The sequence below is a fragment of the Curtobacterium sp. VKM Ac-1376 genome (genome assembly GCF_015351025.1).
In the GTDB taxonomy this organism is placed as follows: domain Bacteria; phylum Actinomycetota; class Actinomycetes; order Actinomycetales; family Microbacteriaceae; genus Curtobacterium.
Map to the genome: position 1 here is coordinate 1 of NZ_JADKRV010000013.1, position 56323 is coordinate 56323.

Genomic DNA, 56323 nt, shown 5'->3' on the forward strand with positions numbered 1-56323 from the left:
AGGAGGTCCTTCTCACATCCCAACGACTACAGCGAGTCGTCGCAGCTCAACCAACGTCCCTGGGCAGTACACCTAGCCGACGCTCCCGACGCTCCCGACGTGCGCCTCGCCGAGGTCGCACGAACTGCCGCCCGATGGGGCGGCGAGCGGCAGCTCGTGCGACCTCGGCGGTCCGTGAGCGGTCGTGACGTGTCGCCTGTGGGGCGTCGAGTGGTCGCAGGGTGTCGGTTGGCCGAGGTCCGGCCGACGGGACGTGACCGCGCGGGGTGGGGCGGGCGGTGTGTCATGACCGGTCGGCGGGGGCGAGGCGTGGGGCGGACGCGGGGCGGGCCTCCAGGCCGGGCGCGCGAGGTCGCACGACGCGCCGCGTGCGTGTCGCCGGGGTCCCACGAACCGTCGCCCGGCGTGCTGTCGGACGGCAGTTCGGGCGCTCTCGGCGGGCACGGGCGGGAACGAGCCGTGGACGCCCAGGTTGCGCCACGCAACATTCGTGCGTGACGCGCCGCTCATCAGCGGCGGAATCATGCAACATACGACTGGTGCGTGCATTACAGCGGTGTAAACAAATCGCCCTCAGTTCGTTCAGTTCCGTGACAGGGTGGTACCAATGAGCGTTCCTGGCCGGGCACACAGACGTTCCACCCTCCGGCTCAGGGTCCTTGCATTCATCTTCAAGAGAGGCATCGAACATGGCATCCGTGTTCAAGAAGCACACAGGCAAGTGGGGCACGCGCGGCATCGCGCTCGGCGCCGGTGCAGCAGCGACGGCGCTGGTGCTGACCGGCTGCGCGAGCAGCAGCGTGAGTGACACCGAACTGGACGGCCTGAGCATCGGGACGACGGACAAGGTGACGTCCCTCGACCCGGCAGGCTCCTACGACAACGGCTCCTTCGCCGTGCAGAACCAGGTGTTCCCGTTCCTGATGAACACGCCCGTGGGCAGCCCGGACGTCGAGCCGGACATCGCCGCGAAGGCGGAGTTCACGGACCCGACCACCTACGAGGTCACCCTCAAGGACGGGCTCGAGTTCGCGAACGGCAACAAGCTCACGTCCAGCGACGTGAAGTTCTCGTTCGACCGTGAACTGAAGATCAACAACGAGAACGGTCCGCAGTCGTTGCTGGCCAACCTCAAGAGCATCGACACCCCGGACGACACCACCGTGGTGTTCAACCTCGACCACGCCGACCAGACCTGGCCGCAGGTGCTCTCGAGCCCCGCAGGCCCGATCGTCGACGAGGACGTGTTCTCGCCCACGGAGCTCACCAGCGCCGAGGACATCGTCAAGGGCAAGGCGTTCGCCGGGCAGTACCAGATCAGCTCCTACAAGGAGAACCAGCTGGTCCAGTACAAGGTGAACCCGAAGTACGACGGTGTGCTCGACAAGGCGAAGACCGACGAGGTGACGGCCAACTACTACACCAAGGAGACCGACCTCAAGCTCGCCGTGCAGAAGGGCGACGTCGACGTGGCGTACCGCTCGCTGACGCCGACCGACATCTCGGACCTGCGCAAGGACGACGACCTCACGGTCACCGACGGTCCCGGCGGCGAGATCCGCTACGTGGTCTTCAACTTCACGACCCAGCCCTACGGCACCGGCCAGGACGACGCCGACGAGGCGAAGGCCCTCGCCGTGCGCCAGGCGGCAGCCGACGTGGTCGACCGCGCGCAGATCGCGAAGGAGGTCTACAACGACACCTTCACGCCGCTGTACTCGATGGTGCCGGACGGCCTGACCGGCGCGGTCCAGCCGTTCAAGGAGATGTACGGCGACGGCGACGGCGGGCCGGACGTCTCCAAGGCGAAGAAGACGCTGTCGGACGCCGGTGTCTCCGGCAAGGTGGAGCTCGACATCCAGTACGCGCCCGACCACTACGGTTCGGCCTCGGACGACGAGTACGCGCTCCTGAAGCAGCAGCTCGAGGACTCCGGCCTGTTCACCGTCAACATCCAGTCGACGGTCTACACGACCTACGCCCAGGAGCGCACCAAGGACGCCTACCCGGTCTACCAGCTCGGTTGGTTCCCGGACTTCTCCGACGCCGACAACTACCTGTCGCCGTTCTTCACCAAGGAGAACTTCGTCCAGAACCACTACGACGACCCCGAGATCCAGGACCTCATCGCGAAGGAGCAGGCCGAGTCCGACCCGGACAAGCGCGCTGACCTGATCGAGCAGGCCCAGGAGCGCGAAGCCACGCAGATCTCGACGCTGCCGCTGCTGCAGGGCAAGTCCGTCGCGGTCGCCGGCAAGGACGTCAAGGGTCTGACCCTCGACGCCTCGTTCAAGTTCCGGTACGGCACCCTCAGCAAGTAGCACCAAGCCCCACGTGCAGGCCGCGGGCGTTCCCACGAGGAACGCCCGCGTGCCTGTGCAACGGCGACGAAAGGCACCCACCCCGTGACCCTCAGCACCCCCGAGGCGATCGAGACCGAACCCACCAAGCCCCAGGCACAGCGACGTGCCGGCGGCGGTGGCGGCGGACTCGGTCGGTACATCCTCGTCAGGTTCCTCCTCATCATCCCGACCGTCTTCATCCTGGTGACGCTCGTGTTCTTCCTGATGCGCGTCATCGGGAACCCGATCACCGCGTCCGTCGGCGGCCGTCTGACCCCGAGCCAGCTGCAGGAACGCCTGCACGCCGCCGGGTACGACCGCCCTGTCCTCGTGCAGTACTTCGAGTACCTCGGCAACATCCTGCGCGGTGACTTCGGGACCGCCACGACGGACAACCGTCCGATCACCGAGATCATCGTGCAGTACGGCGGCGCGACCGCGGAGCTCGTGTTCTACGCGCTCATCGTCGCCCTCGTGCTCGGCATCCCGCTCGGAATGCTGGCTGCCTACACGCGCGACAAGTGGCCGGACGTGCTGCTCCGCGCGCTGGCGATCCTGACCTACGCCACCCCGGTGTTCTTCGGCGGTCTGCTGCTCAAGCTCGTGTTCTCGGTGTGGCTCGACTGGCTGCCGCTCGGGGACCGCGCCTCGACGCGGGTCTCGCTGATCCTCGACAACATCCCGGGGGCGAGCGGGATCTACATCGTCGACGCGCTGCGCACCGGTAACGCCCAGGTGATCGGCAACGTGCTCCAGCACGCCGTCCTGCCCGCGCTGACGCTCGGGCTGCTCACCGCCGGTATCTTCCTCCGCCTGGTGCGCGCGAACATGATCGGCTCGCTCGGCTCCGAGTACGTCGACGCGGCCCGGTCGCGCGGCGTCCGGGAATCCCGGCTCGTCCGCACCCACGCGTTCCGTCCGGCGCTCGTGCCGATCATCACCGTCATGGGCCTGCAGATCGCGATGCTCCTGGGCGGCTCGGTGCTCACCGAGACGACCTTCGGGTGGCGCGGCCTGGGCTTCGAACTCAACCAGTACCTGTCGGCCCGTGACTTCGTCGCGGTGCAGGGCATCGTCGCGATGCTCGCGGTGATCGTCGCGGTGACGAACTTCATCGTCGACGTCGTCGCCGCACTGATCGACCCGAGAGTGAGGTTCTGACGATGGTCGACACCACCCTCGTCGACCGCCACGAGCCGCTCTGGAAGCGGCTCCCCGTGGTGGTCCAGCTCCGTCGGAGCACCGGCTGGCAGCGCGCCATGCTCATCGTCGGCGTGGTCATCTGCGCCCTCTACCTGCTCATCGCGGTGTTCGCCCCGCTCCTCGCCCCGTACGGCTTCGGCCAGTTGCAGGGCGCGGACGGCGAGAGCTTCCCGCGCACCGGCGAACCGAGTGCCGAGCACATCTGGGGCACCACGGTCGGCGGCTTCGACGTCTTCAGCCGCGTGCTCTACGGCGCCCGCACCGCCGTGCTCGTCGTCATCGTCGCGGTGATCGTCTCGATCATCGTCGGTGTCCTGCTCGGCCTGGTCTCCGGCTACCTCGGCGGTTGGCTCGACCGGATCCTCGTGGTCGTGGCGGACGCGATCTACGCGTTCCCGTCGCTGCTGCTGGCGATCGTCGTGTCGATCGTGATCTCCGGCGGCAACTCGAGTTACTCGGGCGGCATCATCGCGGCGGCGATCTCGATCACCGTCGTCTACGTGCCGCAGTACTTCCGCGTGGTCCGTGCCGAGGCCGTCCGGCTGAAGAACGACGCGTTCGTCGAGTCAGCGCGCGTGATGGGCACGAACCCGTGGCGCATCATGACGCGGCACGTGCTCCGGAACTCGACGCGCTCCCTGCCGCTCATCCTCACGCTGAACGCCAGCGACGCGATCCTGACCCTGGCGGGCCTCGGGTTCCTCGGGTTCGGCATCGGCCCGACCTCCGGCGCCGAGTGGGGCTACGACCTCAGCCGCGCGCTCTCCGACGTCGCGAGCGGTGTCTGGTGGACCGGTGTCTACCCGGGTGTCGCGATCGTGGTGCTCGTGCTCGGCGTGACCTTCATCGGCGAGAGCCTGAACGACATCTCCGACCCCCGACTCCGCGCGCGCCGACGACTGAAGCAGCTCGTGTCGACGCGCGACGAACGCACGAAGCGCGACGCCGAGGGCTCGACCAGCACGGAAGGGACGGGCGCATGACCCCGACCACCCGCCTGCAACCGGGCGACACCACCACCGAACCCGTCGTCGTCGTGGACGACCTCACGGTCACCTTCGCGACCGACGGCGGCGCCGTCGACGCCGTGAAGGGCGTCAGCCTCGACGTCCGCCCGGGCGAGGTCCTCGCCCTGGTCGGCGAGTCCGGCTCCGGCAAGTCCGTCACGGCCCGCAGCATGCTCCGGCTGATGCCCGAGACGGCGACGCTCGGCGGCGCGGTGCTGCTCGACGGCACCGACGTCGTGTCCGTCGGGTCGCAGAAGCTCCGCGAACTGCGCGGGACCGCCGGTGCGATGGTGTTCCAGGAGCCCTCGACCGCGCTCAACCCGGTCTTCACCGTCGGCTGGCAGATCGCCGAGGGGCTCCGCGCCCACGGCGGCGTGTCGAAGAAGGAGGCGCGGGCGAAGGCCATCGACTACCTCGGCCGCGTCGGCATCCCCGACCCCGAGACCCGCGTCGACCACTACCCGCACCAGTTCTCCGGTGGGCAGAAGCAGCGTGTCGTCATCGCGAGCGCCCTGGCCCTCGAACCGGCGGTGATCATCGCCGACGAGCCGACGACCGCCCTCGACGTGACGGTGCAGGCCGAGATCCTCGACCTGCTGCGCCGCTGCCGTGACGAGTTCGGCACGGCGATCGTCGTCATCACGCACAACATGGGGGTCGTCGCCGACCTGGCCGACCGCGTCGCCGTGATGTACCAGGGCGAGATCGTGGAGGAGGCGACGGCCACGGACCTGTTCGCACGGCCGCAGGCCGACTACACGAAGCGCCTGCTCGCCGCGGTGCCCCGGCTCGAGGCGTCGACTGGTGTCGCCCGGCGCGCCGCGATCAGCGAGGACGTCACACCGCTCGTCGAAGCGAAGGGACTCGAGATCGAGTACCCGGGCCGCCTCGGCTCGCCCGCTTTCAAGGCGGTCAAGGGCGTCGACCTGGCGATCCGTCCGGGCGAGGTCCTCGGTCTGGTGGGGGAGTCCGGCTCCGGCAAGACCACGATCGGCCGCGCGATGGCCGGCCTGACGAAGGTCACCGGCGGCTCGCTGAAGGTCCTCGGTGCCGAGATGCTCGGGTACCGGGAGCGCGACTTCAAGCACCTGCGCAAGGACATCGGGTTCGTGTTCCAGGACCCCGCGACCTCGTTCAACCCGCTGCTGACGATCGCCGAGTGCGTCGCCGAGCCGCTGGTGGTGCACAGGGTTGTGTCGAGCCCGCGGGCGGCGCGCAAGCGCGTCGACGAGCTCCTCGAGGCGGTCCAGCTGCCGAAGGCGTACGGCGACCGGTACCCGCACGAGCTCTCCGGTGGGCAGCGCCAGCGGGCGTCGCTCGCCCGGTCGCTCGCGCTCCGGCCGAAGCTGCTCATCGCCGACGAGCCGACGAGTGCACTCGACGTCTCGGTGCAGGCACGGGTGCTCGAGCTGTTCCTCGAGCTGCAGCAGGACCTCGGGTTCGCGTCGCTGTTCATCAGCCACGACCTCGCGGTCGTGGGCGCGCTGTCCGACCGGATCGCCGTGCTCTACCGCGGCGACCTGGTCGAGACGGGCACGACGGCGCAGGTGCTCGGCTCGCCGCAGCACCCGTACACGCAGCGCCTGCTGGCGTCCCTGCCGGTGCCGGACCCAGCGGAGCAGGCGGAGCGACGGCGTACGCTGGAGCGACTGGAGCACGCCGGGTCCTGACCCGACGTGACCCGCCCTGGAAGCCCGGCCAGCGTCGACGACGCACGCCGGGCCTCCAGGGCGGTCGTCTCCACTGCTGCACGCACGACGGGCCTGCCAGGGCGGTCCGTCGCGAACCGCCGCCAGGGGGCGGCGTGGAAGGGGACCCATGATCGCGGTCAACGGACCGGCGGTCGTCGCGGACGACGTGTCGATCGAGTACCGGGGCGGACGCGGGGGCGAGTCCATCCGGGCCGTCGACGGCGTGAGCCTCACCGTCCGGCAGGGGGAGATCCTCGCGCTGCTCGGCGAGTCGGGGTCGGGCAAATCCACGTTCGCCGCGGCCCTCGCGGGCCAGCTCGGTTCGCACGGTGAGGGCGAGGGGGCCCTGCGCCGTCACATCGTCGGCGGCGAGCTCACGGTGCTCGGGCAGAAGACCCGCGGGCTCCGCCCGTCGTCCCGCAAGCTCGAACGCCTGAGCGGGCGCATCGGCTACCTGCCGCAGGACGGCGCGGACCGCCTCAGCCCGGACCTCACCGTCGGCGAGGCCGTCGCCGAACCCATCTACGCACGCGACCGCCGGTTCGACCGCAAGGAGGCCGGCCTCATCGTCGCCCGCCTGCTCGACGCCGTGCACCTGCCGCTCGGCGTGATGCGTCTGAACACCTGGGAGCTGTCGAGCGGGCAGCGGCAGCGCGTCGCCCTGGCGAAGGCGCTCGTGCTCGAACCGCAGCTGCTCGTCGCGGACGAACCGGCGCGCGGGGTCGACGTGCTCGTGCGGCAGTCCGTGCTCGAGGCCCTGGCGACCCTGCAGCGTGGACGCCAGTTCTCCGCCGTCGTCGTGTCGAGCGACCTGCGTGAGGCCCGTGCCCTGGCCGACCGCGTGGCCGTGATGTCCGACGCCCGCCTGGTCGGGCTCGGAACCTTCGACGAGGTCCTCGACAACCCCGTCGACCCCTACGTGAAGACCCTCGCGTCGACCGCGGCGCGCGGGGTGAAGCGCCGCACGGCGCCGAGCACCGCCCGTCGGTCGTCGGCGCCGCGCCGTCCGGTCGCCGCCGGCACCGGGCCCCGCACCGATCGGCAGGAGAGCCTGTGAGCACCACGACCCCCGGCCAGCGTGGACACCGCGCCGTCGTCCCCACGACCGGGGCGCCGCTGCCGATCGCTCCGCCGCAGGCCGGCCCGGTGGCCGTGCTGCCCGAACCGACCGACCTGCACGTCACCGCGGTCACCGAGGCCGGTGGCACCGTCGCTCCGCTGGACGCCGACACCCGCGGCGTCGTGTGGCTCGACGCGCACGACCCGTCCGGTCTCGCCGACGCCCTCGACGCCGCGCCCGGGGTCGGCTGGGTCCAGCTGCCCTTCGCCGGCGTCGACGCCTTCGCCCACCTGATCCAGGAGCATGGCGACCGGGTGCTCTTCACCTCCGCCAAGGGCGCCTACGCCGAGCCCGTCGCCGAGCACGCGCTGGCGCTCACGCTCGGCACGCTCCGGGTCCTGCAGAAGCGCGCTCGTGCATCGTCGTGGGCCACCGAGCCAGAGGGCGTGTCCCTGTACGGGCGGAACGTCGTCGTGATCGGCGCCGGTGGCATCGCCCTCGAGTACCTCCGCCTGCTCGCGCCGTTCGACGTCGACGTCACCGTCGTGCGGCGGTCGGCCGACCCGGTGCCCGGTGCCGCGCGCACCGTCACGACCGACGAGCTCGACGCGGTCCTGCCCGACGCCGACGTCGTGATGATCGCCGCTGCCATGACCTCGGGTACCGCGAAGCTGTTCGGCGAGCGGCAGTTCCGGATGATGAAGCCGTCCGCGCGGCTCGTGAACATCGCCCGCGGGGGACTCGTGGACACCGACGCCCTGGTCGCCGCACTGCGATCCGGCGAGATCGCGGCGGCGGGGCTCGACGTCACCGACCCGGAGCCGCTCCCCGACGGCCACCCGCTGTGGTCCGAGCCCGGAGCGGTCATCACGCCGCACCAGGCGGACACCCCGGAGATGGTCGCGCCGCTGCTCGCCGAGCGCGTCCGGTTGAACACCACGGCGTTCCTCGACGGCACCGGCGAGGGCTTCGTGGGCGTCGTGGACCCGGTCGCCGGCTACTGACGCGAGGTCCTCGTCGTGCGGCGCGCCCGGGCGGCGTGTCCGATGCGGTGAGGGGCCTCAGGGTGCTGCTATGCTGGTACCCGTTGTTCGCACGTCATTCGCCCGCGGACAGTGATCCTCGATAGCTCAATTGGCAGAGCAGCCGGCTGTTAACCGGCAGGTTGTTGGTTCGAGTCCAACTCGGGGAGCGACAGGTCCTCATCCCTTCGGGGGTGGGGACCTTTTGTTTCCAGCCGTGGTCGTGGCTGTCGCAGCTGGCGCTCCCTGTACGATCGTTCCGTCATGACGATCACCGGGGAGTCCGTGCACGGACGCCCAGAGCGCAGCGGACCTCGACCCGTGCTGCACACCGTGGACAGTGCCCTCTCGTCGCGAGTGGCCTTCGTGGTCGTCCTGGCTGTCTTCACCGTGATGGGTCTCGGTTTCGCAGGGATCTTCCACGTCCACGTCGCCGCCGCCCCGGATGAGCGTGGGCACGTCTGGAACATCCTGCTCTACGCCGAGCGGCCCCTGCTCGCCGGCCCCTACCTGCAGCATGTGGACCCGTCGCAGCTCTGGATGGGCGAGCTCGTCCGGTCGCCGCTGTACCTGTACCACTACCTGATGTCGTTCCCCGCGCGCGGAGCACTCGCACTCGGGCTCGACTACGAGCAAGTCGTCTTCGTTCTCCGTGCCGTGGACGTGCTCTGGGCGGCGTCGGGACTCATCGCGCTGCGGTCGCTGTTCCGGAACGCTCACGTCCCAGCGTCGATCGGGCTGCTCGCGATCGTCGCGACGGCGTTCACCGGGCGGTTCGCCTGGCAGGCCGCGTCGGTGAGCTACGACGCCCCGGCGATGGCAGCGCTCTTCGTGTTCGCCGCGGTCGCGGTCCGGTTCGTCCGCGGCGGTGGGCTCCGCACGCTGGCTTGGATGGCCGTCGCAGCGGTGTTCGCCCTGCTCATGAAGTACTCGCAGGCGCCGTTCGTGCTCGCGGGAGGGTTCTTCGCGGTCCTGCTCCGCTACCGCGCCGACGGCTGGTCGTGGTTGCGGCACCCGGTGCAGCGTGCCGTGGAGGGCGTCCGCGCGCGACCCGGGCAGTCGATCGTGCTGCTCGTGATCGGCGGTGTGCTGACCGCTCTCGCCGTCGAGCGCTTCGGTCTGAACCTGTTGCAGTTCCACGCTGTGAACCCCGCTTGCACTGCCCTGCACAGTCGTGCCGATTGCATGGACCACGCGATCTTCCGCCGGAACTACGCCGCTTCTCGTGCGCGCGACCTTGCCGAGGTGAACGGAGCGCTGCCGGCTTTCGCGCCGCTGTCCTTCCTGTGGTCGTGGTTGACGATCTACTTCCAGTCACTGTTCTTCTTCTGGGGCGCCTCGTTCCCGTGGCGTCCGAACCCGGCGGTCGTCGTGTTCGGGGCCTCGAGCGCGGTCCTCGCGAGCGGGATCGCGCTGACGCAGGCCCGACGGCTCCTGCGCGATGCGGCGCTCGCCTGGTGCGCCGCGGTCGCGGCGACCTACACGTTCGCCGTCCTCTGCTTCAACGCCGCCACGATGGTCAACCTGGGGGAGTCGTACGCGTTCTCCGGCCGCTACCTGTTGCCAGCGATGCCGTTGGCCGTGGTGGTCGTCCTGGTCGGCATCCGGACGTGGCTCCGACGTCTCCGACCGCGAGCGCGATCCGTCGCGATGGCCGTGGTCGGTGTGGTGCTCGCCGCGCTCTTCGTGTTGTACAACCCGGTGAGCGCGTTCTTCCCTCACGCTCACTCCGCCGCGTGGTACTCCGGGTGGGGGCTCGACGTCCTGCCGAGGTGGCTGACCGGAGTCGAGTCATGAGCGCGTCGCGTCGCGCCCGTGACGTGGCCGTCGGAGTCGCCTCAGCCGCCTTCGTCGTGGTCATCGGCGTCGCAGCGTTCCTCAGGCCGGGCGACGACGGCGGTGCGAGCCACGACGTCGACGGTTGTGCGGTGGTGTCCGAGCCGAGCCCGGCGGCGGCGACGTCATGCCCCGGAGCCGACCTCTCATCGGTCGATCTCTCGACGGCCGACCTCCGGCTCGCGAGACTGCGAGGTGCTGACCTCCGTGGTGCGGACCTCTCCGAGACGGTGTTCTTCGGATCCGACCTGCGCGCGACCGACCTGCGCGGCGCGGACCTCCGGGAGGCCGATCTGCACGCCGCTGATCTGCGCGGCGCTGACCTGCGCGGTGCTCGGCTGACGGACGCTGATCTCTCCTCCGCCCGCATCGACGGTGCACACGTCTCCGGTGCCGACCTGTCCGGTGCTCGGATCGAGCAGATGAGCGTCCGAGGCACGGCACTGGAACCCGGGGCGCTCTCGGTCCGGAGTGCCGACGGCGGAGCAGTCCGGGTGGCGCTCCGACTCGAACTGCCACTCGGACTGACGTCTCCGAACTGCAGCGACCGTGTGGTCACCGCGGCGGTCGGCACCACGACCGTGCGGTGCCAGCTCCGTACGGATGCACGGCACGGCGGTCGGCTCGAGGCACCGGTGGACGTCGTCGTCGCAGGACCGGAGGGCTGACGCTCGGACACGGTCAGGGACCGCTGGGCTCGATCCTGAGCGTGCCGTCCCGGTTGTTGTCCTCGATGATGCCCTGTCGCGGTACGTAGACGTCGAGGTAGTCGAGCCGGAAGTGCTGGAGTTCCGCAGCGTGTTCGTCGAGGAACGTTCGAACCTGTTCGGGCATGGTTCGCCGCGCGTCCGCGCCCACGACGACGGCGTCGAACGGTCCGTTCTCGGGACGCATGGAGCCACGGTCGCCGAAGTAGATGCGCCAGGTGTTGGCGCTGAACTGGCTGAAGAGGACGCCTTCGGAGTCGTGTCCACGGACCTTCAGAGCGTCCGACAGCAGAGCAATCCCGCTGGGCCTCGTCTGCACGACGGCGACACCGATTCGTACGACGGGGATGAGCAGCGCAGCGACGAGCACCGCTGCCGTGACGCGACCGACCGGCGGCCGGACGGTCACCAGTCGCCCGTACCCGATCGCCGCCAACGAGATGATGAACGGCATCCAGGCGTCGTAGTAGTAGGGCAGCGAGACGTTGGCGACGACGACGTAGAAGAGGAGGAAGACCCCGAGGGCGATGCCGAGGTACGCGACGAGACGGTCCGGGCGGATGACGAGGGCTGCGACCACCCCGATCGTCAGGACGGTGAGCAGCAACCAGCCCGTGCCGTCGGCGAGGAACGCGAAGTTCGCCCACCACGGCGCTGCTGGGTAGATCGTGCCGAGGATGGTCGTCGGGTGTCCGTGGGCGTTCTGCTGCGCCTGGAACCGGAGCATCTGCCCGACGGCCCGGAAGAGCCCGACCGGCAGGTAGACGAGCACGAACACGACCACGAAGGCGACGCCGCCGTACAGCGCACCGACCCCCAGGTCGCGCCAACGGCGGAACAGCAGGGGGAGCGCGCCCACGGCGAGCACGAGCACCGCGGTCGACACCTTCGACGTCACCGACAGTGCGAGCAGCGCGCCCGCGGCGGCGACCCACCAACGGTTGCCGGTCCGGATCCACTGCCAGGCTGCTGCGAGCGAGGCGACGGCGAAGAAGACCATGAGCGGTTCGAGCATCGCGAACCGGTCGATGCGGACACCGATCACCGATCCGGCCTCGGCCCAGGTCGAGCCGGAACCACGCGGCGTCAGCCACCACATCGCAGCCGCGGTGAGCCCGGTCCAGAAGCCGACTTCGCGCCGCAGCCAGAGGAACAGGACGGCACCGGTGCCGAGCATCGCGGTCGCGGCCACCAGCCTCGGCCCGAGCGGCCCCTGTCCCACCACCAGCTGCGCGACGCCGTACACGTACTTCGCGAGTGGCGGGTGCTCGAGGTTGAGCGAGAAGTTCCCGTGCACGTAGGCCCAGCTCGCCCGCAGGTACACGAACTCGTCGTTCACGATGGTCGGCCGACCGAGGTGCCAGTAGGCGACGAACACGGCTGCCACGGCGACGACCACGAGGGCTGTCGCGCGGACGGGGCGGGAGTGCAGGCGGGGGATGAGGACCTCCAGGACGGGGCGGTGCTCCACAATCATCGCAGGAGCCGACGTGGGGTCCTGCGCAGCGGATGCTGTTAGCGTTCACAGGTGCACCGTTCCCGATCACCCCGAGTCGCGCTGGTCGGCGTCGTCGTCGCGGTGACGGCGGTGCTCGCCGGGTGCAGTAGCGTCGGCCCGGACACCGACTCGTCTGCAGACCCGAGGAGTTCCGACACCGGCATCGGCGCGGGTGCTGCTCCGGTGGTCTTCGCCTTCGTGTGCGACGGCGACGGGGCGGACCGGGCGACCTACACGACCTACTCCGCCGTGTGGGAGGCCGAGCGCGCCGCCTGCACCGCACGTCGGCTCACCGGCACGGTGCCCTCGTCGCAGCAGCAGGCCGCGGTCGACGCGGCCCGCGGGGACGCGACGCTGGCCGAGCTCGCCAGCGACTGCGCGGTGCGTGGGACCGAGCCGTGGACGTCGGCGGTGGAGGATGACGGGCGGGCCCACCTGGCGGCCGGGCTGCTGCGGTACTGCCCGGGGCACCCGGAGACCGACCGCCTGCGCGACGCGCTGGCGGCGTACCGGGGCTGAGTCGGGCCTCCAGGCCGAGCGCCGCGGGACCGAGCGTCAGCCCTCGGGGTGGTCGCGACCGGGCAGCCATGACTGGCCCGGGCCGCCCCAGCTGTTCTTGCGGATCGCCTTGGCGACCTGCTTGCCGTATGGGTGCACCAGGCGGTCGGCGTACAGCCAGCCGTCCAGGTGGTCGTACTCGTGCTGGAAGATCCGTGCGAGCCAGCCGTGCGCCTCGACCTCGAACGGGGCGCCGTGCTCGTCGACGGCGCGGAGCAGCGCGCCCTCGGAGCGGCGGAGCGGAAAGCGTTCGCCGGGCACCGACAGGCAGCCCTCGGACTCGTCGTCCTCGTCGAGCTCCTCCACCGACTCGGGGACCGGGGGAGTGATCCACAGCACGGGGTTCACGGCGACGCCCCGGTGCAGGACGTCGTCGTCATCCGTGTAGGAGTACACGAAGAGCCGCTTGCCCACGCCGACCTGCGGGCCGGCGAGCCCGACACCGGGTGCCAGGTCCACGGTCTCGAACATGTCGGCGACGAGGGACCGGAGGTCGTCATCGAACGCGGCGACCTCGGCTGCAGGCTGGTGCAGGACGGGTTCACCGGTGATGCGGATCGGGAGAACGGCCATTCACCCAGGTTATCCGTCCGGGAACGATAGCCTCGACGCGTGACGACGGACCTCCAGCTGCCGGACGCCGTGAGCAACCTCACGCCGTTCCAGGCGCTCATGATCCCCGTCGCCCTGGTGGGTGCGGTGTTCCTGTCGCTCGGGGCGCAGTTCCAGAGTCGTGGGGTGCAGCGGGTCGAGGCGCGGCTCGGTCGGCAGTCGAAGGGGCTGAGCGTCCGGCACGTGGTCGGGCTCGTCTCGAGTGGCTCCTGGGTGCTCGGCACGCTCATGCTCGGCATCGCGGTGGTCCTGCAGTTGATCAGCATCACGTTCGCGCCCCTCATCGTCGTGCAGCCGCTGGGTGCCGTCGCCCTCGTCATCACGACGTGGTTCTCGTCGAGGTCGTCGGGTGTGCCGCTGGGTCGTCGTGCGCGTCGGGCGGTGTGGACGTGCATCATCGGTGTCGGCATCTTCGTCGGGATCGCGGCGTTCGTCGGGCACGAGAGCGCGATCACCCGGCAGCAGCTCGTGACCGTGCTGGTGATCCTGGCCGTGGTGCTGGCGCTGGTGCTGGTGTCCTTCCGGTTGATGGCGAAGCACCGCAGTGCGCTGTACTACATCGTGGGCGCGGGGGTGCTCTACGGGTTCGTGGCCACGCTGGCGAAGGTGGTGCTGAACCGGTTCGTGAACGGCACGTTCGACTGGTTGACGGTGCTCGCGATCCTCGGGGTGGTCGTGGCGGCGTCGTTGGGCGGGTACTTCGTGCAGAACGCGTACTCGAGTGGTTCGGCGGACCTGGTGATCGCGGGGTTGACGGTGATCGACCCGATCGTCGCGGTGGGGATCGGTGTGGTCGTGCTCGGCGAGGCCTCCGGGGCGCCCTGGGGTGCGGTCGCCGGGTTCGTGGTCGCTGCCGGGATCGCGATCACCGGGGTGTTCCTGCTCGCCAAGCACCACCCGCAGACGCGGTCCTGACGCCGCCGAGCGTCGCGGCTGGGGCTGCCCGACGGTGCGCGCTGCTGCGCGTCTGGCCGTCGCCGCCCTCATCCGCGCGGCTGACGCGACCGTCGATCCTGGTGCGATAGCGTCACTGCCGACCAGCAATCGCCCACGAGAGGACGACCTTCGCCGTGTCAGGAGACGCCACCACCGCCACCGCCGGATCGACGGGTGCGACGGGCGGTCACCGACCGCTGCGCGTGCTGATCGCAGCGGACACCTTCGCGCCGGACGTCAACGGCGCCGCCACCTTCGCCGAACAGCTGGCCGTCGGGCTCGCCGAACGCGGGCACGAGGTCCACGTCGTCGCCCCGGCATCGAGCCGTCACTACGGCACGTTCGACGAGGTGCACCACGGCGTCACGCTCGTCGTGCACCGCCTGAAGTCGTACAAGTGGCCGCTGCACCCGTGGCTGCGTTTTGTCTGGCCGTGGAGCGTCCGGAAGTGGACCGGCCCGATCCTGGACGCCGTCAAGCCCGATGTCCTGCACATCCAGTCGCACGTGGTCATCGGTCGCGGCATCGTGCACGAGGCGAACGACCGCGCCATCCGCGTCATCGCCACCAACCACTTCATGCCGGAGAACCTGCTGGAGTACACCCCGTTCGGCAAGTGGACGCTGCCCATCGCGCTGAAGATCGCGTGGAGCGACGCCGCCAAGACCTACCGGCTGGCCGACACGATCACGACGCCGACGAACCTGGCAGCCGACTACCTGCGTGAGGCCATCGCGGGGCAGCAGGTCCTGGCGATCTCCTGCGGCATCGATGCGTCCCGGTACGTCGCCCGCGAGGGACGTCCGGTGAACAACGACATCGTCTTCGTCGGTCGCGTGGCCCCGGAGAAGAACCTCGACGTGCTCGTGCGCGCGCTGGCCCTGCTCCCCGCCGAGCTCTCCGCGACCCTGACGGTCGTGGGCGACGGCGAGATGATCCCGAAGCTCACCGCGCTGGCGAAGGAGCTCGGACTCGAGGACCGCGTCCGGTTCCTCGGCTTCGTCTCGGACGAGCGCAAGCAGGAGGCGCTGACGAACGCCACCGTGTTCGCGATGCCGTCAACGGCCGAGCTGCAGAGCATCTCGTCGCTCGAGGGCATGGCGTCCGGGCTGCCCGTCGTCGCCGCGGATTCGATGGCCCTCCCGCACCTGATCGACGGCAACGGGTACCTGTTCGCCCCCGGTGACGTGGAGGACCTGGCGGCGAAGCTCACGACGGTACTCACTGCCCCGGAGCCGGAGTACGTGGCCATGCGGGAACGTAGTCTGGCCATGATCGAGGCGCACGACATCAACCGCACGCTGTCGACGTTCGAGTCGCTGTATCGTGGGGAGCCGGTGGTCTGACGGCCTCCGGCGAGGGGCGGTAGCCAAGCTGGTCAAGGCAGTCGGCTCATAACCGAACGATTCGCGGGTTCGAGTCCCGCCCGCCCTACGTGCATTTGCCAAGGAAGCGCGAGACCCCGCAGGACGACCACGCACCGACCCCGAACGTCACCTTCGAGGTGACGCGCGGCGGCACGGGCGTGCAGGTCAACGCCTTCCGCCTCGGCTTCATGGGTGCGATCGGGGTGCTCGTCGCCCTGCTCGCCGGCTCGATCGTGCACCAGCTGAGCACCGTCCTCGTCTACATCGGGGTCGCGCTGTTCCTGGCGCTCGGCATCGACCCGCTCGTGTCGTTCCTCGAGCGGATCATCCCGCGGTGGTCCGCGATCACGATCGTCGTCGTCGTGGTCCTCGGTGCCTTCGCCGGCATCGTGTTCGCGGTGGTACCGATCCTGGTCGAACAGGCGTCGAACCTGATCCAGAACTTCCCCGAGATCGTGCAGGACATCTCGCGGCAGCAGTGGGTGCAGGACCTGTCGAAACAGTTCGCCGGCTCGTTCGACATCGACCACGCGCTGCAATCGCTGCAGTCCTTCGTCGAGAAGCCCGGCAACCTGCTCAGCGTCGGTGGCGGGATCCTGGCGGTCGGCAGCGGCATCCTGTCCGGGGTGACCGGGGCGCTCATCGTCATCATCCTGATGCTCTACTTCCTCGCGTCGATGCGGAGCATGAAGCGCGCGGCCTACCGGTTCGTGCCGGCGTCGCGCCGCGAGAACTTCGTCGACGTCAGTGAACAGATCACGCAGGCGGTCGGTCGGTACGTCGTCGGGCAGGTGTCGCAGGCGCTCATCAACGGCATCCTGAGCCTGGTCTTCCTGCTCATCATCGGCGCGCCGCTGCCCGTGTTGCTGGCGTCGTTCGCGTTCCTCGGGTCGCTCATCCCGCTCGTCGGCACGTTGGCCGCGGCGATCGTGATCTCGCTGCTCTGCTTCTTCGCGTCCCCGGCGACCGCTCTCGCCGCCGCCATCTACTACCTGGTGTACATGCAGGTGGAGGCGTACCTGATCTCGCCGCGCATCATGTCGCGTGCCGTGCAGGTACCGGGTGCGCTCGTCGTCATCGCGGCGGTCGCGGGAGGCACCATCGGCGGTGTGCTCGGTGCACTCGTCGCACTGCCGGTGGCGGCGTCGGTGATCATCATCGTGCAGAAGGTCATCTACCCGCGGCAGGAGCAGGCGTGAGCAGCGGTGCCGGCGCGGCCGACGACGTAGCCGCCGCCTTCGTCGAGCACGTCCACGACCGTGACCGCTGGGCGCGCAGCGCTCGTGGACCGCTCGCCCTGGTGAACGCCCAGCACGTCGACCACCCGCAGCCGGTCTGGCCGGTCCCCGGCTCGTGGGCCCCGGCCGTCGGCGGACTCACCGTGACGGCCGAGGCAGCCGACGGCGTCGTCGTCGACGGCGTCCCGGTCGACGGCACGGTCCTGGTGGCCGGGGACACGGCCGTCGTCCCGTCATCCGTTGCGCTGCCGGACGGTTTCGCCGGCACCGTCAGCGGCGACACCCTGTGCGTCTGGGACCCGTCCTCCGAGGCGATCGCCCGGTTCGCGCAGATCGCCCGCTTCGCGTGGTCGGACGACTGGGTGACGTCCGGCACGTACGTCCCGCTGGTGGGCGATGCCCTGGAGGCCCGGGGCGGCGTCCGTGACGCCGCCGGCGACGCCGTGCCGGTCGCCGGACACGTCGAGACCGTCGTGGGTGGGGCCACGGGGCGGTTCGTCGCCGTCCGGTCGGCTGCCCACCGCGGGGCCGCGCGGCTGCAGCTCATCGTGCAGGACGCGACGAGTGCCCTGCCCGAGGTCGACCCCGGCAGCACCTACTCGATGGGTCGGTTCCTGTACCTCGACGACCCGGGTGCCGAGGCCACGGTCGAACTCGACTGGAACCTGCTCGTGCTGCCGCCGTGCGCGTTCTCCTACCAGTACGCCTGCCCGATCCCGCCCGAGGACAACCGCGTGTCCGTGCGGATCACGGCGGGGGAGCGGCACCCGGTCGACGCGAGCGGCGCCGTCCTGCACTGATCCGGACCGGTCCTTGCCGTTCCCAGCCAGGACGCTGCATAATGGGCGTGTCCGCAAGGACATCACAATCGCATATCGATGGTTCCGTGCCCTGAGGGGCCTGGATCCTCCGCACCAGGTCGATGGGGAAGTCGCACCTGACGTATCGGAGGAACCGTGAACGGAACGACGACAGGGGTGCTCTACGTGCACTCCTCACCACGCGCGCTCTGCCCGCACGTCGAATGGGCAGCAGGTCGTGCAATCGACCGCGCCGTGAACTTCTCGTGGCTGGACCAGCCGGCGCAGGACGGGGCGCGCCGCACCGAGTACACGTGGACCGGTGCGATCGGTGCCGGTGCCTCGATCGCCTCTGCCCTGCGCGGGTGGGAGCACCTTCGGTACGAGGTGACCGAGGAGCCCACGAGTGAGTCCGACGGCGGCCGCTGGATGCACACGCCGGACCTGGGTGTCTTCTACGCACAGACCGACGTCACCGGCAACATGGTCATCCCGGAGGACCGGGTGCGCTACGCCATGGAGGTCGCCGGCAGCAACGCCCTCGAACTCCACCGCGAGCTGCGCCTCGCTCTGGGCCAGGCCTGGGACGATGAGCTCGAGCCGTTCCGCCACGCCGCCGAGGGCAACCCCGTCGTCTGGCTGCACCGCGTCGGCTGACCCGGCACGGAACGACGGAAGCCCGCCCCGACGACGCGGGACGGGCCTCCAGAACGGGTGTGCTGCCGGTCAGACGCTGCGGAACGCGACCACGGCGTTGTGGCCGCCGAAGCCGAACGAGTTGCTGACAGCGAGCAGGTCGCCCTCGGGCAGCGCACGCGGCTCGCGGGCCACGTCCATGACGATCTCCGGGTCCTGGTCGTGCAGGTTGATCGTGGGCGGGGCGACCCGGTCGTGCAGCGCGAGGACGGTGAACACTGCCTCGATCGCACCGGCACCACCGAGCAGGTGGCCCGTCGACGCCTTGGTCGCCGACACCACGATGTCGTCCAGGTGGTCGCCGAAGACCCGACGCATCGCGTGGTACTCGGCGACGTCGCCGACCGGGGTCGAGGTGGCGTGCGCGTTGACGTGCACGACGTCTTCTCGGCTGGCACCGGCGTGCTCGAGCGCCGTGACCACGGCGCGGGCGGCTGCGCTGCCCTCGGGGTCCGGCGCGGTGATGTGGAAGGCGTCCGAGGTGATGCCGGCACCGGCGACCTCGGCGTAGATCGTCGCGCCGCGGGCCTCGGCGTGCTCCTTCGACTCGAGGATCAGCGCCGCGGCGCCGTCGCCGAGTACGAAGCCGTCGCGGGTGACGTCGTACGGCCGCGAAGCCGTCTCGGGGGAGTCGTTGCGGCGGGACAGCGCCTGCATGGCCGCGAACGCGGCGAGCGGCAGCGGGTGCAGGGCCGCTTCGGCGCCGCCGGTGATCACGATGTCGGCGTCGCCGTCGGCGATGTGCCGGTACGCCTCGGCCAGGGACTCGGTCGACGAGGCGCAGGCGGAGAGGTAGGTGCGGGCGCCACCGCGGGCGCCGAACTCCATCTCGATGGCGGCGGCCGGGCCGTTCGCCATGAGCATCGGGACCGTCATCGGCAGGACACGACGCGGGCCCTTCTCACGCAGGGTGTCCCACGCGTCGAGCAGGGTGTTCACGCCGCCGATCCCCGTGGCCCAGTCGACGATCAGCCGCTCGGGAACGACGGACTCGTCGTCGATGCCGGCGTCGGCCCAGGCTTCGCGTGCCGCGACGAGTGACAGCTGCGACGACGGATCGAGACGCTTCGACTCCGGCCGGGTGAGCTGGTCGGTGAGGAACCGGCGCGCCTGACCGGCGAACTCCACGGGGAGCTCGAGCTCGGCGTAGCGCGGGTCCTCGATGCGGGTGATGCCGGACTTGCCGGCGAGCAGCGCGTCCCAGGTGTCCCGGGCGGTCGCGGCAAGGGGTGAGATCGCACCGATCCCGGTGACGACGACGGTCTTCTTGGTCATGGAACGACGTGTTCTTTCGTTGGGGTGAACAAGATGAGCGCCGTGGCCGGCAGGGGTCCGCCGGCCACGGCGCTCAGGAAGCTCGTGTCAGGACTGGGCCTTGACGATGTAGTCGACCGCGTTGCCCACGGTCTTGAGGTTCTTGACCTCTTCGTCCGGGATCTTCACGTCGAACTTCTCCTCGGCGTTGACCACGATGGTCATCATCGAGATGGAGTCGATGTCGAGGTCGTCCGTGAAGGACTTGTCGGCGGCGACGGTGTCGGTGGCGATACCGGTCTCGTCGTTGATCAGCTCGGCCAGGCCGGCGAGGACTTCTTCGTTGGACAGGGCCATGAGTGTTCTCCTTGAGGGGGTGTCGTTTGACCGTTGACCAGCCTAGGGCACGCGGGGTCCGGGTGCGCGGAGACTCGTCGGGGTGGTCGCACCGGGGTGCGGCCGGGGTGGGTTAGGGGAGGACGACCACCTGGGCGCCGAACACGAGTCCGGCGCCGAACCCGATCTGCAGGGCGAGTCCGCCCGACAGGTCCGGGTGTTCCTCGAGCAGGCGGTGCGAGGCGAGCGGGATGCTCGCAGCGGAGGTGTTGCCGGTGGTGGTGATGTCGCGGGCGATCATCACGGTCTCGGGCAAGCCGAGCTGCTTGGCGAACTCGTCGATGATGCGGATGTTCGCCTGGTGCGGCACGAAGGCCGCCAGGTCGGACGGAGCGACGCCGGCGGTCTCGAGCGCCTGGCGCGCGACCTTGACCATCTCCCACACGGCCCAGCGGAAGACCGTCTGGCCCGCCTGGCGCATGGTCGGTCGGGGTGCACCGGCTTCCCACTCGTTGTAGGTCGCGGTCATGCCGATGGCGTCCCACTTCGAGCCGTCGGAACCCCAGACGGTCGGGGCGATGCCGGGGAAGTCGCTCGGACCGACGACGGCCGCGCCGGCACCGTCCCCGAGCAGGAACGAGATGGAGCGGTCGGTCGGGTCCACGACGTCGCTGAGCTTCTCGGCACCGATGACGAGCACGTGGTCGGCCAGGCCGGACTTGATGAACGAGTCGGCCTGGGCGATGCCGTAGGCGTACCCGGCGCAGGCGGCGCTGATGTCGTAGGCGGCGGCGGGGGTGGCACCGATCCGCTCGGCGAGCAGGGACGCCATGGACGGGGTCGCGACCGTGTGCGTCACCGTGCTGACCAGGACGACGCCGATCTGCGACGGCTCGATGCCGGCCTTCTCGATCGCCTCGCGCGCGGCGGCTTCGGCCAGGTCGACGGCCTCGACGTCCTTGCCGGCGCGCTTCCGGGTGATGATCCCGGTACGCTGCCGGATCCACTCGTCGGACGAGTCGATCGGGCCGACGAGGTCGTCGTTCGGCACGACGTGCTCGCCGCGCGCGGCGCCGAACGCCAGGATGCGGGTGAACTCGTGGCCGCGGCGCTGCTGCAGCAGCGGGCGCACCGTTCCGGCCTGGAGGCCCGTGGGGGCGTCCGCCGGGGTGGTCGGGTCGGTCATGCGCTTGCGTCTGCTTCCTGGCCCGCGCGCTGCAGCAGGTCGATCGCTGCAGGCAGGTCGTCGGGGGTCTTGATGGCGACGGTCGGCGTGCCGCGGAGTCCGCGCTTCGCCAGGCCGACGAGGGCACCGGCGGGTGCGAGCTCGATGATGCCGGTCACGCCGGCGGTGGAGAAGGACTTCATGACCGCGTCCCAGTGCACGGGGCTCGCGATCTGCTGCACCATCAGGTCGACGAAGCGGCGGCCGTCGTCGACCCGGGAACCGTCCGCGTTCGTCCAGATCGGCAGCGTCGGGTCCTGCACCGTGGCGGCGGCCGCCACCGGGGTGACACGCTCGACGGCGGGGGCCATGTACCGGGTGTGGAACGCACCGGCCACGGCGAGCGCGATGACGCGGGCCTTGGCGGGCGGGTCGGCGGCGAGGGCCGCGATGGCGTCGGCAGCACCGGCGACGACGGTCTGGCCGCCGCCGTTGTGGTTCGCGGGCACGAGACCGTGCTCGGCGAGGGCTGCGGCGACCGCGTCGGCGTCGCCACCGAGGACGGCTGCCATCGACGTCGGTTCGAGTGCCGCGGCGTCCGCCATGGCCCGGCCGCGCTCGGCGACCAGGGAGACGGCGGCGGTCGGCTCGAGGATCCCGGCGACCGCGGCGGCGGTGAACTCGCCCACCGAGTGCCCGGCGACACCGCCGACAAGCGCGCGACGGCCCTCGGCCAGCAGGGCGTCGGCGGTGACGAGCCCGGCGGCGACGATCAGGGGCTGCGCGAGCGCCGTGTCCTTGATGGTGTCCGCGTCGGAGTTCGTGCCGTGCTCGGCGATGTCGACGCCGATGGACTCGGACCACTGCCCCACGCGCTCACGAACAGTGGCGTCCTCGAGCCAGGGGGCGAGGAAACCGGGGGTCTGGGAGCCCTGTCCGGGCGCGACGACGACGATCACCGGACAATCCTTGCGTTCCCACCCCGCGGGGCCCGTGTGGGGTTCCCACACGAATCCCCGCGGGACATTGTTGGTTGTCTACCGGCGGGGCGTGATCCGACGGCGACTGGTGGCCGATTCGGACATCGCACCGAGGATGAGTGCCGACTGCACGATCAGGGCGTCACGGGCGTGGGTCGCGTCCCACCCGATGATGTCGGCGACCCGACGCAGCCGGTAGCGCACGGTGTTCGGGTGCACGAAGAGCTCTCGCGCCGTGGCCTCGAGCGAGCGGCCGGTGTCCAGGTAGCACCACAGCGTCTGCAGGAGCTCGGTGGACTGGTCCTTGAGCGGGATGTAGATGCGCTGCACCAGGGCCGAGCGAGCGAGCGGGTCGCCGGCCAGTGCACGCTCGGGCAACAGGTCGTCGGCCAGTGCCGGGCGCGGGACTCCGCGCCAGGCACGCGCGACGGCGAACCCGGCGAGGGCCGCCTTCGCGCTGGTCGACGCGTCGACGACCCCGGGGACCTCGTTGCCGAGCACCAGGTGGCCGTCGCCGAACAGCGGTTCGAGCGCCTGCGCGATGGCCGTGAAGGAGACGGGCTCCTCGCCCTCGGGGACGTCGTCGCGCGGGGTGGCCCGACCGATCACGACGACGAGCCGCGACCCCTGCACGCCGACGAGCACGTCGGCGTCCATGTGCCGGGCGGTGCGCCGGACCTGGTCGACCTCGAGCTGCTTCGGGGCGGTGCCGACGAGCACCGCGACCTCGCCGTGCCCGTGCCACCCGAGGGCCGCGATGCGCGACGGCAGCTCGTCGTCGTACTCGCCCGACAGGATCGAGTCGACCACGAGCGCTTCGAGTCGCGCGTCCCACAGCCCGCGGGCCTCGGCCGCGCGGGCGTAGACGTCGGCGGCGGCGAAGGCGATGTCCCGCGAGTACTTGAGGATCGCCTCCTGCAGCATCTCGTCGTCGGCGGCGCGTTCCTCGACCACGGTGACCACGACGCGGATGAGCTGCAGGGTCTGCTGCAGACTCACCGAGCGCAGGAGTTCACGCGGGGCGGACCCGAAGACGTCGGCCGCGGCGATCCACGGCGTCGACGCGGTGCCCTCGAGCCAGCTGATGAACGAGGTGATGCCGGCCTGGGCGACGAGGCCCACGGCGGAGCGACGCCCCGGTGGCATCTCGCTGTACCACGGGAGGGTGTCCTCGAGCCGCTTGATCGTCGCGGTGGAGAGTTCTCCGGACACCTGACGGAGCCAGGAGAGCGCACGCTCACGCGCGCTCTCCTGGCTCTCGTGGTCCGGGCGGACCGTCGTCACGGGTTGATCAGCTCTCGCCGCCCGCGCTGCCGGTGGTGCCGGCGGTCACGTCGTGCAGACGGTACTTGTCGATCGCCTGCTGGACGAGCGCGCCGTCGACCTTGCCCTGGCGGGCGAGCTGCTGCAGCGTCCGCACGACGACCGAGGGGCCGTCGATGTGGAAGAAGCGGCGGGCGGCCGGACGGGTGTCCGAGAAGCCGAAACCATCAGCGCCGAGCGTGGCGTAGTCGGTCGGCACGAACGGACGGATCTGCTCCTGCACCAGGTGCATGAAGTCGCTCACGGCGACGACCGGGCCCTCGGTGCCGAGCAGACGCTCGGTGACGAACGGCGTGCGGGCCGGCTCGTTCGGGTTGAGGAACGCCTGCTGCTCGGCGGCCACACCGTCGCGGTAGAGCTCGCCCCAGCTCGTGACGCTCCAGACGTCGGCCGACACGCCCCAGTCCTCGGCGAGGAGCTGCTGCGCCTCGAGGATCCACGGCACGGCGACACCGGACGCGAGCAGCTGGGCCTTCGAGCCGTCGTGCTCGCTCGACTTGAGCAGGTACATGCCCTTGAGGATGCCCTCGACGTCGACGCCCTCGGGCTCGGCCGGCTGCACCAGCGGCTCGTTGTACACCGTGAGGTAGTACATGACGTTCGGGTCGGCGTGCTTCGGCGAGCCGTCTTCGTTCGTACCGTACATGCGGTCGAGGCCGGCCTTGACGATGTGGCCGATCTCGTAGCCGTACGCCGGGTCGTACGAGACGACGGCTGGGTTCGTGGTGGCGAGGAGCGGCGAGTGGCCGTCCGCGTGCTGCAGGCCCTCGCCCGTCAGCGTCGTGCGGCCGGCCGTGGCACCGATCATGAAGCCACGGGTCATCTGGTCACCGGCGGCCCAGATGGCGTCGCCGGTGCGCTGGAACCCGAACATCGAGTAGAAGACGTAGACCGGGATCAGCGGCTCGCCCTGCGTCGAGTACGAGGTGCCGACAGCCGTGAACGCCGCGAGGGCGCCCGCCTCGTTGATGCCGACGTGGATGATCTGACCCTGCGGGCTCTCCTTGTAGGCCAGGAGGAGCTCGCGGTCGACCGACGTGTAGTGCTGGCCGTTCGGGTTGTAGATCTTCGCCGACGGGAAGTAGGCGTCCATGCCGAACGTGCGTGCCTCGTCCGGGATGATCGGGACCACGCGGTTGCCGAAGTCCGGGGAGCGGAGCAGGTCCTTCAGCAGGCGGGCGAAGGCCATGGTCGTGGCGACCTCCTGCTTGCCGGAGCCCTTCTTCACGACCTGGTACTTCGAGTCGTCCGGCAGCGTGAACTGCGTGTACTTCGTACGACGCTCCGGCACGTAGCCGCCGAGCGCGCGACGACGCTCGTGCATGTACTGGATCGCCTCGTCGTCGTTGCCCGGGTGGTAGTACGGCGGCGTGTAGGGGTTCTCCTCCAGCTGCGCATCGGAGATCGGGATGCGCATCTCGTCGCGGAACTGCTTGAGGTTGTCGAGCGTGAGCTTCTTCATCTGGTGCGTCGCGTTGCGCCCCTCGAAGCTCGGGCCGAGGCCGTAGCCCTTGACCGTCTTCGCGAGGATGACGGTCGGCTGGCCCTTGTGCTCGGTCGCGGCCTTGAACGCGGCGTAGACCTTGCGGTAGTCGTGACCACCGCGCTTGAGGTTCCAGATCTGGTCGTCGGTGTAGTCCTTGACCAGCTCGAGCGCCTTCGGGTCGCGCCCGAAGAAGTTCTCGCGGACGTACGCGCCGTTCTCGGCCTTGTACGTCTGGTAGTCGCCGTCCGGCGTCTGGTTCATCAGGTTGAGGAGCGCGCCGTCGGTGTCGCGGGCGAGCAGGTCGTCCCACTCGCGGCCCCAGACGACCTTGATGACGTTCCAGCCGGCACCGCGGAAGAACGCCTCGAGCTCCTGGATGATCTTGCCGTTGCCACGGACCGGACCGTCGAGTCGCTGCAGGTTGCAGTTGATGACGAAGTTCAGGTTGTCGAGACCGTCGTTCGCGGCGACCTGGAGCTGGCCGCGGGACTCGACCTCGTCCATCTCGCCGTCACCGAGGAACGCCCAGACCTGCTGGTCCATGGCGTCCTTGATGCCGCGGTTGGAGAGGTACTTCGCCTGCTGCGCCTGGTAGATCGCGTTGATGGGGCCGATGCCCATCGAGACGGTGGGGAACTGCCAGAAGTGCGGCATGAGGCGCGGGTGCGGGTACGACGACAGACCGCCGCCGGCGTGCGACTTCTCTTGGCGGAAGCCGTCGAGCTGGTCCTCGGACAGGCGTCCTTCCATGTACGCGCGGGCGTACATGCCGGGGGAGGCGTGGCCCTGGAAGAAGACCTGGTCGCCGCCGGACGGGTGGTCCTGCGCGCGGAAGAAGTGGTTGTAGCCGACCTCGTACATCGCGGCGCTCGACGCGTACGTCGAGATGTGCCCGCCGACCGCGATGCCGGGGCGCTGGGCGCGGTGCACCGTGATGGCCGCGTTCCAGCGGATCCACCGGCGGTAGCGGCGCTCCAGCTCTTCGTCGCCGGGGAACTCCGGTTCGTTCTCCGGCGCGATGGTGTTCACGTAGTCCGTCGTCGGGACCATCGGCACACCGAGGTGCAGTTCCTTGGACCGCTTGAGCAGGCTCAGCATGATCTCGCGACCGCGCTGGTGTCCGTGGGTCTGGACCAGCCCGTCGAGGGACTCACGCCATTCGGCGGTCTCCTGCGGATCCTGGTCGTTCGCCCCGGTGCTGTACGGGTCCTGGTCGTTCACCGTCACCCTTGACCTCGTTCGTTCTCGTGGTGGTGGACATGGTGGCTCCGGTGGTCGGGTCGCGACCGGCTGGGGCCCCGTCCACTCTAGGCCCCAGCACCGACGGTGATGCTGATGGTGTCGTGGAGGTGGACGGGTGGTTGCATTCGCGTGTCGTCGGCGTAGCATGGCCGATCGTGCACACGTGACCCGCGTGCGCACTGACCCGACGGGCACACCCAACGCCCGAGGAAGAAGCACACGTACCGATGGCACTGGAGATCGGCTCCCTCGCGCCGGACTTCGAGCTCCCGAACCAGTTCGGTGAGCACGTCCGACTCAGCGACTTCCGCGGCAACCGTCCGGTCGCACTCGTCTTCTTCCCGCTCGCGTTCTCGTCGAACTGCACGAACGAGCTCTGCGCCCTGCAGGACAACATGGGGATGTTCCAGGACCAGCGCATCGAGCTGATCGGCATCTCCGTGGACTCGAAGGCGACGCTCCGGTCGTTCGCCGAGACGAACGGCTACGACTTCGAGCTCCTCGCCGACTTCTGGCCGCACGGTGCCGTCTCGAAGGAGTACGGCGTGTTCCTCGAGCAGAAGGGCTTCGCCACCCGCGCGACCTTCGTCATCGACGTGCAGGGCCGCATCAAGGCCTCGATCATCACGGAGCCCGGCCTGCAGCGCGACGTCGCCGAGTACAAGGCGGCACTCGACCGCCTCGCCGCCTGCTCGGCACCCGTCCCCGTCGGCTAGCGTTCCGAACCCCTCCTGAGGCGCGTCCGCGCCGAAGGTCAGGAGGCCCGGTGCACGCCATCGACACCGACCCACGTGGTCACGGGGTCGCCGCTGATGCGTACGCTCCGTACCCGGTGCGCGTCACGCCCGGCGCCTGGGGGCTGAACCGCACGCTCGTGGAGGCCCCGACCGGACCCGTCGTCGTGCACCACCGCGCCGGCCCGGACCCGCTCCTGCTGCTGCACGGCGTCGCCGGCTCCTGGTCGACGTGGACACCGCTGCTGCACGCCGCGGACGGGATCGGCGACCGCGGGCTGGTGCTCGTCGACCTGCCCGGCTGGGGATCGTCGCCGGCTCCGGACGGTCCGCTCGGGCTCGACGCCGTCACCAGTGCCGTGTCGGCCGTCCTCGGTGCGCTGGGCCTCGGCGCGGTCGACGTCGTCGGGCACTCGATGGGCGCGTTCGTCGGGCTGCACCTGGCGGTGGTGGCACCCGAGCGAGTGCGGTCGCTCGCCCTGGTGTCCGGCACCACGGTCGCGACGGCCCATGCGGCTCGGCACCCGGTGCGGGCGCTCGGCACCCTGCCGGCGTTCACCCTGCTGCGCGCGGGCCTCACGGCGACCGGTGGCGCCGCTCGTCCGCTGCTCCGGGGGATCGCGCGGATCGGCCTGTTGCCGCTCGTCGCGGCGCCGGTGTTCACGCACGTGCGACGCCTGCACGCGAGCGTGCTCGAGGCCTTCGTCGAGGAGCTCCGGCCGACCCGCTTCACCGACGCGGCGCGGGCGGCGGGCGGGTACGACCTCCAGCGCTGGCGTTCGGTGTCCTGTCCGGTCACCGCCATCGCCGGGCGGGACGACGTGTTCGCGCGGGTCTCGGACCTGGAGGCCCTGCGGGAGATCGTGCCGCAGGTCCGGACGGTGTTGCTCGACCACTGCGGGCACTTCGCGCACGTCGAGCGTCCCGACGCGGTCGCCAGGACACTCGCCCTCGTCTGACCCGACGTGGATCCGTGTGCATGCGGCGACACCACACGAGTTGTTCGACACGTGGATCGTCGGAACATGCACACGCACCGGATGCGTGTGCATGTGGCGACCGACCACCAGTTGTTCGACACGTGGTTCGTCGGAGCATGCACCCGCACGGACTGCCCGGCGTCCGTGCCGACTCAGGTGTGCACGGGGAACGTCGCGGCGACGCGGGAGCGCACCTCGGCGACGACGGCCTCGCGCATCGCGGGGGAGAACAGCGCGTGGTCACCGTCCTCGACGCGGACGACGGACACCGACCCGCGACGGTCGTCACCGGGGTAGCGCCGGACCGCCTTCTGCCCACCGAGCCGGTCGAACAGGGCGGCGTCCTCCGGGGCGACGATCACGACGACGTCGGTGCCGTGCTCCACGAGCGGACGGACGTGGCCGACGACCCCGCCCATCCGGTCACGGCGGGCGATCCGGTCGCGGACGGCCTTCGGCACGAACCGGTTGTACCGCTCGCGCACCCACATCCGGGTTTCCGAGGGCGCGTCGATCGCGCGGACCCCGTCGGCGTACGAGCCGGGTTCGGCGGGGACACGGCGGTAGTCGTTCGGACTGATCTCGACGACCAGGCGCGGGGCCTCCTCGACGGCGCGGCCCGCGAGCCAGGCGCCGGCGCACATGCCGACGAGCACGAGCCGGTCCGAGGGCGTGGCGAGCGCGGTGACGACGGCGGACTGGTCCTCCACCCACTCCTGCGCGAACAGGAAGCTCCGCTCGTCCTCGTGCACGCCCGTGCTCTCGCCGGTGGCGCGACGGTCGACCCGCACGACGCGGGCGCCGTCGCGGGCGAGGGCCCGCGCGAGCTCGACCTGGTAGTCAGTGGCGCCCACCCGGTGCTCGGCGCCGCCGCTGTGCAGCACGACGACGGGGGCGTCGTGGTGCTGGGCGGACGAGACCGTCTCGATCCCGAACAGTCCCTGTTCACCGAGCCGCACGATCCGCTCGGAGACGCGGCCGTCGACGTCGAGGACCTCGTCGAGGATGGGAGCGGTGACGGGGACCACCGTCTCTGGTGCCCACGTGTCGAGCCAGGCCACGACGGTGTCGATGGCGGTGCCGGGGATGCGGGCGTGGACGCTCGTGCCGTCGAGGAGCTCGGCGCTGCCGGTCACCTCGGTGACGGCCACGCTGCCCAGGCCCTTCGGCGGGTTCGCCCCCGGCCGGACGAGTGCGACCGTGGGCGCGGAGCGCGGTGCGAAGGCGAGGGCCGAGAGCGCGGCGGCCTCGTCGGGGTCGACGTCGAACCCGATCAGGCTCTCGACGCCGTCGACCACACGGTCCGCACCGATCGTGATGGTCGCGAGGGCGCGCTGTCGGCGGAGCCACCCCTTGCCGGACGCCGGAGCGTCCCAGACGACGACACCGTCGGTGTCCGAGGCCGCGTTCGCCGCGACGAGCGCGGCCGAGGCGAGCCCGACGAAGGCGACCTGCTGCACCCCGGTCGTACGGAGCACGGCGGCGGCATGGCGCGCCGACCGGACCTGCGCGTCGGGGCTGGTGTCGGGTGCGCCGTCACCACGTCCCGACGGGTCGTAGCGCACGGAGGCGATGCCACGGGCCTCCAGACGGTCGGCCAGCAGGCGGAGCGTCCGGTACGCGATGACGCCCTCCTGGCCGAGCGGCGGGCAGATGACGACGCCGGCACGGGCGGTTGCCGGCAGCTGGACGGCGGCGCGGAGGGCCGGTGTGCCGGACCAGCCGTGCAGCGTGGTCACAGTGCCAGGGCCGCACGGGCCGACGCCGGCCAGGCGTCGACGTCCGTGCCGTGGGCGGCGAACAGGGCGATGGTGATGCGCTCGAGGCCGAAGGCGAAGCAGGCGCTGTGCGCAACCTCGCCGTCGGCGGTGCGGATGCCGAACGACGCGCCGAAGTGGTCCTCGTGCAGGTTGGCGGAGCTGATCGCGGTGGCGTCGTGGTCGGGGCCGTACACCGGGGTGACGAACTCGAACTTGAGGGCCTGCTCGACCTGGTTGCGGGCGAGCATCTGCCCGACGCGGCCGAAGAACGGGTCGTTCGCGGGGACGACGTCGATCTCGAGCCCGAACGACTCGAGCAGGGCACGCACCACCGGGATGCTGCCGTCGCGGTGGGCCGCGGCCGACGCCGGCGTGCCGATGTGCACGAACTCGTGCATGTGGAAGGCCTGCAGGCGCATCGGGTCGAGCGAGGGCTCGCGGCGGAAGGAGTCGCCGAGGATGTCGAAGAACCGGCCCTGCTGCGGCACCGTGTCGCCGACCAGACCGTAGACCGGGTGGCAGACCGCCGGGGTGAGCATGAGGTCGGCCGGTTCGAGGAATGTCTCCCAGCGCTCCCCGCGCTCACGGGCGGCGAGCAGGGCGCGGTGGGTGCGATCGTCGCCGGTGAAGCCGGAGATCGACGCGGCGAGGTCCGGGAAGGACGCGATGTAGTCGGTGCGCTCGAAGGCCGCGAGCGGTTCGACGGGCGGGAACCGGAGGACCTCGGCACCGAGGCCGGCCTGGCTGCGGACGGCCGCGGCGTCGACCGCCGTGTACACCCGCTCGAACACACCCGTGCGGCCGTAGAGCCCGGGGGTGCCGAGGTCGAGGAGCACGCCGCCGGCGAGCAGGCGGGCGCGGAGCGCGGCGCGGGCGGCGTCGAGGTCGGTGCTGGTGCTGGTGCTGGTGGTGCTGGTGGTGCCCGTGGTGGTGCTGGTGGTGCCCGTGGTGGTCACAGGATCACTCCCGTCATGAGTGCGAGGTCGGCGTCGTTCTTGAGGAGACGGTCGTTGCTCACCATGACGGCGGCACCGTGGGCGTCTCGGAGGTGTCGGGCGATGCTCATCGGGCCCGAGGCCGCGTAGCCCGCTATCCCGACGATGCGCAGCGCCTTGGTGACGATGTCGGTGACGCGCTCGGACGCACCGATCTTGAGGGCGTTGGCGGCGAGGGCGTAGGCACTCGAGGTGAGGACGTCCGGGTCGTCGGCAGCAGCGTCGAACCGTTCGGCCGCGTGGCGCACCGAGTCGGCGAGGGCCTGCAGCTCGACCAGGACCTCGGCGAGCCGGAGCGCTCCCGGCGGTGTGGTGCCGATGGCCGCACGCGCCTGCTTCCGCACCGCACTGCGGGCCCGCTCGGTCGCGGACACCGCGATGCCGAGCCAGACCGACGCCCACAGCACGTGCGACACGGGCAGGACCGTCTGTGCCGAGATGGTGGCGTAGTCGTCGTGGAACACCCGGTCGGTCGTGGTCTCGGTGTCGAGGACCCAGCCGTTGCTGCACGTGCCGCGGAGCCCCATCGTGTCCCACGTCGAGGTCTGCGACAGGATCATCGTGTCGGTCCGGCAGATCACGAGGCGTTGGTCCGACGCGGGTGCGTCGGGGTCGCGGCGCGCGGTCACGAACACCGCGTCGGCCTCGGTCGCGTACGAGATCACCGGCGCGTCCTTGCGCAGGCGGATCCAACCGCCGTCGGTGGCTTCGATCGCACATGTGGAACGGCGGGCGTCGCCGCCGACCCCGCGCTCCGTCGTCGCCGAGGCGACGAGCGCGCCGGACCGGACGGCCGCGATCGTCTGCTGCACGCCGGCACCGTCACCGCCGTGCCGCCACAGCGCCATGACCTGGCCCTGGTGCATCGCGAACACCATGCCGGTCGAGGCGCACGCGCGACCGAGCTCGGTCGCGATCGCGGAGAGCTCGGAGACCGTCGCACCCTCGCCGTCGAGCTCGAGCGGGACCGCCGCCGCGAGCAGGCCGTACTCGCGCATCGCGGCGATGGCCTCGCGCGGCGGGCGGGCGTCGCGGTCGACCTCCTCGGCGAACCGCGCGGCGACCTCGGCCACGGCGGCGGCACGCTCGGCGAAGCGGTCGACCACCGACGGCGGGGGGAGGGTCAGGGTCACGAGGCGAGCTCCGCCGCAGCGATGATGGACTCGACGGTGGCGAAGGTCGCGCGGTTGAGCACGGAGTCCGGGAACTCGACGTCGAGTTCGGACTCGACCGCCAGCATCACGTTCACCGTGGCGTGCGAGGTCAGCCCGAGGGCGTACAGGTCGGCGATCGAGGCGACGTCCCACGCGTCCGCGGTCAGTCGGCCGTGGTCGGCGAGGGCGCGGCGGACGGCCCGGTCGGTGGCCGGGTCGGTGATCGTCGCGGTGGTGCTGGAGGGGTTCGGGTCCTGTTCCATGACGGCAACCATAAGGAGGACCGGGCCTCGGGAAACCGCCGTGCGGATGCGTGAAACCGCACGCCGCCCGCACAGCTCTGAGCCGATGTACAGGAATGCGGCGCGTCGGCCCCGTCAGCGCTCGGACACCGCCACCGCCGTGGCCAGCGCAAGCCCGCGTTCGTGGGCCAGGGAGACGGCGATCGGGCCGCACCCGATCGACTCGGCCAGCGCTGCGGCGGACCCGGACAGCTCCACCGTCGGCGCGCCGCTCGCGTCGAGCACGATGGCCACGTCGCGCAGGGGGACCGCCTGCTCGGGTGCCGGTCGGAGCAGCTTCACCACCGCCTCCTTGCCCGCGAAACGTGCGGCGAGGCGCTCCGGGTCGTCGCCGGTGTCGGTCCGCTCGCGAGTGGTGAAGACACGGTCGAGGTACCGCTCACCGTGCGCCGTGATGCCGTCGATGACGTCCTCGACGGCGGCCAGGTCGGTGCCGGTGCGGATGCTCGTCATGGGTGCAGGGTACGCAGCGGTTCTCCACAGCGCATGCCCCGGACGGCATGGGCGTCGGGCGGGGTTCGTATGATCGTCGCCAGGGACCACCGAGGGGGAACGATGGCATCACCGTGGACGGGCATCATCGAGGACGCGCGGCACTACCCGTCGCCGCACAACTCGCAACCGATCGTCGTGCGGGTCGAGGACGACCGCATCGCGACCGTGTTCTACGACCTGCAGAGGGGGTTGCCGGCCGAGTCGTTCGGCATCCCGTTCGGGCACGTGTGCGCCGGGGTCTTCCTGGCGGGGCTCGAGGTCGTGGCGCGTGCGCACGGCTTCACCGTAGTCGAGCGGCTCGACCACGCCGAGATGGACTTCGGTCGTCTGGACGGCGCGGCCGACGACCACCTGCACCGGCTGGGCACGGTCGAGTTGCGTCCGCACGCGGTCACCGCCGACGACCGGGAGGCCCTGGCCGGCTTCCTCGCGCGGCGCACGTCCCGCCGGCCCTACGACGCCACCCTGGTGGACGCGTCGGCGATCGAGGCCGTGGCCGCCATCGCCGCGGCGGCGGGCCAGCGATTCCGTACCACCGACGACCGGGCGACCGTCGACGAGATCGTGCGCGTCAACCAGGAGACCCTGTTCGACGACCTGCAGCACGACGCCGTGCACGAGGAGATCCTGCACTGGTTGCGCTTCTCGAAGCGCCAGGCCGCTGCGAGCGGCGACGGGCTCTCCGCCGAGACGATGCTGATGCCCGGCCCGGTGCTCCGGTTCGCGATGGAGCACCGCGGGCTGTGGGAGGCACCCGGGGTCGGTGCCGTGTTCCGGAAGGTGTACCTGTCGACCATGCGGGGCGTGCGGCAGCTCGGCTGGCTCGAGGGACCGTTCGGCACGCCGGCCGAGTACGTCGAGGCCGGTCGCGTGTTCATGCGGATCTGGCTCGAGTTCTCGTCCAGGGGCGTCGCCGTGCACCCGTTCGGCACCGTCATCACGAACCCGCGGTCACACGCCGCGTTCGTGGAGCGGGCGGGGGTCGACGAGTCCGACGGCCGGATGGCGTGGATGCTGTTCCGCTTCGGTCACAGCGATCCGCCGCCCCTGGCACACCGTCGGCCGGCCGCAGCCATGACCGTCGGGGGTGCGCGGTGAAGCGCGCCGCGGTGTTCTCGGTGGTGTGGGTCGTCGAGACCTTCGTCGCACTGTTCATGCCCCGCGTCGGCACGCACAAGCTCCTGCTCACACCCGGCATCGAGCCGCTCCGCTGGACCCTCGGGCGCTGGCGTGCCTGGCGGACCGCGGAACGGGCGGCGAAGCGGGTGCCCGCGTACCGCGCGTTCCTGGCGGAGGCGGGGCGCGCCTCCCGACTGGACACGCGTGGCGGGATCGCCGCGGCGATCGCCGGGCTGCCCGAGATGGACAAGGACTCGTACGTCAAGCGCTGGAGCATCCCCGAGCGGTGCGTCGACGGCCGGCTGCCACGGCGCGGCGTCGTCGTCGACGAGTCGAGCGGGTCGAGCGGCACGCCGACCAGCTGGGTGCGCGGACCGGACGAGCGGCAGGCCACCCGGCAGCTGCTGCAGCTCGGGTTCTCGCGCACCGCGAAGGACCTGTCGAAGCAGCCGTTCGTGCTGAACGCGTTCTCGCTCGGCGCCTGGGCCACCGGCATGAACGTCACGGCGTCGCTCACCGAGTCGTCGATGATCAAGTCGATCGGCCCCGATCGCGACAAGATCGTCCAGACGATGCGCGAGTTCGGCACCGGATTCACGTACATCATCTGCAGCTACCCGCCGTTCCTGAAGGCGCTGTTCGAGGACGACCGGCTCGACTGGAGCGAGTACACGATCGTCGCCGCGTTCGGTGGCGAGGGCATCAGCGAGAACATGCGCGCCCACATCGAGCAGTACGCGCAGGCGGTGCTCGGGTCGTACGGCGCGAGCGACCTCGAGATCAACCTCGGCATCGAGACGCCGTTCAGCGTGCAGCTGCGCCGGGCCATCGCGGCCTCGCCCGAGTTGTCCACGGCGCTGACGAAGCAGGCCGAGTACGGCGTGCTGCCGATGGTGTTCCAGTTCAACCCGTTCGGGTACCTGATCGAGACGAACGACCTGGGGGAACTCGTCGTGACGATCGCCCGGTCCGAGAACATCAGCCCGCGCATCCGGTACAACATCCACGACCGCGGACACGTGGTGCGGATGAAGGAGCTGCGGTCCGTGCTGCGGGCGACCGGGCACGCGGCGTTGGCGGACGAAGCCGAACTCGACCTGCCCCTGCTGTTCCACTACGGCCGGTCCGACCTGTCCGTCGACTACAACGGGGCCGTCGTTGCGCCGGACGTGGTGCGGGACGTCGTGTACGGGGACCCCGAGCTGCTCGAGGCGGTCGAGAACCACCGCCTGATCAGCTACGAGGACGACCGCGGTGACCGCCAGCTGCACATCGCGTTCCAGCTCGCCTCGGGCGCTGCCGACTACGACGCGGACGCCGCGCGCGGGGCCGTCATCGCCGAGCTCCGCCGCTTGAACAAGGACTTCTCGAACGCGATCCGGACGGCACCGCCCGGCACGCTGCCGACGGTGGCGTTCTACCCGTACCGGACGGGGCCGTTCCGCGAGGACGGCAAGAAGCTGAAGAACGAGTACGTGTGGCAGTTGCCCGCCGGGTCGGTCGCGCAGTGGGACCTCGACCTGTCGTGGATCGCTGCGAAGGAGGCGTGACGCGGGTCAACGGACCGCTTGGTCCCCCCTCCCGCCCGGCACCGAGCACCCCGACAGCAACAGGAGGGTCGCCGCCGTGACCACGGCGACCCTGACCCTCACCAGCGGTCGTGCACGCTCGCGCGGAACCACGTGTCGTACAGGTCGTGCACGGTGGCGTCGAGGCCCTCGATCGGCGGCAGGTCGCCGGCAGCGGCGTTCGACCGAGCCTGCTCGGGGTTGCGTGCACCCGGGATCGCCGCGGTCACGCCCTCCTGCGCGATGATCCACGCGAGCGCCGCCTGCGGCACCGAGACGGCGTCCGGCAGGGACGCCGCGAAGGTCTGCGCCGCGCGCACCCCGTCGTCGTAGTCCACGCCGCTGAAGGTCTCGCCCTGGTCGAAGGCCTCACCGTGGCGGTTGTAGTTGCGGTGGTCGCCCTCGGCGAACGACGTGTCGGTCGTGTACTTGCCGGAGAGCAGCCCCGAGGCCAACGGGACGCGCGCGAGGATGCCGACCCCTGCCTCCAGGGCGGCCGGCAGCACGCGGTCGAGCGGCTTGAGACGGAAGGCGTTGAGGATGATCTGGACGGATGCGACACCGGGCCGGGCGATCGCGGTGAGCGCCTGATCCGCGTTCTCGACGCTGACGCCGTAGGCGGCGATCGAACCGTCGGCGACCAGCGCGTCGAGGGCGTCGTAGACGGCACCGTCCTCGTAGACCGGGGTCGGCGGGCAGTGCAGCTGCACCAGGTCGAGCATGTCCTGACCGAGGTTGCGACGCGAGCGGTCCACCCAGTCACGGAAGTTCGCACCCACGTAGTTCTCGGGCACCTGATCGGCCCGGCGACCCATCTTCGTCGTGATCGTCAGCGGGACGTCAGGGTTCGCGGTCCGCCACGCTCCGATGAGTTGCTCGCTCCGGCCGTCGCCGTAGACGTCGGCGGTGTCGAACAGGGTGACGCCGGACTCGACGGAGGCGTCCATGACGGCGTTCGCTTCGGCTTCGCTGACAGGGCCCCAGTCACCGCCGAACTGCCAGGTGCCGAGACCGATGGGGGAGACGGAGCGGCCGGTACGGCCGAGGGTGCGACTCTGCATGTGGCCGAGCGTAGTCACGGTGTGCGACGGGTGCTTCAGCCTGATGGCCCAGGCTGCGGCTGCGGCTGCGGCTGCGGCTGCGGGTGCGGGCGCGGGTGCGTCAACCCTGTGGCGCGACCCCGCGGCGGAGGAGCGCGCGGGCGGCGCGGGCGCGGGGGATGACCCAGACGGCCGCCCAGAGCGCCATCGCGCTCCAGAGCAGGATCAGCATCGTCGTGATCAGGGCGCCGTGCTCCTCGTGCATCGACCACGTCATCGCGATCCACAGGACGCCGAGCACGACCTTGCCCCAGCCCGCACCCTCGCGGTCGGCCTGCGCCTGCACGAGCGGGATCCACTGGTCGGCCGGCACACCGGCGGGCACCTTGCCGTCGGCGATCCACTCGCGGACGGCGATCGAGCGCTCGTAGCCGCCTTCCCCTCGCCACGAGCGCCGCTGCAGGACGACGGCGACCGCCGCACCCGCTGCCGCAGCCGGGATGCCGACCGTGACCAGGGCCCTCGTCGTCGCCTCGGTCCACGACGACAGGACCAGCATGGCGAGCACCACGGCGAAGGCCGCACCCGTCACGGCGGCGCCGAGCAGACGGAGCCGCCCGGCTTCGTCGAGGACACCGACACCGTTCACGAGGGAGAGGGTACCTGCGTCGACCACGGCCTGACCCGCTGCGGAGCGGTGCGCGACGCGCACGGGCCGTCGCGGTCGACGATCGCGGCGACGACGGAGCCGGGAGGCGTCGGTCGAGCCGAGAACGTCGTCTCACTGTGAGCGAGTACCCGGGCTCGGCCGTCGGCGTGGCACGTCAGGCACGATCGCTGACGCGACCCCCGTCCGCGTGCACCGTAGAATCGTCGTGAGGGCCTTTAGCTCAGCTGGTAGAGCGCCACGTTTACACCGTGGATGTCGTCGGTTCGATCCCGGCAGGGCCCACGGTGCCGCCGGTGGACTGCCGGTGGTCAACGCTCAACGCCGCTTCCAGAGGGTGCGGAAGGAGCAGCCGCCGAGGGAGCCCTCGGGACACGGCCAGACGGTACCCTCGCTTGCTGCTACCAGCGACGCGAACGCCGGGAGCCGCCGACAACCGAATCGTCTCGCTGTGCACGGCAGAGCCAGACCAATGAAAGGCAACCAGCCGTTATGCCAGCTCTTCAGCACGCGCTCGACATCAAGAAGCCCGCGGCCCTCAAGCGCGGCGCCCTGCGCGTCACACCGCTCGGCGGGCTCGGCGACGTCGGGCGGAACATGACCCTGTTCGAGCACCGTGGGAAGCTGCTCATCGTGGACTGCGGTGTGCTGTTCCCCGAGGAGAGCCAGCCGGGCATCGACGTCATCCTCCCGGACTTCACTGCTGTCCGGGACCGCCTCGACCAAGTCGACGGCATCGTCCTCACCCACGGTCACGAGGACCACATCGGAGGTGTTCCGTACCTCCTGAAGGAGCGCCCGGACATCCCCGTGATCGGGTCGAAGCTGACGCTCGCGTTCATCACTGCGAAGCTCCAGGAACACGGCATCACCCCGGTGACCCGCCAGGTCGCCGCGGGCGACCGGCTCGACGCCGGGCCGTTCGACCTCGAGTTCGTCGCGGTCAACCACTCCATCCCGGATGGCCTCGCCGTCGCCATCCGCACCAGCGCCGGCACCGTGCTGCACACCGGTGACTTCAAGATGGACCAGTTCCCGCTCGACCACCGCCTGACCGACCTCAACGGGTTCGCTCGGCTCGGCGACGAGGGCGTGGACCTGTTCCTCGTCGACTCCACCAATGCCGAGGTTCCCGGGTTCACCACGGCGGAGCAAGACATCGCCCCGGCGATCGACCGGGTGTTCCGTGAAGCACCGAAGCGCATCGTGGTGTCCAGCTTCGCCAGCCACGTCCACCGCATCCAGCAGGTCCTCGACGCCGCCCAGCGCCACGGCCGGAAGGTCGCCTTCGTCGGCAGGTCGATGGTCCGCAACATGGGGATCGCCGCAGACCTCGGTTACCTGCACATCCCGGACGGCCTCGTCGTCGACCTCAAGCAGCTCGGCAAGCTCCCCGACCACAAGAGCGTCCTCATCTGCACCGGCTCGCAGGGTGAGCCGATGGCCGCGCTGTCCCGCATGGCTCGGCGCGAGCACATCATCAAGGTCGGCGAGGGCGACACCATCCTCCTGGCGAGTTCCCTGATCCCGGGCAACGAGAACGCCATCTACGGCGTCATCAACGGGCTCATCCGCTGGGGCGCCACCGTCGTCCACAAGGGCAACGCGAAGGTGCACGTCTCCGGGCATGCCAGTGCCGGGGAGCTGGTCTACTGCTACAACCTCGTGAAGCCGAAGAACGTCCTGCCGGTGCACGGCGAGTGGCGCCACCTCGTCGCCAACGCCGAGCTCGCAGTACGGACCGGGGTGCCTGAGGACCGGGTCCTCGTGATCGAGGACGGCGTGGTCGTCGACCTCGACCGCGGCAGGGCACGCATCGTCGGTCGCATCCCCGCCCCGTACGTGTTCGTGGACGGCACCACCATCGGCGTCGCGACCGAGTCCGCCCTGAAGGACCGTCTCGCCCTGGCCGAGGAGGGCCACATCACCGTCCTCGGCATCTTCGACGAGCCCGCCCAGAAGCTCGTCGACCCGGTCGAGTTCCTGCCGAAGGGCTTCGTCGAGGAAGCCGGCTGGATGCAGCACGCCGAACAGGTCGCGTCGAAGGCGATCGCCGAAGCCGCCGGCCGCGGACACCTCGACGGTGCCGGCGCGGAACGCGCCATCGCCGAGGGGCTCGAGCGGTGGTTCCTGCGCCGTCACCGCCGCACACCGGTCATCACCGCCGTGGTCGTCGACGCCGACTGACAGCGTCGAGCGGGCGACCGGTAGCGGATGGGCTACCGGTCTCCTTCTCCATCTGGCGGATCGTCCGAGCCGGACGGTCCGCGGAGCCGCACGGTCCGCCGAGCCGCACGGTCCGCCGAGCCGCACGGTCCGTCGAGCAGGACGAGGACTGACGCAGCAGCGAGGACAGGCCGGGGCCCGTCCGTCCGTCTACAGCGTCCGCGACGACAGGTCTCCGTCGCCCGTGTCGTAGGTGGTGACCCGCCACGCTGCCTGGCGCTCCTCGACGACACGTTTCAGTTCGACCAGTCGCGGACCGGGATACCCCTCACCGGACTGCTGGACAGCGTCGTAGTAGCTCAGCTTCGTCACGTCGGCCTCAGCACTGGTCAACGTGACGTCGTGCTTCTGCACGAGAGCCAGATCAGTCGCATCGATGAGCGCCTCAACGGCGCTGGTCGAGTCCGCGTCGGACTCTCCGAGCAGGTCCTTCCTGCCAGGGTCCGTACTCCTCACCCGCCAGACCCAACGCTCCGCCACGTTCTCGAGGCGGAGCCCCACGACCGTGCCGCCCACAGCGTCCGATTCGCCGGCCAGGCTCTCGAGCCAGTCCGACGGCCACGCCACCGACGTCGGGATGCCGGTGCTGGGATAGTCCTCGCCCACCGCGCTCGGAGCGGCAGGGAACGACGCGCACCCCGCTGGAGCGAACACCGTCGCGCTCAGCAGAGCAGCCATCATCACGGATCGTCGAACGTGCATCATGTCCCCCTCATGGGAGCACCAGCGTAGACGAGTGGACTCCGCGTCGGAGGCCCGCGGGCGGCCCTGAGGGCGAGCCGCCTCCGGGAGTTCCTCTCAGCGGCCATCGTCCGCGCGAACTCGGGGTCGTTCGCAGTCGTGAGCTCGAGGGAGTCGTCGTGATCGAACCCCGGTGCCGCAGGGCGGAGGACTAGATCTCGCTCAGCGCTTCTTCATCCGGCGCAAGGTCCTTCTGCACCGCGAACTGGGTCCGGTGCAACTCTTCGTACCGCCCACCCACGGCCAGCAGCTCCTCGTGCGTGCCGCGCTCCACGATCGATCCGTCCTCGACCACGAGGATCAGGTCCGCACTGCGGATGGTGGAGAGGCGGTGTGCGATCACCATCGCCGTCCGTCCCTCGAGCGCCTCGCTGAGCGCCGCCTGCACGGCGGCCTCCGACGTGGAGTCAAGGGCCGCCGTCGCCTCGTCGAGGATGACGACGCGCGGCTGGGCGAGCAGGAGCCTCGCGATGGTCATCCGTTGGCGCTCACCCCCGGACAGCCGGTAGCCGCGCTCGCCCACCATGGTGTCCAGCTGGTCCGGCAGCGACCGGATGAGCGGCTCGAGCCGCGCACGGCGGACGGCGTCCCACACCTCGTCGTCGGACGCTTCGGGCCTCGCGAGGCGCAGATTGGAGCGGATGGTCTCGTGGAACAGGTGGCCATCCTGCGTCACCATGCCCATGGCGTGGCGCATGGAGCCGAACGTGACGTCGCGGACGTCCGTGCCTGCCAGGCGAACGGCGCCGCTGTCGACGTCGTACAGGCGCGAGAGGAGCTGCGCGATCGTGGACTTGCCGGCACCGGATGTACCGACGAGGGCAACGGTCTGCCCCGGCTCGATCCTGAAGGACACGCCGTGCAGCACCTCCTCGCCGCCCCGGGTGTCCAGCGTGGAGACCTCCTCGAGGGAAGCGAGGGACACCTTGTCCGCAGACGGGTACGCGAAGCGGACGTCGTCGAACTCGACAGCCACCGGGCCTTCGGGGACGGCGACGGCGTCGGGCTTCTCCTGGATGAGCGGTTCGAGGTCCAGCACCTCGAACACGCGCTCGAAGCTGACCACGGCGCTCATGATCTCGACGCGCGCGTTCGCCAGGCTCGTCAGGGGCACGTAGAGACGGGTGAGGAGCAGGGCGAGGGTGACGACGTCACCGGTGTTCAGCTGGCCGCCGAGCGCGAGCACCCCTCCGAGCCCGTACACGAGTGCCAGGGCCAGCGCGGCGACGAGCGTCAGTGCGGTGACGAAGACGAACTGCAGCATCGCGGTCCTGACCCCGATGTCGCGGACACGGGCGGCGCGGACGCGGAACTCCTCGGCCTCCTCGTCGGGCCGGCCGAACAGCTTGACGAGGGTGGCGCCGGGCGCCGAGAAGCGCTCGGTCATCTGCGTGCTCATGCCCGAGTTGTGGTCAGCAGCCTCACGGCGGAGTGCGGCGAGGCGACTGCCCATGCGGCGTGCGGGGACGAGGAAGACGGGGAGCATGATCACCGCGAGCACCGTCACGAGCCAGGACGTGCTGAGCATGACGGTGAGCGTGAGGATCAGCGCCACGAGGTTCGTGACCACGCCGGACAGCGTGCCGCTGAAGGCCTGCTGGGCACCGATCACATCGTTGTTGAGGCGGCTCACGAGGGCGCCCGTCCGCGTGCGGGTGAAGAACGCGATCGGCATCTTCTGCACGTGGTTGAAGACGGCGGTCCGGAGGTCCAGGATGACGCCTTCGCCGATGCGCGCCGAGTACCAGCGCGTCACGAGTGACACGGCGGCATCGGCCACGGCAACGAGGGCGATGACGACGGCGAGCCAGATGATCGTGGCGACCGCGCCCCGGGCGACGATGACGTCGACCACCCGGCCGGCGAGCACCGGTGTCGCGACCGCGAGGAACGCGCCCACGACGGAGAGGGCGATGAAGACCACCAGCTTGGACCGGTAGGGCACGGCGAACGTCATGATCCGCCGCATGGACTCGCGGGAGATGCCGTGCTTGCCGTCCCTGGCGGTCGAGATCTTGTACAGCGAGCTCCAGGCCGCGCCTTCCATGCTCATTGCAGTTCCTTTCGTGGGCAGCAGCCCGACTGAGACGTCGGGTTGCCCGAACTCGGGCTCCTCCCCAGCGGCGGCGAGCAGGGAGTCAGGATACGGCTCGACCGGCACGCACCGTGCGGGCAGTGTCAGTACGCGGCTGCCGCGGTGTCGCCCGGTGGGCTGTTCAGCGTCGGTTCCGCTGCCATCCCGTGGCGCCGCCGACCGCTCGGCGCCCCGGGTCGCGCTGCGCCAGGCAAGCAACGCGTCCCCGTCAGGAGCGCCGAGATCAGGCCCGGTAGCGGCTCGCCAACTCGGGCGACTGTGCGCTGAACGCGATGAGGTCGGCGGAGAAGACGTTCTGGAGCAGCTCGCCCTGCTCGACGCCGGGAGCGGTGACGCTCTCGCCGAGTTCGATGCCGCGGAGGCTCGCGGTGACGACGTCGGCGGCGCTCATGCGCGGGACAGCACTGAGGTCCATGCCCTGTCGCTCGTGGAACTCGGTCGCGACGACACCGGGGAGCAGCACCTGCACGTCGACCCCGCTGGGGGAGAGTTCGGCGTGCAGCGTCTGCGAGAGCGCCAGTGAGTACGCGAGCGTCGAGGCGTACACGGCACGGCGCAGGCCGACTTGCTCAGAGGTTGCGGGGCCGCTGAACGCGATCATGCCGGCGACGTTGACGATCTGTCCGGTGCCGCGCTCCACCATCCCCGGTGCGAGCGCACGGGTGAGGAGGGTGGGTGCGAGCACCTTCACGCCGACGAGTTCAGCCGCCTGCTCCTGGGGCAGTTCGATGAACGCGCCGTAGTGGGCGACGCCGGCGTTGTTGACCAGCAGTGTCACCGGCTGGTCGCCCACCGCGGTGATCACGTCCTGGATGCCCTGCTGCGTCGAGAGGTCTGCGACGACGGTCCGGACGCGAACGTGCGGGAACTCGGTGGCGAGTTCGTCGAGACGCTCCTGACGTCGACCGACCGCGACGAGATCCGTGCCCTGCGCCGCCAGACGACGTGCGTACTCCCGCCCGATTCCGGACGACGCTCCGGTGACGACAGCCAGCCCGCTCATGGTGTTCCTCCTCGCTCGATGCACCGCGATCAGTGCCCCGGAAGCATCGTGAGGGCCTGCGACCGCTGCGCGAGCAGTTCGTCGTACGTTCCGTCCCGCTCGGCCCAGCGGAGACGCTGGGCGGCTTCGACGATGATCTCGTTCGGGGTGTCCGGACCGCTGATGAGCTGCATCACTTCGTCGAGGTAGTCGTCCAGCGGCAGCGCGGCGGGGTTCATCCCACCCTGTGCCTCGGTGGCGACGGCGGGGGGAACGAGCTCCGTGACGCGGACGCCGACCCCCGCCAGCTGCGGACGGAGTGACTCGGTGTACGCGTGCACCCCGGCCTTCGAGGCGCCGTACGTCGGCATGACCGGGAACGGCAGGTGCGCGATCCCGGAGGTCACGGTCACGATGTCCCCGTCGCGTCGTGCGACGAGATGCGGGGTGAAGGCATCGATGACGCGGATGGTGCCGGTGAGGTTCACGGAGATCGTCGTCTCGGCGGCCGTGAAGTGCTCGGGGTCGCGCAGGTCCTCGGGGATCATGACGCCGGACATCGTGACGACGACGTCGAGCTCGGGGTGGCGCTCGAGGACCTCGTCCCGGGCGCGGAGCACGGAGTCGGGATCCGTGACGTCGATCCGGACGGTCTCGACGTCCGTGACACGGTCCACGGTCCGTCCGCCCACGATGACGGTGCTGCCGGCGCCAGCGAAGCGTCGAGCGAGACCGAGACCGATGCCCGAGGTACCGCCGACGATGAGGACTGTTCGATCGGTGATGTTCATCACGTCTTCTTCCGTTGGTGTGTCCGTCGCCGTTCGTGCGACCTGCCCTCATCGTCGGCGCAGCTGTCCCACCGAGGAAGGTCCCCACTGGTCCGGGGAGTCGCAGGGCCTCCCTCAGCACGGAGATCAGAACTACCGTGACACTCGTGAACGACGACGACGACGGAGCGAACAGGCTGGGCGAGTACCTCCGCGCCCGCCGCGGAACCCTCACTCCTGATCGCGTCGGCCTCACCGCAGGGACCAATCGGCGGGTCCCGGGACTCCGGCGCGAGGAAGTCGCCCTGCTCGCCGGGATCAGTGCGGACTACTACCTGCGACTCGAGCGGGGCCGCGACAGCAATCCATCGATGCAGGTCCTCGAGGCGCTCGCACGGGTGCTGCAGCTGGACGAGGTCGAGACCGCGTACCTGATGACACTCGGAGGCCCGCGTCCGCGTGCTCCGCGGCGACCGCGCGAGGAACACGTCCCGGCGCGACTGCACCACTTGCTCGGGTCCATCGACGCACCGGCGTTCATCGAAGGACGGTACTTCGACGTCCTCGCCGCGAACGCTGCTGCCATAGCCTTCTCACCGCGCCTCAGACCGGGCAACAACCGTCTGCGGTCGCTGCTGCTCGACCCGGAGGAACGCGAGTTCCACCAGCAGTGGGAACAGTCGGTGCGTGCCTTCATCGCACTCTTCCGGCACTCGACAGCGGACGACGTCGACGACGCCCGCGCCATCGAACTCGTCGGCGAGCTCTCGCTCGCGAGCGCTCGGTTCCGTGAAGAGTGGGCACGGCAGGGCGTGAAGAGCTTCAGTGGTGGCCCGGTCCACGTGCAGCACCCCGTCGTCGGTCCGTTGGAGCTCCATCGGGAGAAGCTGCAGGTCGAGGACCTGATCCTCGTCGTCTACTACGCCGACGAGGGCGGTCCGACAGCTGAGAAGCTCCGCATGCTGCAGTCCCTGGCGACGCCGCCGCTGCAGCCCTGAGGCTGCAGCGGCGCCGGTCACGCGCGCATCGTTCGATCGCGCGCAGGATGGACGGACGAACGGACGGACGGGAGGCGCGGTACCGGCTGCACCGTGCCTCCCGTCCGTCCTGTGGTGCGTTCCGGGCGTCAGGCGCCGTCCGGACCGCCGCCGCCACCCATGCCGCCCGAGGCTTCCTGCTGCTCGACGCTGTTCGCGTAGTCGTTGGACGGGTCGCGGTAGATGGTGTGGACGTGCCCCCAGCCGGAGGTGCTGACGCCGTCGACGTCAGCACCGGCGGAACCCTGCTGCGCCTCGAAGGCGACGTACACGTTCGCCCCGGAGATGGAGAAGTTGATCCCGTTGCCGGTGCTCATGTCGTAGGTGGTCTCGCCGGACCAGGCGATGACGGTGTCGTCGAGGGTGGCCTCGATCTCGGCGCGGGTGGTGGCCGCGCTCTCCTCGTCGGCCATGCCGGACCAGTTCGCGATGAGGTCGAGCAGGAGCTCGCGCTGCTCGTCGGTGAGGTCTGCGCCGGTGAGGCCGTCGCCGGTGGTGAAGTCGCAGGTGTCGCCGGGCGCGCACATCGACACGTCACCGGCGGTCAACGTCTCCTGCTGCTCCGCGGTCAGGGAGTCGTAGAACGCGAACGCGTCGGTGTAGATGCCGTCGAACGGCTGGACCTCGTCGCCGTCGGCGTCCGTGTACACGGCGGGTTGCACGCCGAGGTGAGTGGGGGCGAAGGTGATGGCGTCCTCGGTGCCGTCGAGGGTGGCGTTGATGCCCAGGTGGTGGCCGCCGAACTGCACCTCGAAGGCGCTGGTGTCGGACGGGTCGCCGAAGAAGGCGATGTAGTACTGGCCGAGGGAGCTCTCGGTGCTGTTGCTGTTCTCGGCGAGGTACTCGTCGCCGCCGATGATGCTCGTCGCGGTCTCGTACGCGTCATCGCTGAGGAGTGCTTCCAGCACCGCCATCGCGGCGGTCTGCTGCTCCTCGGTCAGGTCGGTGAGGTTCAGTCCGGCGCGCTCGACGAACGTGACGGGGAAGTTCGACCACGAGGTCGTCTTCGTCTCGTCGTCGTAGTCGTACAGCACGGATTCTCGCTGCTCGTCGGACAGGGTGTCGAGGAACGCCTCCGCGGCTGATGCTGTCGCCGAGATGGTCTCGGCGGTGGTCGAGGAGTCCGACGTCGTCGCGGCCTCGGCTGATGACGAGATGGTCGCCTCGGGGGCCGCGGTGGCGGAGGTCGAGCCGGAGGACGTGGTCGAGCCGGACGTGCAGCCTGCCAGGACGAGTCCACTGATCAGAAGCAGGCTGGTCCCGATCAGGATCCGCGGTCGCCGGAAGCGTGTGGTGGGGATGTCTGTGTGATCGCTCATGGCTGGACTCTGGGTGCCGTTCCCGTGAAGCGCCGATGAGGCCGCTTGCACCGTCGGAAGAACGCCGCATCGTCCCGTCGGATCTGTTGGCCTCCGCCGATGGGGTAAGTTCGTGGCGACAGAACCAAGGGAGTTCGTTCACGCGAGGGTGAACGAACTCGTGCAGCTCGATCTGCCACCTCATCGTCCTTCGGTTCGCCTTCTCCCGCATCCTCAGCGGCTCCGCGCCTACGCGCCGTGCGAGAGAGACGAGCAGCGTCCACGAAGGAGAACCATGAGTACCCCCACGTCCGACATCACCGTGCCGAAGGCCGAGACGTCGTCGTCCCTCCCCGCTCGACAGACACCGGCTCCCGGGGGCCAGGTCGGCATCACCATCGCCCTCGCCGTCCTCGGGGTGTTCGTCACCTACGTCCCGATCACCGGCGTCAGCGTGTCACTCGACACCATTGCTCGGGCCACCGGCGCATCCCCCTCTCAGCTCCAGTGGGTGTCCGACGGGTACATCATCCCCATGGCTGCAGCGGTCCTGTCCGCGGGGGTGTTCGGCGACCTGCACGGTCGCCGCCGGGTGTTCTCCATCGGGATGGTCTTGACCGTCCTCGGAGCGATCATCGCGGGCTTCGCCAGTCTGCTGGGCGACAGTGCCGTCTTCGTGCTCTGGGGTGCACAGGCTGTCGCGGGCCTCGGCGCGGGACTCCTGCTCCCCACCACGCTCGCGCTCATCGCCGTCGCTGTGCCCAACCCGGTCGAGCGCGGCAAGTACATCGGCTTCTGGGCAACCGGCATCGTGGTCGGCCTCGCCGTCGGGCCGCTCTTCTCCGGCGCGATCCTGTCGTTCGCCGGTTGGGGCTGGATCTTCGTCCCCTCCGGGGTCCTCGCCGCCGCAGCCGGTCTCTTCGCCCACGTCAAGCTCCCCGAATCGAAGAGCCCCGCTGGGCGGCACCTCGACTGGCCGGGGCAGATCACGGCCACGATCGCCATCGCGGCCTCGATCTACGGCGTCATCGAGGGTGGGGCCCAGGGCTGGGGTTCCCTGGCCGCCGTCGTCGGGCTCGTCATCGGCGGCATCTCCCTCATCGCGTTCGTCGTCGTCGAATCGCGCTCGACGGCTCCGATCATGGACCTCGGACTCTTCCGGTCCGTCTCGTTCAGCGCAGCGGGACTCGCCGCGCTCGTCGCGTTGTTCTCCGTGGTGGGCACCATGTTCCTGCTGAGCCTCTTCCTCGGCGCCGTCCAGCACCTCGACGCCCTCGGCATCGGTGTCCGCCTCCTGTTCGTCTCGGGAGTCGCGACGGTCGTCAGTCCGATCGTCGGCATGCTGTTGGCGAAGGTGAAGCCGATCCTCCTCCTGACCGCGGGTCTGATCCTCAACGCAGGAGCCGTCCTGCTGTTGACCGGGGTCGAGGACGACACCTCCCTGGGGCAGTTCGCCTGGCGCTTGGCGGTCTTCGGCGTCTCGCTGTCGCTGATGCTGACGAGCGTGTCGCTCGTGGCGATCAACTCGGCGCCGTGGAGCCAGGCGAGCATGGCCTCAGCCGCCAACACCGCGCTCCGTCAGACGGGCGGTGCCCTCGGCCCGGCGATCCTCGGCGCGGTGTACATCAGCGACATCGGTTCGGGCGCAGCCCCCGCTGCTGCCCTCCACTCGGCGCTGGTGGTGAACCTGGTGCTGATCCTCGTGTCGGCCGTCGTGAGCGTCATCGCCGTCGTCATCCCCGGCAAGGACCCGAACGCCCGCTGAACCGGGTGCGGGAATCGCGGTCGTCGATCCCACGACCGCGGTTCCGTCCTGGTCGTCGAGGGTGTCGGACACGCGCCGTCGCCCGAGGTGGGCGCATCGGCGCGTGGCCCGACGTCAAGCGGTCTGCGTCAGGAGCCAGTCCCTCGCCGCGGCGATCTGGTAGGCGGGCTGGAAGGAAGCCATGTGCTCACTGCTTCCGCCCATGCTGGACGAGGAGCTGGCGCCGCTGACCTCGAGGACCGACCCGGTCGTGAAGGTGGCGAAGTTCGCGCTGTCACCAGAGGCGAGGAGATCGCTCACCGTCGACTCGATCTCCTCGGAGGACCAGGTCGCGTCGACGCTCGCCGTGCCGTACCCGACGTCCGCGTCCTTCAGGATCGCCTGCACGTCGGTCTGCCCCCCGGAAGCGTTCTCGTCACCACCGGCGGCGAAGTACACGAAGTTCTCGTCCGCGAGTCCGTCGAGCGTGCTCGGGTCCCACTGCCCGGAGACGATCATCTCCGCGGCGAAGAGGTCGGGGTGCTCCGCCGCCAGGTACATCACCGTCATCGCTCCCATGGACTGCCCGGTGCCGTAGACCCGGTCGGTGTCGACGCTGTACTCGTCCTCGATGGAGGCGAGCAGACGAGCCGTCATCTCGACGGAGTCGGTCGTGGTGTAGCTGCCGTGGTCGTCCAGGATGACCTCGGGGTACTCGGGGACGACCACGATGCTCTCCTGGACCGCCTGCTGCTCGTCACTGGCCCAGATGAGTGCGCCGTACTGCGAGAGCGGTGCCGTCACGTCCTGGCCGACGAGGCTGGAGTCGGCGATGTAGAGGACCACCGGGTAGGTCTTCGACGAGTCGTAGTCGTCCGGCAGGAAGATGTTGTACGGCAGTGATCCGCCGGTCTCCGAGTCCGAGTAGGTCTCCTGCTCGAACTTGTCGGTCACCTCGGCGACGAGGGTCTCCAGCGAGGGGCTCGTCGAACTCGCCGTGCTGGACGAGGACGTCGAGGAATCGCTGGGGGTCGCGCTGGAGGTGGCACTCGGCGTCACCGAACTCGCGGCGCTCGACGAACCGCTTCCGGCAGAGGCGCTGGACTCGCTGGTGCTGCAGGCGGTGAGGCCGGCGGGCATCAGGACGGCTGTGATCGCAGCGGCTGTGCCGCGCTTGCTGATGTTCGTCTTCATGGGAGCCATGCTGTGGAGGCCTCCTGGTCGGAGCCCCGCGCACGGCTGTGACGCGTCTAAGAGCTCCCGATGACCGCCTGCTCACCGGGCCCGTTCGCCGCTGCCGGGGTCATCACGTCGTCACCGCTCAGGTGATCGAGAGCCCGGCGATCAGTTCCTGCACCCGCGCCCGCACGTCGTCGCGGATCGGTCGGACGGCGTCGAGGTCGAGCCCTGCCGGGTCGGTGAGGTCCCAGTCCTCGTAGCGCTTGCCGGGGAACACCGGGCACGCGTCCCCGCAGCCCATGGTGATGACGACGTCCGCAGCGCGAACGGCATCGGTGCTGAGCAGGGCGGGCTGCTCGCTCCGGATGTCGATCCCATCCTCGAGCATGGCCTCGACGACCACCGGGTTGAGCTGGTCGGCCGGTTCGGAGCCGGCGCTGCGGACGTCGACGCGGTCCCCGGCCAGGCGCTGGAGGTACCCGGCGGCCATCTGGGATCTGCCGGCGTTGTGGACGCAGACGAACAGGACTGTGGGCATGGCGGGATTCCGATCAGAGGAGGACGGCGCCGAGCAGGCCGGCCCCGATGACGACGGCCCACGGGGGTGCGGACCAGTGGACGAGGGCGACGAACGCCGCGACGGCGAGGGCGAGTGCGGTGACGGATCGGACGCCCTCGGTGAGGACGGGATCCCAGAGTGCCGCGGCGAGGAGTCCGACCACGCCCGCGTTCACACCGGCCAGCACCCTCCGAGCCCACGGCAGGCCGCGCAGCCTGTGCCAGAAGGGCAGCGCGCCGACGACGAGGAGCGCCGCGGGCAGGAAGATCCCGACCAGCGCCACGGCGGCACCGACGAGGCCCGTGGGGCTGGTCTCGCTGACGGCACCGAGGTAGGCGGCGAAGGTGAACAGCGGACCGGGCACCGCCTGCGCGGCGCCGTACCCGGCGAGGAAGTCGGCCTGCCCGGCCAGGTGGGTACCGACGGTCTGCGACTCGAGGAGCGGCAGCACGACGTGTCCGCCGCCGAACACCAGGGACCCGGCCTGGGCGAAGACGCCGAACAGGCGGACGGCGCCGGTGCCCGCGGCTGCGACGGGAGCGACCACGAGGAGGACCGCGAACGCGCCGAGCGCAGGGACCGCGACCCAGCGAGGGATGCGCACGACCATCCCCGAGTTGCCGTGGTCAGCCGTCGAGCGCACCACGCCGCGGAGCCACACCGCGCCGATCACCCCGCACCCCGCGATGGCACCGACCTGCGCCGCCGGCCCGGGGACCAGGAGCACCACGACCGCGGCGGCTCCGGCGATCGTCGCGCGACGGCGGTCCGGTGTCAGCGACCGAGCCATCCCGAGCACCGCCTGCGCAACGACCGCGGCGGCCGCTGCCTGCAGGCCGAGCAGCCACCCGGCACGGGCGACGTCGGGTGACCCGCTGACCAGCAGGGCGAACGCCACGAGGAGCACCGCGGACGGCAGCGTGAAGCCGCACCACGCGGCGACCAGCCCGAGCAGCCCGGCACGCTGCAGCCCGAGCGCCATCCCGACCTGGCTGGACGCCGGCCCGGGCAGGAACTGGCAGAGCGCCACCAGGTCGGCGTACGCGTCCTCGTCCAGCCACCGGCGCCGGACCACGAACGCCTCGCGGAAGTACCCGAGGTGCGCCACCGGGCCGCCGAACGAGGTCAGCCCGAGCCGCAGGAACACGACGAACACCGACACGACGGACGAGCGAGCAGCCGGAGGGGCCTCGCTGCTCGTCACCACCCGCTCATCTTGACGGTGGCAGATGGTTCAGTCAACATTGAATCAATGAACGTCCGGGAGCAGGACCTCGAGCAACGTGCCGCCCAGCACGCCGCGCTCGGCGACGTCGCGCGGCTCGCGATCGTCGACCTGCTCGCCGCCTCCGATGCCAGCCCGAGCGAGCTCCGCGCAGCGCTCGGAGTCGCCGCCCCGCTGCTCGCCCACCACCTCCGCGTCCTCGAACAGGCCGGGCTCGTCGCACGACGGCGGTCCGACGGCGACGGACGGCGCAGCTACCTGCACCTCGAGCCGTCCGCCGCACCCCACGGGTCGGCCGCTCCGCAGCGCCCCGTGTCCCGCGTGCTGTTCGTGTGCACCGGCAACTCCTCGCGGTCGCCGCTGGCAGCGGGTGTCTGGGCAGAGGTCAGCGACGTCCGCTCGGAGTCCGGCGGGACGCGTCCCGCGAAGGCGATCGCACCCGGCGCCCTCGCCGTCGCCGCCCGGCACGGGCTCGACCTCGGCCACCACGTCCCGCGGTCCTTCCGTGGACTCGTCGCCGACGGCGACCTCGTCGTCACCGTCTGCGACCGCGCCCACGAGGCCATCGACGACGGCGACGCCCTGCACTGGTCGCTACCGAACCCCTCGCGCCTCGGTACCCCCGAGGCGTACGAGGACACCTACGCGGAACTCCGGTCCCGCGCCACGGCGCTCGCCGAGCGCCTCGCCGCCTGACGCGGCCCCACGAGCTGGACGCCCCGATGAGATCCCCCCTCCTCATCGGGGCGTTCTTCACGCATCCTGCACATCCTGGGTGCACCGGGGCCGACACCGACGTACAGTCGCCGGAAGCTACCCCGCGGAACCCTATCCGCGGGTGCCCGACCCCCCGTTACCGGGCTGGCCTCGTCATGACCACAGCGTCGAACCCGACGGCGTCGTAGCGCGAGGACGTCTGCTCCTGACCCGAACTCGTGGCAGACGTCCTCGCACCTCACCGACTACCCTTCGACGGGTCGGCCTGCTCTCGCACCCGAGGACACGCGTACCGACACAGACCACGGGGGACACCATGCACCAACGCGCCATCAGCGCCATCATCGCGACGATCGCACTGGCGGTGACGCTGAGCGGTTGCACGGCATCCGCCTCGACGACGCGAACGGTCACGCCCGAGGCGTTCGAGCGGGTGGTCGTCACAGCGCTCGAGAAGATCTCCGACGCCACCCCGGAGGTCGACTGCGGCGAGGACGACATCGCGATCGAGGACGGCGCCGACGTGCACTGCGACGTGAACACCGCCGGGTACGACGTCGTCTACGACTCGGTCGCCTCGATCAGCACCGACGGCGGCGACGCGTACCACGTCGACGTGCAGGTGGACGACCAGCCGAAGGGCTGATCGCCCGCCTGCACCGCACCGCAGGGCGCAACCAGGGCAGCGCCGGGCGCAACCAGGGCGGTGCCTAGCGGTCCGACGCCTCGACGACGCAGCTCTCGACGCGCTGGGCGGTGTCGGAGTCGGCGCTGAACGAGGACGGCGCATCCGACACAGGCGTCGACTCGTCGGCGATGGCGTCCTTCGCGGGCTCGTTGACCGCGTACAGCGGGCCGTCGAAGTCGTCCGCTTTCGGGTCTGCGGTGGTCGCCCAGACGGTGACCTCGTCGTCGTTCGGGTCGTTGCTGTCGTCCGGCACGATCGTTGCGCCGAGGTACCAGCCGCCGTCGCCCTTCTGGACGTTCGCGAACTCGGCGGTGTCGTGCGGTCCGACCGCCTCGTCGATCATGTCGACCGCGGCGCTCGAAGCCACGTCGCACTGCGTCGACTGCGACTTCTCCTCGGAGCCGGGCACCTTGCCGACCGGGTTGATGTTCTGCGCTCCACCCGGGTCGCAGGCGGTGAGCAGGAGGGCAAGGGTGGCGGCGCCGAACAGCGCCGTGACGGTCTTCGCTCGCGTGGACATGCCGCCGAACGTAGGCGTTCCGTGGTGAGTGGCGATTCAGGAGGAGCGCGCCCCGGCGACGGACGGGAGGCCCGGCGCACGTCGTGCCCCGGGCCTCCCGTCCGTCTGCTTGCCCCGCTACAGGATCGGGGTACCGCCCGTGACGGCGACGCGCGCACCCGAGACGTAGCTGCCGTCGTCGCTGGCGAGCAGGACGTACACCGGCGCGAGCTCAGCCGGCTGGCCGGGACGGCCGAGCGGGGACTGCTTGCCGAACTGCTCGACTTCCTCCGGCGGCATGGTCGAGGGGATGAGCGGCGTCCAGATCGGCCCCGGCGCGACGCTGTTGACGCGGATGCCCCGGTCGCCCAGCAGCTGCGCGAGCGCGGCCGACAGGTTGGCGACACCGGCTTTGGTGACGTCGTACGGCGCGAGGTTCGGCTTCGGGTTGTCGGAGTTCACCGAACTCGAGCCGATGATGGACGACCCGGGGCCGAGGTGCGGCAGGGCCGCCTTGACGAGGTGGAAGTACGCGCTGAGGTTCGTCGCGAGCGTGTGGTCCCACTCCTCGTCGCTGATCTCCTCGATCGTCTCGTGGGTCATCTGGTAGGCGGCGTTGTTGACGAGGACGTCGAGCCCACCGAGTTCGGAGACGGCTTGGTCGATGACCGACCGGCAGTAGGCGGGGTCGCTGACGTCACCCGGGAACAGCACGGCCTTGCGCCCGGACTCCTCGATCCACCGCTTCGTGTCCTGCGCGTCGTCCTCTTCCTCGGGGAGGTAGCTGATCAGGACGTCCGCGCCCTCACGGGCGAAGGCGATCGCGACGGCCTTGCCGATACCGCTGTCGCCGCCGGTGATGACAGCGCGCTTGTCGGTCATCTTGCCGGAGCCGCGGTAGGACTCCTCGCCGTGGTCGGCCTTCGGGGTCAGTTCCTGTTCACTGCCCGGGGGCTGCTGCTGGTCCGTCATGTCACTCCCTGTGGTCGGTTTCCCTTGACCGCCCCGATGGTCGGCGACCGCCACTGAACGCCGGTTCAGACATGCGGGCGCTGGGGATCTGCTGGCCCGTCGTCCGCCGCCCCGCTCGTCAGGTCCGAGCGGGTGTCAGCGTGGATCGCGTCGTCGTGCTCGAAGGTCAGCGCGGAGGCGCGCAGCCGCGCCACGAACTCGACGTCCTCGCGCTCGAGCTCGTCCTCCTCGGCGTCCTCGACCACGAGCTGACTCGATGGCCCGATGAGCACCTTCGTGGTCGTCATCGTCCCGTCCGCTGCGACCGCGGGGACCGCGACGGTGTCAGCCCGGTTGCCGCCCGCGAGCGCCGCCGCGTACTCGATGACCGCGTCGGCGACGTCGTCACTCGTCAGGATCGTGGAGCGATCGTACTGGATGTGCTTCATGTGTCCGGCCTCCAAGGACACAGCCAACAGGCCGCTTGCTGGTCGCCGTACAGAAAACGCGGCGCGTCGCGCATTGCGCGGAGGTCGACATGCCGGGAGGATCAACACGTGCCCGAGATGATCCACCGCGTCCAGCGGGAGACCCAGACCCACGAGCCGTCCGTCGCGGCCGAGGCGATGGCACGGACGCACATCACCCACGGGCTCTCGGTGGAACCGACGGGGTCCGAGTTCGTGTTCGAGGAACGGGTGCGCGGGTCTGATCTGCTCGCGCTCGAGTCGACGCGGTCCACCGCTGTGGTGACCGGGGTGATGGAGCCCGGCAGCGCGATGATGATCCTCTGGATGAAGTCCGGGTCGGGCCACCTCGACGACAACCCGCTGAAGATCGGTCGACCCGTCCTCTTCCGGCAGGGCCCGCAGCGCTTCCGGTGGATCGACTGCACCAAGGACGTCCTGCGCATCGACCGCGCGATCGTCGAGCAGGTCGCGGCCGAACGCGGCGACTGGGCGCCGGGACCGCTGGAGTTCCGCCCGCGGCACGTGCCCGAGGGTCCGACGTTGGCTGCCTGGTGGCTCATGGTCCGTTCCGTCGCGGAAGAGGTCCTGCGCGGTCCCGACGAGGTACCGGTGGAGCGCGAGCGCGAGCTTGCACGGTTCGCGGCGGGCGGCCTGCTCACCGCGATCCCGCACTGGCCGGTGGGGCAGCACGAGCCCCCGGTGGTGGCCGCGACAGCGCGGTTCGCCCGTGCCGAGGCCTTCCTGCTCGACCACGCGACCGAGCAGATCACCGTCGAGGATGTCGCCGAGGCCGCGGGACTCAGTGTCCGCGGGGTGCAGGCGGCGTTCCAGCGGCACCACGGGATCACCCCGACGATGTACCTGCGGCGGATCCGGCTCCTGCTCGCCCGCGAGCAGCTCGAGGCCGGTGACGGACGGAGCGTGGCGGAGATCGCGCGCGCGACGGGCTTCGCACACCTGGGCCGGTTCGCCGGCAGCTACCGTCAGGAGTTCGGTGAGCTGCCCCGGCAGACCGCATCGACCGCGCGCGAGGACTCCCGCGTCTAGCACCGCGTGGCCCCGCAAGAATCCCGCAACCGCCCGTCGCCCAGCCGCCCGACACCCCGGCGCCGTCCTACGTTGTCGCTGAACGCCAGACTCTCCGACACGATGACTGGAGGCCCGATGGCCGACTCAGCAGCACCACCCGTCCCGACCCCACCCGCGGCGGTGGCTGCGCCGTCGACCTTCGCCCGCCGGCTCGTCGAGGACGCTGCCCAGGCCCGGGAACACCTCGTGCTGACCGCACTGCTCGGGTCACCGCTCCTGCCGCGGATCGTGCGGCGCGCACTGCTCACAGCGGCCGGCTCGCGCGCAGGGTCGGGCCCCGGTGCCGGGTTCTCGCTGACAGGGAACCCGCGGCTCCTCACGATCGGCCGAGGCGTCTTCTTCAACCGCGGCGTCACCGTCGAGGCCGTCGCCCCCGTCACGATCGGCGCGAACACGGCGATCGGGATGCAGGCCCTCATCATGACGAGTCACCACGACATCGACGCCGAGGGCCGATGGAGCGACGTCGCGACCGGGCGCCCGGTCGTGATCGAGGAGCACGTCTGGATCGGGGGTCGAGCGACGATCCTGCCCGGAGCCCACATCGAGCACGACGTCGTGGTGGCGGCCGGCGCAGTGGTCGCGGGGCGTCTGCTCGCGCACGGCGTGTACGCCGGAGTGCCGGCGAAGCGTATCCGTGAGCTGGCCCCGACGGCGCGGCCAGCTGCTTCCGACGTGACCGTCTGACGGCAAGGCGGCGCGGGCGGCCCCGCCACGGGCCTCCAGACCGCGGCGCTTCCGCCGCGACGTCCGCTCTGACACCATGATCACGACGCGGGCGACGGCGCCCGCGCAGGACGAGGGAGACCGTGATGACCGTGCGCCTCAACCCCTACCTCGGGTTCCGCAGCGGAGCCCGAGACGCGCTGGAGTTCTACCA

General features: G+C 70.4%; 53 protein-coding genes, 3 tRNA genes and 1 pseudogene (1 of these 57 cut by a window edge). 31 read left to right on the forward strand and 26 right to left on the reverse strand.

Features of this window, described 5'->3' with window-relative positions; all coding sequences use genetic code 11:
• The first annotated feature begins 689 nt into the window (after positions 1 to 689).
• The 10 genes and pseudogenes from ITJ56_RS13955 (at position 690) to ITJ56_RS13995 (ending at position 10829) form a co-directional block, all read left to right on the forward strand.
• Positions 690 to 2321 (forward strand): ABC transporter substrate-binding protein, encoded by a 1632-nt coding sequence (locus ITJ56_RS13955; protein ID WP_194631217.1) that lies wholly within the window; start codon positions 690 to 692, stop codon positions 2319 to 2321.
• Between the two features lie 234 nt (positions 2322 to 2555).
• Positions 2556 to 2654: pseudogene (locus ITJ56_RS19135) on the forward strand (hypothetical protein); the annotation flags it as partial.
• Positions 2655 to 2837: 183 nt separating this feature from the next.
• A complete protein-coding gene (locus ITJ56_RS19140; protein WP_416354787.1) occupies positions 2838 to 3503 on the forward strand; it encodes an ABC transporter permease in 666 nt (221 codons plus the stop codon).
• A gap of 2 nt (positions 3504 to 3505) precedes the next feature.
• On the forward strand, positions 3506 to 4528 hold the full coding sequence (locus tag ITJ56_RS13965) for an ABC transporter permease (protein ID WP_194631219.1): 1023 nt from the start codon (positions 3506 to 3508) through the stop codon (positions 4526 to 4528).
• Entirely contained in the window at positions 4525 to 6222 is a 1698-nt protein-coding gene (locus ITJ56_RS13970; RefSeq protein ID WP_194631220.1) for an ABC transporter ATP-binding protein, read from the forward strand. The genes ITJ56_RS13965 and ITJ56_RS13970 overlap by 4 nt, the downstream gene beginning before the upstream one ends.
• Positions 6223 to 6370: 148 nt before the next feature.
• On the forward strand, positions 6371 to 7300 hold the full coding sequence (locus ITJ56_RS13975; RefSeq protein WP_194631221.1) for an ATP-binding cassette domain-containing protein: 930 nt from the start codon (positions 6371 to 6373) through the stop codon (positions 7298 to 7300).
• Positions 7297 to 8307 (forward strand): D-isomer specific 2-hydroxyacid dehydrogenase family protein, encoded by a 1011-nt coding sequence (locus tag ITJ56_RS13980; protein ID WP_323749819.1) that lies wholly within the window; start codon positions 7297 to 7299, stop codon positions 8305 to 8307. The genes ITJ56_RS13975 and ITJ56_RS13980 overlap by 4 nt, the downstream gene beginning before the upstream one ends.
• A 115-nt stretch (positions 8308 to 8422) precedes the next feature.
• Positions 8423 to 8495, forward strand: a tRNA-Asn gene (locus ITJ56_RS13985).
• Between the two features lie 94 nt (positions 8496 to 8589).
• Positions 8590 to 10122, forward strand: a complete 1533-nt coding sequence (locus ITJ56_RS13990; RefSeq protein WP_194631222.1) for a hypothetical protein — start codon at positions 8590 to 8592, stop codon at positions 10120 to 10122.
• A complete protein-coding gene (locus ITJ56_RS13995) occupies positions 10119 to 10829 on the forward strand; it encodes a pentapeptide repeat-containing protein (RefSeq protein WP_194631223.1) in 711 nt (236 codons plus the stop codon). Before ITJ56_RS13990 ends, ITJ56_RS13995 begins: the two co-directional genes overlap by 4 nt.
• Before the next feature lie 13 nt (positions 10830 to 10842).
• Here the strand turns inward: ITJ56_RS13995 and ITJ56_RS14000 are convergent, their stop codons facing one another.
• Positions 10843 to 12345 (reverse strand): ArnT family glycosyltransferase, encoded by a 1503-nt coding sequence (locus tag ITJ56_RS14000; protein WP_194631224.1) that lies wholly within the window; start codon positions 12343 to 12345, stop codon positions 10843 to 10845.
• Positions 12346 to 12396: 51 nt separating this feature from the next.
• Here ITJ56_RS14000 and ITJ56_RS14005 point away from each other — a divergent pair, with 51 nt between their 5' ends.
• Complete coding sequence (locus ITJ56_RS14005) at positions 12397 to 12885, forward strand: hypothetical protein (protein ID WP_194631225.1); 489 nt, start codon at positions 12397 to 12399, stop codon at positions 12883 to 12885.
• 36 nt (positions 12886 to 12921) lie between these two features.
• Here the strand turns inward: ITJ56_RS14005 and def are convergent, their stop codons facing one another.
• Entirely contained in the window at positions 12922 to 13497 is a 576-nt protein-coding gene (gene def, locus ITJ56_RS14010) for a peptide deformylase (protein WP_194631226.1), read from the reverse strand.
• 39 nt (positions 13498 to 13536) lie between these two features.
• Here def and ITJ56_RS14015 point away from each other — a divergent pair, with 39 nt between their 5' ends.
• The 6 genes from ITJ56_RS14015 to ITJ56_RS14040 all read left to right on the forward strand — a co-directional run bounded on the left by ITJ56_RS14015 (position 13537) and on the right by ITJ56_RS14040 (position 18534).
• A complete protein-coding gene (locus ITJ56_RS14015) occupies positions 13537 to 14451 on the forward strand; it encodes a DMT family transporter (RefSeq protein WP_194631227.1) in 915 nt (304 codons plus the stop codon).
• Positions 14452 to 14606: 155 nt separating this feature from the next.
• Positions 14607 to 15818 carry a glycosyltransferase gene (locus tag ITJ56_RS14020; RefSeq protein WP_194631228.1) on the forward strand — a complete coding sequence of 404 codons (1212 nt, stop codon included), beginning with the start codon at positions 14607 to 14609 and terminating at the stop codon, positions 15816 to 15818.
• Positions 15819 to 15831: 13 nt separating this feature from the next.
• Positions 15832 to 15906: transfer RNA gene (locus tag ITJ56_RS14025), tRNA-Ile, on the forward strand.
• A 1-nt stretch (position 15907) separates the two neighbouring features.
• Positions 15908 to 17038: an AI-2E family transporter gene (locus ITJ56_RS14030; RefSeq protein WP_323749820.1), complete on the forward strand. Its 1131-nt coding sequence runs from the start codon at positions 15908 to 15910 to the stop codon at positions 17036 to 17038.
• Positions 17035 to 17877: a DUF1684 domain-containing protein gene (locus ITJ56_RS19000; RefSeq protein WP_194631229.1), complete on the forward strand. Its 843-nt coding sequence runs from the start codon at positions 17035 to 17037 to the stop codon at positions 17875 to 17877. The genes ITJ56_RS14030 and ITJ56_RS19000 overlap by 4 nt, the downstream gene beginning before the upstream one ends.
• A gap of 156 nt (positions 17878 to 18033) precedes the next feature.
• Positions 18034 to 18534, forward strand: a complete 501-nt coding sequence (locus ITJ56_RS14040; protein ID WP_323749821.1) for a DUF3145 domain-containing protein — start codon at positions 18034 to 18036, stop codon at positions 18532 to 18534.
• 69 nt (positions 18535 to 18603) lie between these two features.
• On the opposite strand, the gene ITJ56_RS14045 is transcribed toward ITJ56_RS14040, so the two are convergent.
• The 6 genes from ITJ56_RS14045 to aceE all read right to left on the reverse strand — a co-directional run bounded on the left by ITJ56_RS14045 (position 18604) and on the right by aceE (position 26344).
• Positions 18604 to 19848 (reverse strand): beta-ketoacyl-[acyl-carrier-protein] synthase family protein, encoded by a 1245-nt coding sequence (locus ITJ56_RS14045; protein ID WP_194631230.1) that lies wholly within the window; start codon positions 19846 to 19848, stop codon positions 18604 to 18606.
• Between the two features lie 87 nt (positions 19849 to 19935).
• Entirely contained in the window at positions 19936 to 20184 is a 249-nt protein-coding gene (locus ITJ56_RS14050) for an acyl carrier protein (protein WP_194631231.1), read from the reverse strand.
• A 112-nt stretch (positions 20185 to 20296) separates the two neighbouring features.
• A complete protein-coding gene (locus ITJ56_RS14055) occupies positions 20297 to 21349 on the reverse strand; it encodes a beta-ketoacyl-ACP synthase III (RefSeq protein ID WP_228517886.1) in 1053 nt (350 codons plus the stop codon).
• Positions 21346 to 22287: an ACP S-malonyltransferase gene (locus ITJ56_RS14060; protein ID WP_194631232.1), complete on the reverse strand. Its 942-nt coding sequence runs from the start codon at positions 22285 to 22287 to the stop codon at positions 21346 to 21348. The genes ITJ56_RS14055 and ITJ56_RS14060 overlap by 4 nt, the downstream gene beginning before the upstream one ends.
• Before the next feature lie 78 nt (positions 22288 to 22365).
• Positions 22366 to 23592 carry a PucR family transcriptional regulator gene (locus ITJ56_RS14065; RefSeq protein ID WP_194631233.1) on the reverse strand — a complete coding sequence of 409 codons (1227 nt, stop codon included), beginning with the start codon at positions 23590 to 23592 and terminating at the stop codon, positions 22366 to 22368.
• 7 nt (positions 23593 to 23599) lie between these two features.
• Positions 23600 to 26344: a pyruvate dehydrogenase (acetyl-transferring), homodimeric type gene (gene aceE, locus ITJ56_RS14070; protein ID WP_194631234.1), complete on the reverse strand. Its 2745-nt coding sequence runs from the start codon at positions 26342 to 26344 to the stop codon at positions 23600 to 23602.
• A 242-nt stretch (positions 26345 to 26586) separates the two neighbouring features.
• On the opposite strand from aceE, the gene ITJ56_RS14075 reads away from it, so the two are divergent.
• Together ITJ56_RS14075 and ITJ56_RS14080 are read left to right on the forward strand one after the other, a co-directional pair.
• Positions 26587 to 27075, forward strand: coding sequence for a peroxiredoxin (locus ITJ56_RS14075; RefSeq protein ID WP_194631235.1), 489 nt, complete (start codon positions 26587 to 26589; stop codon positions 27073 to 27075).
• Between the two features lie 50 nt (positions 27076 to 27125).
• A complete protein-coding gene (locus tag ITJ56_RS14080; protein ID WP_194631236.1) occupies positions 27126 to 28052 on the forward strand; it encodes an alpha/beta fold hydrolase in 927 nt (308 codons plus the stop codon).
• Positions 28053 to 28225: 173 nt separating this feature from the next.
• Here ITJ56_RS14080 and ITJ56_RS14085 read toward each other — a convergent pair whose 3' ends face one another.
• From ITJ56_RS14085 to ITJ56_RS14105, 5 genes are all read right to left on the reverse strand, one after another.
• Complete coding sequence (locus ITJ56_RS14085) at positions 28226 to 29812, reverse strand: alpha/beta fold hydrolase (RefSeq protein WP_194631237.1); 1587 nt, start codon at positions 29810 to 29812, stop codon at positions 28226 to 28228.
• Complete coding sequence (locus ITJ56_RS14090) at positions 29809 to 30789, reverse strand: amino acid--[acyl-carrier-protein] ligase (protein ID WP_194631238.1); 981 nt, start codon at positions 30787 to 30789, stop codon at positions 29809 to 29811. Before ITJ56_RS14090 ends, ITJ56_RS14085 begins: the two co-directional genes overlap by 4 nt.
• Positions 30786 to 31961 carry an acyl-CoA dehydrogenase family protein gene (locus ITJ56_RS14095; protein WP_323749822.1) on the reverse strand — a complete coding sequence of 392 codons (1176 nt, stop codon included), beginning with the start codon at positions 31959 to 31961 and terminating at the stop codon, positions 30786 to 30788. Before ITJ56_RS14095 ends, ITJ56_RS14090 begins: the two co-directional genes overlap by 4 nt.
• Complete coding sequence (locus ITJ56_RS14100) at positions 31958 to 32245, reverse strand: acyl carrier protein (protein WP_194631239.1); 288 nt, start codon at positions 32243 to 32245, stop codon at positions 31958 to 31960. Before ITJ56_RS14100 ends, ITJ56_RS14095 begins: the two co-directional genes overlap by 4 nt.
• Positions 32246 to 32359: 114 nt before the next feature.
• Positions 32360 to 32737, reverse strand: coding sequence for a holo-ACP synthase (locus ITJ56_RS14105; protein ID WP_194631240.1), 378 nt, complete (start codon positions 32735 to 32737; stop codon positions 32360 to 32362).
• A 102-nt stretch (positions 32738 to 32839) separates the two neighbouring features.
• On the opposite strand from ITJ56_RS14105, the gene ITJ56_RS14110 reads away from it, so the two are divergent.
• Positions 32840 to 33877: a hypothetical protein gene (locus ITJ56_RS14110; RefSeq protein ID WP_194631241.1), complete on the forward strand. Its 1038-nt coding sequence runs from the start codon at positions 32840 to 32842 to the stop codon at positions 33875 to 33877.
• The gene (locus ITJ56_RS14115) at positions 33874 to 35448 is read left to right on the forward strand and encodes a CoF synthetase (protein WP_323749823.1); all 1575 of its coding nucleotides are present in this window, start codon (positions 33874 to 33876) and stop codon (positions 35446 to 35448) included. The genes ITJ56_RS14110 and ITJ56_RS14115 overlap by 4 nt, the downstream gene beginning before the upstream one ends.
• Before the next feature lie 98 nt (positions 35449 to 35546).
• Here ITJ56_RS14115 and ITJ56_RS14120 read toward each other — a convergent pair whose 3' ends face one another.
• Positions 35547 to 36527, reverse strand: coding sequence for an aldo/keto reductase (locus ITJ56_RS14120; RefSeq protein ID WP_194631242.1), 981 nt, complete (start codon positions 36525 to 36527; stop codon positions 35547 to 35549).
• 100 nt (positions 36528 to 36627) lie between these two features.
• Positions 36628 to 37155 carry a hypothetical protein gene (locus ITJ56_RS14125; protein WP_194631243.1) on the reverse strand — a complete coding sequence of 176 codons (528 nt, stop codon included), beginning with the start codon at positions 37153 to 37155 and terminating at the stop codon, positions 36628 to 36630.
• A gap of 230 nt (positions 37156 to 37385) precedes the next feature.
• Between ITJ56_RS14125 and ITJ56_RS14130 the strand changes: the two genes are divergently transcribed.
• Positions 37386 to 37458 (forward strand) — tRNA-Val (locus ITJ56_RS14130).
• Positions 37459 to 37665: 207 nt separating this feature from the next.
• Positions 37666 to 39360 (forward strand): ribonuclease J, encoded by a 1695-nt coding sequence (locus tag ITJ56_RS14135; protein ID WP_194631244.1) that lies wholly within the window; start codon positions 37666 to 37668, stop codon positions 39358 to 39360.
• Positions 39361 to 39549: 189 nt separating this feature from the next.
• On the opposite strand, the gene ITJ56_RS14140 is transcribed toward ITJ56_RS14135, so the two are convergent.
• From ITJ56_RS14140 to ITJ56_RS14155, 4 genes are all read right to left on the reverse strand, one after another.
• Positions 39550 to 40080: a hypothetical protein gene (locus ITJ56_RS14140; RefSeq protein ID WP_194631245.1), complete on the reverse strand. Its 531-nt coding sequence runs from the start codon at positions 40078 to 40080 to the stop codon at positions 39550 to 39552.
• Between the two features lie 211 nt (positions 40081 to 40291).
• On the reverse strand, positions 40292 to 42193 hold the full coding sequence (locus ITJ56_RS14145; RefSeq protein WP_194631246.1) for an ABC transporter ATP-binding protein: 1902 nt from the start codon (positions 42191 to 42193) through the stop codon (positions 40292 to 40294).
• A gap of 265 nt (positions 42194 to 42458) precedes the next feature.
• The gene (locus ITJ56_RS14150; RefSeq protein ID WP_194631247.1) at positions 42459 to 43238 is read right to left on the reverse strand and encodes an SDR family NAD(P)-dependent oxidoreductase; all 780 of its coding nucleotides are present in this window, start codon (positions 43236 to 43238) and stop codon (positions 42459 to 42461) included.
• 29 nt (positions 43239 to 43267) lie between these two features.
• Positions 43268 to 44008 (reverse strand): SDR family oxidoreductase, encoded by a 741-nt coding sequence (locus ITJ56_RS14155; protein WP_194631248.1) that lies wholly within the window; start codon positions 44006 to 44008, stop codon positions 43268 to 43270.
• A gap of 146 nt (positions 44009 to 44154) precedes the next feature.
• On the opposite strand from ITJ56_RS14155, the gene ITJ56_RS14160 reads away from it, so the two are divergent.
• Entirely contained in the window at positions 44155 to 44985 is an 831-nt protein-coding gene (locus ITJ56_RS14160; RefSeq protein WP_194631249.1) for a helix-turn-helix transcriptional regulator, read from the forward strand.
• Between the two features lie 128 nt (positions 44986 to 45113).
• Here ITJ56_RS14160 and ITJ56_RS14165 read toward each other — a convergent pair whose 3' ends face one another.
• Complete coding sequence (locus ITJ56_RS14165) at positions 45114 to 46343, reverse strand: DUF3500 domain-containing protein (protein WP_194631250.1); 1230 nt, start codon at positions 46341 to 46343, stop codon at positions 45114 to 45116.
• Between the two features lie 274 nt (positions 46344 to 46617).
• On the opposite strand from ITJ56_RS14165, the gene ITJ56_RS14170 reads away from it, so the two are divergent.
• Entirely contained in the window at positions 46618 to 48087 is a 1470-nt protein-coding gene (locus ITJ56_RS14170; protein WP_228517888.1) for an MFS transporter, read from the forward strand.
• Between the two features lie 114 nt (positions 48088 to 48201).
• Here the strand turns inward: ITJ56_RS14170 and ITJ56_RS14175 are convergent, their stop codons facing one another.
• Positions 48202 to 49020, reverse strand: a complete 819-nt coding sequence (locus ITJ56_RS14175) for an alpha/beta hydrolase-fold protein (RefSeq protein WP_194631251.1) — start codon at positions 49018 to 49020, stop codon at positions 48202 to 48204.
• On the opposite strand from ITJ56_RS14175, the gene ITJ56_RS14180 reads away from it, so the two are divergent.
• Positions 49010 to 49333, forward strand: a complete 324-nt coding sequence (locus tag ITJ56_RS14180) for a hypothetical protein (protein WP_194631252.1) — start codon at positions 49010 to 49012, stop codon at positions 49331 to 49333. The two genes, ITJ56_RS14175 and ITJ56_RS14180, sit on opposite strands and share 11 nt — an antisense overlap.
• 54 nt (positions 49334 to 49387) lie before the next feature.
• On the opposite strand, the gene ITJ56_RS14185 is transcribed toward ITJ56_RS14180, so the two are convergent.
• Positions 49388 to 49783 carry an arsenate reductase ArsC gene (locus ITJ56_RS14185; RefSeq protein WP_194631253.1) on the reverse strand — a complete coding sequence of 132 codons (396 nt, stop codon included), beginning with the start codon at positions 49781 to 49783 and terminating at the stop codon, positions 49388 to 49390.
• Between the two features lie 13 nt (positions 49784 to 49796).
• A complete protein-coding gene (gene chrA / locus ITJ56_RS14190; protein WP_323749824.1) occupies positions 49797 to 51008 on the reverse strand; it encodes a chromate efflux transporter in 1212 nt (403 codons plus the stop codon).
• Between the two features lie 48 nt (positions 51009 to 51056).
• Between chrA and ITJ56_RS14195 the strand changes: the two genes are divergently transcribed.
• Positions 51057 to 51725 carry an ArsR family transcriptional regulator gene (locus tag ITJ56_RS14195; RefSeq protein ID WP_194631254.1) on the forward strand — a complete coding sequence of 223 codons (669 nt, stop codon included), beginning with the start codon at positions 51057 to 51059 and terminating at the stop codon, positions 51723 to 51725.
• A 337-nt stretch (positions 51726 to 52062) separates the two neighbouring features.
• Positions 52063 to 52392, forward strand: coding sequence for a hypothetical protein (locus tag ITJ56_RS14200; protein ID WP_194631255.1), 330 nt, complete (start codon positions 52063 to 52065; stop codon positions 52390 to 52392).
• A gap of 64 nt (positions 52393 to 52456) precedes the next feature.
• On the opposite strand, the gene ITJ56_RS14205 is transcribed toward ITJ56_RS14200, so the two are convergent.
• From ITJ56_RS14205 to ITJ56_RS14215, 3 genes are all read right to left on the reverse strand, one after another.
• Positions 52457 to 52954, reverse strand: a complete 498-nt coding sequence (locus ITJ56_RS14205; RefSeq protein ID WP_194631256.1) for a hypothetical protein — start codon at positions 52952 to 52954, stop codon at positions 52457 to 52459.
• Positions 52955 to 53071: 117 nt separating this feature from the next.
• The gene (locus ITJ56_RS14210; RefSeq protein ID WP_194631257.1) at positions 53072 to 53905 is read right to left on the reverse strand and encodes an SDR family oxidoreductase; all 834 of its coding nucleotides are present in this window, start codon (positions 53903 to 53905) and stop codon (positions 53072 to 53074) included.
• Between the two features lie 65 nt (positions 53906 to 53970).
• Positions 53971 to 54333: a hypothetical protein gene (locus tag ITJ56_RS14215; RefSeq protein ID WP_194631258.1), complete on the reverse strand. Its 363-nt coding sequence runs from the start codon at positions 54331 to 54333 to the stop codon at positions 53971 to 53973.
• Between the two features lie 117 nt (positions 54334 to 54450).
• Here ITJ56_RS14215 and ITJ56_RS14220 point away from each other — a divergent pair, with 117 nt between their 5' ends.
• The 3 genes from ITJ56_RS14220 to ITJ56_RS14230 form a co-directional block, all read left to right on the forward strand.
• Complete coding sequence (locus tag ITJ56_RS14220) at positions 54451 to 55401, forward strand: AraC family transcriptional regulator (RefSeq protein ID WP_228517911.1); 951 nt, start codon at positions 54451 to 54453, stop codon at positions 55399 to 55401.
• Positions 55402 to 55518: 117 nt separating this feature from the next.
• The gene (locus ITJ56_RS14225) at positions 55519 to 56130 is read left to right on the forward strand and encodes a DapH/DapD/GlmU-related protein (protein WP_194631260.1); all 612 of its coding nucleotides are present in this window, start codon (positions 55519 to 55521) and stop codon (positions 56128 to 56130) included.
• Positions 56131 to 56255: 125 nt separating this feature from the next.
• A protein-coding gene (locus ITJ56_RS14230; protein ID WP_194631261.1) for a VOC family protein crosses the window boundary here: on the forward strand, positions 56256 to 56323 show its start. The gene runs 349 nt beyond the window's last position; 68 of the gene's 417 nt are visible here — the first part of the coding sequence; the start codon lies at positions 56256 to 56258; its stop codon lies off the right edge, out of view.

Bases quoted from the DNA above. Each gene is read 5' to 3' on its own strand.
- ITJ56_RS14150 (WP_194631247.1), bottom strand. From the start codon at position 43,238: ATGAGCGGGCTGGCTGTCGTCACCGGAGCGTCGTCCGGAATCGGGCGG.
- ITJ56_RS13975 (WP_194631221.1), top strand. From the start codon at position 6,371: ATGATCGCGGTCAACGGACCGGCGGTCGTCGCGGACGACGTGTCGATC.
- ITJ56_RS14205 (WP_194631256.1), bottom strand. From the start codon at position 52,954: ATGTCCACGCGAGCGAAGACCGTCACGGCGCTGTTCGGCGCCGCCACC.
- ITJ56_RS14170 (WP_228517888.1), top strand. From the start codon at position 46,618: ATGAGTACCCCCACGTCCGACATCACCGTGCCGAAGGCCGAGACGTCG.
- ITJ56_RS14210 (WP_194631257.1), bottom strand. From the start codon at position 53,905: ATGACGGACCAGCAGCAGCCCCCGGGCAGTGAACAGGAACTGACCCCG.
- ITJ56_RS14075 (WP_194631235.1), top strand. From the start codon at position 26,587: ATGGCACTGGAGATCGGCTCCCTCGCGCCGGACTTCGAGCTCCCGAAC.
- ITJ56_RS14140 (WP_194631245.1), bottom strand. From the start codon at position 40,080: ATGATGGCTGCTCTGCTGAGCGCGACGGTGTTCGCTCCAGCGGGGTGC.
- ITJ56_RS14120 (WP_194631242.1), bottom strand. From the start codon at position 36,527: ATGCAGAGTCGCACCCTCGGCCGTACCGGCCGCTCCGTCTCCCCCATC.
- ITJ56_RS14155 (WP_194631248.1), bottom strand. From the start codon at position 44,008: ATGAACATCACCGATCGAACAGTCCTCATCGTCGGCGGTACCTCGGGC.
- ITJ56_RS14220 (WP_228517911.1), top strand. From the start codon at position 54,451: ATGATCCACCGCGTCCAGCGGGAGACCCAGACCCACGAGCCGTCCGTC.
- ITJ56_RS13970 (WP_194631220.1), top strand. From the start codon at position 4,525: ATGACCCCGACCACCCGCCTGCAACCGGGCGACACCACCACCGAACCC.
- ITJ56_RS19140 (WP_416354787.1), top strand. From the start codon at position 2,838: ATGCTGGCTGCCTACACGCGCGACAAGTGGCCGGACGTGCTGCTCCGC.
- ITJ56_RS14145 (WP_194631246.1), bottom strand. From the start codon at position 42,193: ATGAGCATGGAAGGCGCGGCCTGGAGCTCGCTGTACAAGATCTCGACC.
- ITJ56_RS14185 (WP_194631253.1), bottom strand. From the start codon at position 49,783: ATGCCCACAGTCCTGTTCGTCTGCGTCCACAACGCCGGCAGATCCCAG.
- ITJ56_RS14225 (WP_194631260.1), top strand. From the start codon at position 55,519: ATGGCCGACTCAGCAGCACCACCCGTCCCGACCCCACCCGCGGCGGTG.
- ITJ56_RS14045 (WP_194631230.1), bottom strand. From the start codon at position 19,848: ATGACCAAGAAGACCGTCGTCGTCACCGGGATCGGTGCGATCTCACCC.
- ITJ56_RS14055 (WP_228517886.1), bottom strand. From the start codon at position 21,349: ATGACCGACCCGACCACCCCGGCGGACGCCCCCACGGGCCTCCAGGCC.
- ITJ56_RS13955 (WP_194631217.1), top strand. From the start codon at position 690: ATGGCATCCGTGTTCAAGAAGCACACAGGCAAGTGGGGCACGCGCGGC.
- ITJ56_RS14200 (WP_194631255.1), top strand. From the start codon at position 52,063: ATGCACCAACGCGCCATCAGCGCCATCATCGCGACGATCGCACTGGCG.
- ITJ56_RS14215 (WP_194631258.1), bottom strand. From the start codon at position 54,333: ATGAAGCACATCCAGTACGATCGCTCCACGATCCTGACGAGTGACGAC.
- ITJ56_RS14000 (WP_194631224.1), bottom strand. From the start codon at position 12,345: ATGATTGTGGAGCACCGCCCCGTCCTGGAGGTCCTCATCCCCCGCCTG.
- ITJ56_RS14105 (WP_194631240.1), bottom strand. From the start codon at position 32,737: ATGACGAGCATCCGCACCGGCACCGACCTGGCCGCCGTCGAGGACGTC.
- ITJ56_RS14135 (WP_194631244.1), top strand. From the start codon at position 37,666: ATGCCAGCTCTTCAGCACGCGCTCGACATCAAGAAGCCCGCGGCCCTC.
- ITJ56_RS14110 (WP_194631241.1), top strand. From the start codon at position 32,840: ATGGCATCACCGTGGACGGGCATCATCGAGGACGCGCGGCACTACCCG.
- ITJ56_RS13995 (WP_194631223.1), top strand. From the start codon at position 10,119: ATGAGCGCGTCGCGTCGCGCCCGTGACGTGGCCGTCGGAGTCGCCTCA.
- ITJ56_RS14050 (WP_194631231.1), bottom strand. From the start codon at position 20,184: ATGGCCCTGTCCAACGAAGAAGTCCTCGCCGGCCTGGCCGAGCTGATC.
- ITJ56_RS14100 (WP_194631239.1), bottom strand. From the start codon at position 32,245: ATGGAACAGGACCCGAACCCCTCCAGCACCACCGCGACGATCACCGAC.
- ITJ56_RS13990 (WP_194631222.1), top strand. From the start codon at position 8,590: ATGACGATCACCGGGGAGTCCGTGCACGGACGCCCAGAGCGCAGCGGA.
- ITJ56_RS14165 (WP_194631250.1), bottom strand. From the start codon at position 46,343: ATGAGCGATCACACAGACATCCCCACCACACGCTTCCGGCGACCGCGG.
- def (WP_194631226.1), bottom strand. From the start codon at position 13,497: ATGGCCGTTCTCCCGATCCGCATCACCGGTGAACCCGTCCTGCACCAG.
- ITJ56_RS13965 (WP_194631219.1), top strand. From the start codon at position 3,506: ATGGTCGACACCACCCTCGTCGACCGCCACGAGCCGCTCTGGAAGCGG.
- ITJ56_RS14195 (WP_194631254.1), top strand. From the start codon at position 51,057: ATGAACGTCCGGGAGCAGGACCTCGAGCAACGTGCCGCCCAGCACGCC.